The 57,671-nt window shown below is 62.9% G+C and carries 55 protein-coding genes and 2 tRNA genes (2 of these 57 running past the window's edge); 28 read left to right on the forward strand and 29 right to left on the reverse strand.

Translation table 11 applies throughout. The features are described from left to right. The 10 genes from OU02_RS08110 to gtfA all read right to left on the reverse strand — a co-directional run. A protein-coding gene (locus OU02_RS08110; protein WP_080745823.1) for an MFS transporter crosses the window boundary here: on the reverse strand, positions 1-287 show its 5' end (the start). The gene continues 610 nt to the left of window position 1, outside the view; 287 of the gene's 897 nt are visible here — the first part of the coding sequence; the start codon lies at positions 285-287; the stop codon falls past the left edge of the window. A 387-nt stretch (positions 288-674) separates the two neighbouring features. Further along, the gene (locus OU02_RS09135; protein WP_024541467.1) at positions 675-1,187 is read right to left on the reverse strand and encodes a GNAT family N-acetyltransferase; all 513 of its coding nucleotides are present in this window, start codon (positions 1,185-1,187) and stop codon (positions 675-677) included. Beyond that, positions 1,178-1,444, reverse strand: coding sequence for a type II toxin-antitoxin system TacA family antitoxin (locus tag OU02_RS05130; protein ID WP_029675684.1), 267 nt, complete (start codon positions 1,442-1,444; stop codon positions 1,178-1,180). Before OU02_RS05130 ends, OU02_RS09135 begins: the two co-directional genes overlap by 10 nt. A 147-nt stretch (positions 1,445-1,591) precedes the next feature. Continuing rightward, complete coding sequence (gene ilvC, locus OU02_RS05135; RefSeq protein WP_033489146.1) at positions 1,592-2,653, reverse strand: ketol-acid reductoisomerase; 1,062 nt, start codon at positions 2,651-2,653, stop codon at positions 1,592-1,594. Positions 2,654-3,045: 392 nt separating this feature from the next. Further along, positions 3,046-4,419 (reverse strand): MFS transporter, encoded by a 1,374-nt coding sequence (locus OU02_RS05140; protein ID WP_033489147.1) that lies wholly within the window; start codon positions 4,417-4,419, stop codon positions 3,046-3,048. Between the two features lie 338 nt (positions 4,420-4,757). Next, positions 4,758-6,329 carry an MFS transporter gene (locus OU02_RS05145; RefSeq protein ID WP_033489149.1) on the reverse strand — a complete coding sequence of 524 codons (1,572 nt, stop codon included), beginning with the start codon at positions 6,327-6,329 and terminating at the stop codon, positions 4,758-4,760. 203 nt (positions 6,330-6,532) lie between these two features. Beyond that, positions 6,533-8,650: a GmrSD restriction endonuclease domain-containing protein gene (locus OU02_RS05150; RefSeq protein ID WP_033489150.1), complete on the reverse strand. Its 2,118-nt coding sequence runs from the start codon at positions 8,648-8,650 to the stop codon at positions 6,533-6,535. After that, the gene (locus tag OU02_RS05155) at positions 8,647-10,059 is read right to left on the reverse strand and encodes a DUF262 domain-containing protein (protein ID WP_033489151.1); all 1,413 of its coding nucleotides are present in this window, start codon (positions 10,057-10,059) and stop codon (positions 8,647-8,649) included. The genes OU02_RS05150 and OU02_RS05155 overlap by 4 nt, the downstream gene beginning before the upstream one ends. A 205-nt stretch (positions 10,060-10,264) precedes the next feature. Further along, positions 10,265-11,866 carry an MFS transporter gene (locus tag OU02_RS05165; RefSeq protein WP_022542471.1) on the reverse strand — a complete coding sequence of 534 codons (1,602 nt, stop codon included), beginning with the start codon at positions 11,864-11,866 and terminating at the stop codon, positions 10,265-10,267. Between the two features lie 44 nt (positions 11,867-11,910). Continuing rightward, positions 11,911-13,434 (reverse strand): sucrose phosphorylase, encoded by a 1,524-nt coding sequence (gene gtfA, locus OU02_RS05170; protein ID WP_033489153.1) that lies wholly within the window; start codon positions 13,432-13,434, stop codon positions 11,911-11,913. 572 nt (positions 13,435-14,006) lie between these two features. Between gtfA and OU02_RS05180 the strand changes: the two genes are divergently transcribed. Next, positions 14,007-15,038, forward strand: coding sequence for a LacI family DNA-binding transcriptional regulator (locus OU02_RS05180; RefSeq protein ID WP_080720554.1), 1,032 nt, complete (start codon positions 14,007-14,009; stop codon positions 15,036-15,038). 15 nt (positions 15,039-15,053) lie between these two features. Here OU02_RS05180 and OU02_RS05185 read toward each other — a convergent pair whose 3' ends face one another. From OU02_RS05185 to fbaA, 4 genes are all read right to left on the reverse strand, one after another. Beyond that, positions 15,054-15,428: a fluoride efflux transporter FluC gene (locus OU02_RS05185; protein WP_033489156.1), complete on the reverse strand. Its 375-nt coding sequence runs from the start codon at positions 15,426-15,428 to the stop codon at positions 15,054-15,056. After that, positions 15,428-16,303 (reverse strand): fluoride efflux transporter FluC, encoded by an 876-nt coding sequence (locus OU02_RS05190; protein ID WP_052110246.1) that lies wholly within the window; start codon positions 16,301-16,303, stop codon positions 15,428-15,430. The genes OU02_RS05185 and OU02_RS05190 overlap by 1 nt, the downstream gene beginning before the upstream one ends. A 102-nt stretch (positions 16,304-16,405) precedes the next feature. Further along, on the reverse strand, positions 16,406-17,692 hold the full coding sequence (locus OU02_RS05195; RefSeq protein ID WP_033489157.1) for an adenylosuccinate synthase: 1,287 nt from the start codon (positions 17,690-17,692) through the stop codon (positions 16,406-16,408). 98 nt (positions 17,693-17,790) lie between these two features. Continuing rightward, on the reverse strand, positions 17,791-18,855 hold the full coding sequence (gene fbaA / locus OU02_RS05200) for a class II fructose-bisphosphate aldolase (RefSeq protein WP_033489158.1): 1,065 nt from the start codon (positions 18,853-18,855) through the stop codon (positions 17,791-17,793). A 219-nt stretch (positions 18,856-19,074) separates the two neighbouring features. On the opposite strand from fbaA, the gene OU02_RS05205 reads away from it, so the two are divergent. From OU02_RS05205 to OU02_RS05225, 4 genes are all read left to right on the forward strand, one after another. Beyond that, a complete protein-coding gene (locus OU02_RS05205; protein ID WP_080720569.1) occupies positions 19,075-20,352 on the forward strand; it encodes a polysaccharide deacetylase family protein in 1,278 nt (425 codons plus the stop codon). Positions 20,353-20,425: 73 nt separating this feature from the next. After that, positions 20,426-20,752: a hypothetical protein gene (locus tag OU02_RS05210; RefSeq protein WP_033489159.1), complete on the forward strand. Its 327-nt coding sequence runs from the start codon at positions 20,426-20,428 to the stop codon at positions 20,750-20,752. An 84-nt stretch (positions 20,753-20,836) separates the two neighbouring features. Next, entirely contained in the window at positions 20,837-21,556 is a 720-nt protein-coding gene (locus OU02_RS05215) for a carboxymuconolactone decarboxylase family protein (RefSeq protein WP_033489161.1), read from the forward strand. A 493-nt stretch (positions 21,557-22,049) separates the two neighbouring features. Then, positions 22,050-22,529, forward strand: coding sequence for a methylated-DNA--[protein]-cysteine S-methyltransferase (locus OU02_RS05225; protein ID WP_033489165.1), 480 nt, complete (start codon positions 22,050-22,052; stop codon positions 22,527-22,529). A gap of 365 nt (positions 22,530-22,894) precedes the next feature. Here OU02_RS05225 and OU02_RS05230 read toward each other — a convergent pair whose 3' ends face one another. From OU02_RS05230 to OU02_RS05250, 5 genes are all read right to left on the reverse strand, one after another. Continuing rightward, positions 22,895-23,257 (reverse strand): DMT family transporter, encoded by a 363-nt coding sequence (locus OU02_RS05230; RefSeq protein ID WP_241434874.1) that lies wholly within the window; start codon positions 23,255-23,257, stop codon positions 22,895-22,897. 36 nt (positions 23,258-23,293) lie between these two features. Continuing rightward, entirely contained in the window at positions 23,294-24,505 is a 1,212-nt protein-coding gene (locus OU02_RS05235) for an MFS transporter (RefSeq protein WP_080720553.1), read from the reverse strand. A gap of 88 nt (positions 24,506-24,593) precedes the next feature. Continuing rightward, complete coding sequence (locus OU02_RS05240) at positions 24,594-25,271, reverse strand: SOS response-associated peptidase family protein (RefSeq protein WP_033489344.1); 678 nt, start codon at positions 25,269-25,271, stop codon at positions 24,594-24,596. 480 nt (positions 25,272-25,751) lie between these two features. Beyond that, entirely contained in the window at positions 25,752-26,852 is a 1,101-nt protein-coding gene (locus tag OU02_RS05245) for a tyrosine-type recombinase/integrase (RefSeq protein WP_033489169.1), read from the reverse strand. A 14-nt stretch (positions 26,853-26,866) separates the two neighbouring features. Continuing rightward, positions 26,867-27,448 (reverse strand): helix-turn-helix domain-containing protein, encoded by a 582-nt coding sequence (locus tag OU02_RS05250; RefSeq protein WP_033489171.1) that lies wholly within the window; start codon positions 27,446-27,448, stop codon positions 26,867-26,869. 126 nt (positions 27,449-27,574) lie between these two features. Here OU02_RS05250 and OU02_RS05255 point away from each other — a divergent pair, with 126 nt between their 5' ends. The 14 genes from OU02_RS05255 (at position 27,575) to OU02_RS05315 (ending at position 33,510) form a co-directional block, all read left to right on the forward strand. Next, positions 27,575-27,841 (forward strand): helix-turn-helix transcriptional regulator, encoded by a 267-nt coding sequence (locus OU02_RS05255; RefSeq protein ID WP_160248852.1) that lies wholly within the window; start codon positions 27,575-27,577, stop codon positions 27,839-27,841. After that, on the forward strand, positions 27,838-28,017 hold the full coding sequence (locus tag OU02_RS05260; RefSeq protein WP_033489173.1) for a hypothetical protein: 180 nt from the start codon (positions 27,838-27,840) through the stop codon (positions 28,015-28,017). Before OU02_RS05255 ends, OU02_RS05260 begins: the two co-directional genes overlap by 4 nt. 14 nt (positions 28,018-28,031) lie before the next feature. After that, a complete protein-coding gene (locus tag OU02_RS05265) occupies positions 28,032-28,385 on the forward strand; it encodes a hypothetical protein (RefSeq protein WP_033489174.1) in 354 nt (117 codons plus the stop codon). A gap of 3 nt (positions 28,386-28,388) precedes the next feature. Beyond that, positions 28,389-28,574, forward strand: a complete 186-nt coding sequence (locus OU02_RS08555) for a hypothetical protein (RefSeq protein ID WP_080720551.1) — start codon at positions 28,389-28,391, stop codon at positions 28,572-28,574. Then, complete coding sequence (locus OU02_RS08115) at positions 28,571-29,719, forward strand: AAA family ATPase (protein ID WP_238552053.1); 1,149 nt, start codon at positions 28,571-28,573, stop codon at positions 29,717-29,719. The genes OU02_RS08555 and OU02_RS08115 overlap by 4 nt, the downstream gene beginning before the upstream one ends. Positions 29,720-29,996: 277 nt before the next feature. Then, a complete protein-coding gene (locus tag OU02_RS05275) occupies positions 29,997-30,245 on the forward strand; it encodes a hypothetical protein (protein ID WP_033489175.1) in 249 nt (82 codons plus the stop codon). Positions 30,246-30,266: 21 nt separating this feature from the next. Next, positions 30,267-30,599, forward strand: a complete 333-nt coding sequence (locus OU02_RS05280; RefSeq protein WP_033489176.1) for a hypothetical protein — start codon at positions 30,267-30,269, stop codon at positions 30,597-30,599. A gap of 10 nt (positions 30,600-30,609) precedes the next feature. Beyond that, the gene (locus OU02_RS05285) at positions 30,610-30,858 is read left to right on the forward strand and encodes a hypothetical protein (RefSeq protein WP_033489177.1); all 249 of its coding nucleotides are present in this window, start codon (positions 30,610-30,612) and stop codon (positions 30,856-30,858) included. Between the two features lie 57 nt (positions 30,859-30,915). After that, positions 30,916-31,287 (forward strand): hypothetical protein, encoded by a 372-nt coding sequence (locus OU02_RS05290; RefSeq protein WP_033489178.1) that lies wholly within the window; start codon positions 30,916-30,918, stop codon positions 31,285-31,287. Positions 31,288-31,305: 18 nt separating this feature from the next. Then, on the forward strand, positions 31,306-31,506 hold the full coding sequence (locus OU02_RS05295) for a hypothetical protein (protein WP_152593147.1): 201 nt from the start codon (positions 31,306-31,308) through the stop codon (positions 31,504-31,506). A gap of 160 nt (positions 31,507-31,666) precedes the next feature. After that, positions 31,667-32,494 (forward strand): phage major capsid protein, encoded by an 828-nt coding sequence (locus OU02_RS05300; RefSeq protein ID WP_033489180.1) that lies wholly within the window; start codon positions 31,667-31,669, stop codon positions 32,492-32,494. 11 nt (positions 32,495-32,505) lie between these two features. Beyond that, entirely contained in the window at positions 32,506-32,712 is a 207-nt protein-coding gene (locus OU02_RS05305) for a hypothetical protein (RefSeq protein ID WP_033489181.1), read from the forward strand. Beyond that, complete coding sequence (locus OU02_RS05310; protein WP_051918343.1) at positions 32,699-33,025, forward strand: hypothetical protein; 327 nt, start codon at positions 32,699-32,701, stop codon at positions 33,023-33,025. Before OU02_RS05305 ends, OU02_RS05310 begins: the two co-directional genes overlap by 14 nt. Before the next feature lie 107 nt (positions 33,026-33,132). Continuing rightward, a complete protein-coding gene (locus tag OU02_RS05315) occupies positions 33,133-33,510 on the forward strand; it encodes a recombinase zinc ribbon domain-containing protein (protein WP_033489182.1) in 378 nt (125 codons plus the stop codon). A gap of 147 nt (positions 33,511-33,657) precedes the next feature. On the opposite strand, the gene OU02_RS05320 is transcribed toward OU02_RS05315, so the two are convergent. The 4 genes from OU02_RS05320 to OU02_RS05335 all read right to left on the reverse strand — a co-directional run bounded on the left by OU02_RS05320 (position 33,658) and on the right by OU02_RS05335 (position 37,448). Continuing rightward, a tRNA-Gly gene (locus tag OU02_RS05320) sits at positions 33,658-33,731 on the reverse strand. Between the two features lie 56 nt (positions 33,732-33,787). Continuing rightward, positions 33,788-34,774 (reverse strand): zinc metalloprotease HtpX, encoded by a 987-nt coding sequence (htpX, locus tag OU02_RS05325; protein ID WP_033489183.1) that lies wholly within the window; start codon positions 34,772-34,774, stop codon positions 33,788-33,790. Between the two features lie 28 nt (positions 34,775-34,802). After that, positions 34,803-35,873, reverse strand: a complete 1,071-nt coding sequence (locus OU02_RS05330; protein ID WP_051918342.1) for a serine hydrolase — start codon at positions 35,871-35,873, stop codon at positions 34,803-34,805. Between the two features lie 120 nt (positions 35,874-35,993). After that, positions 35,994-37,448, reverse strand: coding sequence for an FAD-dependent oxidoreductase (locus OU02_RS05335; protein ID WP_033489185.1), 1,455 nt, complete (start codon positions 37,446-37,448; stop codon positions 35,994-35,996). A gap of 250 nt (positions 37,449-37,698) precedes the next feature. Between OU02_RS05335 and OU02_RS05340 the strand changes: the two genes are divergently transcribed. Continuing rightward, positions 37,699-38,733, forward strand: coding sequence for a hypothetical protein (locus OU02_RS05340; protein ID WP_152593148.1), 1,035 nt, complete (start codon positions 37,699-37,701; stop codon positions 38,731-38,733). A 104-nt stretch (positions 38,734-38,837) separates the two neighbouring features. Here OU02_RS05340 and OU02_RS05345 read toward each other — a convergent pair whose 3' ends face one another. Further along, on the reverse strand, positions 38,838-41,045 hold the full coding sequence (locus tag OU02_RS05345) for a heavy metal translocating P-type ATPase (protein WP_033489187.1): 2,208 nt from the start codon (positions 41,043-41,045) through the stop codon (positions 38,838-38,840). Positions 41,046-41,323: 278 nt separating this feature from the next. Further along, the gene (locus tag OU02_RS05350) at positions 41,324-43,213 is read right to left on the reverse strand and encodes a S1C family serine protease (RefSeq protein ID WP_420796579.1); all 1,890 of its coding nucleotides are present in this window, start codon (positions 43,211-43,213) and stop codon (positions 41,324-41,326) included. A 211-nt stretch (positions 43,214-43,424) separates the two neighbouring features. Here OU02_RS05350 and tgt point away from each other — a divergent pair, with 211 nt between their 5' ends. The 4 genes from tgt to OU02_RS05370 all read left to right on the forward strand — a co-directional run bounded on the left by tgt (position 43,425) and on the right by OU02_RS05370 (position 47,241). Beyond that, complete coding sequence (tgt, locus tag OU02_RS05355; protein WP_033489188.1) at positions 43,425-44,726, forward strand: tRNA guanosine(34) transglycosylase Tgt; 1,302 nt, start codon at positions 43,425-43,427, stop codon at positions 44,724-44,726. Positions 44,727-45,223: 497 nt separating this feature from the next. After that, positions 45,224-45,306 (forward strand) — tRNA-Leu (locus tag OU02_RS05360). Between the two features lie 617 nt (positions 45,307-45,923). Continuing rightward, the gene (locus tag OU02_RS05365) at positions 45,924-46,280 is read left to right on the forward strand and encodes a cupin domain-containing protein (protein ID WP_033489189.1); all 357 of its coding nucleotides are present in this window, start codon (positions 45,924-45,926) and stop codon (positions 46,278-46,280) included. Positions 46,281-46,320: 40 nt separating this feature from the next. Beyond that, on the forward strand, positions 46,321-47,241 hold the full coding sequence (locus tag OU02_RS05370) for a putative RNA methyltransferase (RefSeq protein ID WP_080720567.1): 921 nt from the start codon (positions 46,321-46,323) through the stop codon (positions 47,239-47,241). Here OU02_RS05370 and OU02_RS05375 read toward each other — a convergent pair. From OU02_RS05375 to OU02_RS05390, 4 genes are all read right to left on the reverse strand, one after another. Beyond that, positions 47,176-48,645: a hypothetical protein gene (locus OU02_RS05375; protein ID WP_033489190.1), complete on the reverse strand. Its 1,470-nt coding sequence runs from the start codon at positions 48,643-48,645 to the stop codon at positions 47,176-47,178. The genes OU02_RS05370 and OU02_RS05375 overlap by 66 nt on opposite strands. Positions 48,646-48,695: 50 nt before the next feature. Further along, on the reverse strand, positions 48,696-49,562 hold the full coding sequence (locus tag OU02_RS05380) for a DMT family transporter (protein WP_051918372.1): 867 nt from the start codon (positions 49,560-49,562) through the stop codon (positions 48,696-48,698). A 179-nt stretch (positions 49,563-49,741) separates the two neighbouring features. Then, positions 49,742-50,815 carry an alpha/beta fold hydrolase gene (locus tag OU02_RS05385; protein ID WP_033489191.1) on the reverse strand — a complete coding sequence of 358 codons (1,074 nt, stop codon included), beginning with the start codon at positions 50,813-50,815 and terminating at the stop codon, positions 49,742-49,744. A 52-nt stretch (positions 50,816-50,867) separates the two neighbouring features. Then, positions 50,868-53,252, reverse strand: coding sequence for a S9 family peptidase (locus OU02_RS05390; RefSeq protein WP_052110247.1), 2,385 nt, complete (start codon positions 53,250-53,252; stop codon positions 50,868-50,870). Between the two features lie 80 nt (positions 53,253-53,332). On the opposite strand from OU02_RS05390, the gene OU02_RS05395 reads away from it, so the two are divergent. The 4 genes in view from OU02_RS05395 to OU02_RS05410 are tightly spaced (at most 40 nt apart) and all read left to right on the forward strand, a layout consistent with a single transcriptional unit that may run on beyond the window. Next, on the forward strand, positions 53,333-54,034 hold the full coding sequence (locus OU02_RS05395; protein ID WP_022857935.1) for an FhaA domain-containing protein: 702 nt from the start codon (positions 53,333-53,335) through the stop codon (positions 54,032-54,034). Between the two features lie 24 nt (positions 54,035-54,058). Beyond that, the gene (locus tag OU02_RS05400; protein ID WP_033489193.1) at positions 54,059-54,619 is read left to right on the forward strand and encodes an FHA domain-containing protein FhaB/FipA; all 561 of its coding nucleotides are present in this window, start codon (positions 54,059-54,061) and stop codon (positions 54,617-54,619) included. Positions 54,620-54,659: 40 nt separating this feature from the next. Beyond that, positions 54,660-56,252 carry a PP2C family protein-serine/threonine phosphatase gene (locus OU02_RS05405; RefSeq protein WP_051918371.1) on the forward strand — a complete coding sequence of 531 codons (1,593 nt, stop codon included), beginning with the start codon at positions 54,660-54,662 and terminating at the stop codon, positions 56,250-56,252. After that, positions 56,252-57,671 carry the 5' portion of an FtsW/RodA/SpoVE family cell cycle protein gene (locus OU02_RS05410; RefSeq protein WP_080720549.1) on the forward strand. 149 nt of this gene lie beyond the right edge of the window, so 1,420 of the gene's 1,569 nt are visible here — the first part of the coding sequence; its start codon is at positions 56,252-56,254; its stop codon lies off the right edge, out of view. Before OU02_RS05405 ends, OU02_RS05410 begins: the two co-directional genes overlap by 1 nt.

Consider the following 57,671-nt stretch of genomic DNA (forward strand, 5'->3'; position numbering starts at 1 on the left):
GACAGCGCCAACGCGACGGTCGCCAGGGCGATGAGCGCGTCGGGCAGCATGATGAGCGCCTTGCGGTTCCAACGGTCGGCCCACACGCCGCCGAACAGGGAGACAATCGCCTGCGGCAGGGCGGCGCACAGTGTCGTCACGGTCATGACGGCGCCGGAATCGGTGCGCATGGCGAGATGCCAGACAATCGCGTATTGCACGACGCTCGACCCGATGAGCGAAAGCGTCTGCCCGGCAAGCAACAACGCGACCCGGGTGCGCCATGATTGCAGATGTGTTGTGGTCATGATGGTTCATTTCCTCGATGAAGCGGCGGTCTGCGCGCATGCGAGGCAAGGCCCGTGATCACGGGCGTTTCCTGAACATCGATTGGTGGCATGCTGCGGCAGACGCCAGCCGACCGGCTGCGCCGCATATGATTCATTTGGTTGGATGCATCCGGATCACCGGATCACGGAAGGCAGAGGATGCGCATCAATGCGCGCAGGGGACGCCCGCTGCAACCTTCGCCATCATGGCTCTTCCACACATAAAGCACCAATGTAGCAGTGCCTTGCGGAATCCGTCAAACAAGTGGAGCTGTTATACTTTTTTATACTTGTTATATTTGTTATAACTTTTGTGCCGCAACGCTGCGGATCTCGATATAGATAAGCGACTTCACATTCCAGTGCTCAATCAGGCCGTGGGTACTTGGGCATGCGGAAGTACATGTGTGAATCAGCCACGAACCCTTCGAATCCAAGCGACTCATAGAACGATGTGAGAGCATCGTTCAGCGGGTCCACGACCAGCGCGCGCACGCCGACCGACAACGCGAGCCGGAGCGTCCGGTCCACCGCATCGCGCACAAGCGCCTTGGCCAATCCCTGATGCTGGAACTGCCGTGCAACCGCAAGCTGCCCAAGGAGCACAGTAGGGATCAGTATGGGCGCATTGCGCCGCATCCATGGCGCATGCGTCTCACTGCGTACGACCGTTGTGGAGCTCAACGTATACACCCCCGCAAGTTCGCCATTCTGCGCACAGTGGGACAGATACAGCGCAGCACTCCCATTCCTATTGGACACATTGGCATGGCACCTCAGCCAATCGTCGATCTGCGGCGCCCCACAATCGAATACGCCGAAATCCACGGTTTGGCGAGCACGCTCAGGGCGGGTGAACGGCATCGGCATCACGCCCATTCCGGTTGGTAGGCAAGGAACTGTTTCTGTGCGTCGGTCAGCGGCTCATCCAGATGCTCAACAAACTCTTCGAAAGCCTCATCCGACAGTTGGATGATGTTGTTGGCATGCAGATCGCGCTTGGCATCGGCGAGAAGGTTGTTGATGCACCATGTGGTGAGGCGCGATCCAGTCGCGGCGCTCGCCCGTTCGATGAGCTGTTTTTCCTGTTCGGTAAGCCGCATGTCAATGCGAGCTGTTCGTGTAATCGTTGCCATGCCACTATTGTACGGTAATTTACCGTACAATCAAAATCGTACGGATGGCGCGTCCCCTCAATGCAAAGGTGGGGTGCACAACGGTTGTTGTGCACCCCACCTTGAAACCTAGGTTAGACTATCCGGCCTGCTGGGGCCGGGCTGCGATCACTCGGCGTCCTGAACCTGGGCGCGTGCGATCTTGCCGGTGAAGGAGTTGGCCTCGTCGGCGTCCTTCGCGGCCTCGTTGTTCCAGGAGAACATCGCGCGGAGCTTCGGGCCAACCTCCTCGATGCGGACGTTCGAGTACTCCTCCTGAAGCTGCTTGAACTTCGGGGCGCCAGCGGCCTGGTCGTCCATGAACTCCTGGGCGAAGGAGCCGTCCTGGATGCGCTTGAGGTGGTACTGCATGCGCTCACGAACGTGCTCGTCGATCACGGTGTTGACGTAATCGCCGTACTGGGCGGTGTCGGAGCAGCTCCAACGATCCTTGTTCAGACCGCCTTCGTTCATCAGGTCCACGATCATCTTGAGCTCGTGGCACACCTCGAAGTAGGCGATCTCCGGCTGGTAGCCGGCGTCGGTGAGGACCTCGAAGCCCATCTCGACGAGCTTGTTGACGCCACCAAGGAGCACGTTCTGCTCACCGAAGAGATCGGTCTCGGTCTCTTCCTTGAAGGTGGTCTTGATCGCGCCGGCGCGCAGGGCACCAAGGGCCTTGGCATAAGCGAGGGCCAGATCCCAGCCGTCGCCACGCGGATCCTGCTCAACGGCGGTCACGACCGGAACGCCACGGCCGGCCGCATACTCGCGGCGGACGATGTGGCCCGGGCCCTTCGGGGCGACCATGAAGACCGGGTGGTCCTCGGACGGCTTGATGTAGCCGTAGTGGATGTTGAAGCCGTGCGCGAAGGCCAGAGCGGCGCCTTCCTTGATGTTCGGCTCGATGTCGTTCTCCCAGATGCCCTTCTGATACTGGTCAGGGGCCAGGATCATGATCACATCGGCTTCGGCAGCGGCTTCCGGAACGCTCTTGACCTCCAGGCCCTGTTCCTTGGCGAACTCCACGGACTTCGAGTTCGGACGCAGGCCGACGACGACATCGACACCGGAGTCACGCAGGTTGAGCGCATGCGCGTGGCCCTGCGAGCCGTAACCGATGATCGCGACCTTCTTGCCGTCGAGGACCGAGAGATCGCCGTCGTCTTCGTACCAGATCTGTGCTGCCATAATTGGCACTCCTTTGTTGTCTGCGGCGCGGCCATCTTGGTCTGCCGCGATGCTTGTGTTGTTGTGTGTCTGTTACATGGACCGCACGCACCATGGTTTGGGACGGCAATCCGTGTACGCAAGTTTCCCACCGTGTTGGAGGTTTTGCCTCCAAAACTGAATCCTCATATTACTGAAATCCGCAGGTGCTTCCGCTTCAAGTCCATCTTTTGGATACCATTGACGCTTCGTTTTGGGATATGCACGGATTCTTTTTGAAAATGGCGCATATCCGCTGTCGCCTGTCCGAAATCAGCAAGACAATCGGCCCACATTGTGGACACTCTCTGCGCGGCCGCGCAGCCGCCACAACCTCCTTTCTCAACGCTGCGAACAGTGCACGTAGTTCAGGATCACTGCATGTAATCCACATCCCTGGTCTCATGGCACGTCAGAATCGCCACAAGGCAGCACAGCGCCATGACGCCCAAGTACAGCCCGACCGAACCGACGCCCCAATGCGACGAGAGCCAGGTGGCGACCGACGGGACGAACGCCGCGCCGATGATCGCCGCAAGGTTGTAGCCGATGCCGGAGCCGGTGTAGCGCACGTTGACGCTGAACAGCTCGGGCAACAGCGCACCGATCGGTCCGAACGCGACGCCCATCAGGGCGAAACCGAGGCATAGGAACACCATCGCGGCTGCGGTGTTGTGCACGCCGACGACGCTGCGGTTCATCAGCAGCGGGAACATCACCGCGAAGACGAGCAGCGCGAGCGACGATCCGATGATCACACGGCGGCGGCCAAGACGGTCGGCGAACACGCACGACAGCACGATGAACGCAGCGAACACGCACACGGAGACCATGAGCATCGTCATGTATTCCTTGGTGGAGAAGCCGAGTCCGCCGCCGCCCTGCGCGTCGCTTTTCGTGGCCCACGCGAGCGACCATGTGGCGAGCGTGTAGAACAGCGTGTATGTGACGGCCACAAGGAACGTCGCCTGCAGCACCTGCCGCCAGCTGGTGCGGAACACCTCGACGGCCGGCGCCTTGACGACGCGATTGCCCTGCTGTGCGGCCCGGAACGCGGGCGTCTCCTCCATATGCACGCGCACGAGCAGTCCCACGACCACCAGCAGTGACGACAGGAGGAACGGCACGCGCCAACCCCAGGCGAGCATCGCGGCGTCGTCGTTGTGCAGTTCGAGCAGCACGTACGTGCCATTGCACAGGAAGAAGCCGATCGGCGCGCCGAGTTCGGGGAACGAGCCGTAGAGCGCGCGCTTGTTCGCCGGCGCGTTCTCGGTGGCCACGAGCGCGGCGCCCGACCATTCGCCGCCGAGACCGATGCCCTGCACGAAGCGGCACAGGCACAACGCCAGCACGGCCCACACGCCCCATGCGTCATAGCCGGGCAGGCAGCCGATGAGGAACGTCGCGACGCCCATCGTCATGAGCGAAACGACGAGGGTCGCCTTGCGCCCGATCGAGTCGCCGAAATGCCCGAAGATAAGCGAGCCGACCGGCCGCGCGAGGAACGCGACGGCGAAGGTGACGAGCGAAAGCAGCAGCGCGACGGTCGGATTCGTCTTGTCGGAGAAGAACACACGCGGGAAATAGTTCGCCGCGGCGGTGCCATAGGCGTAGAAATCATAGAATTCAATCGTCGTGCCCACCATGGATGCGCCGATGATCGTACCCACCGACGAGTGCGCTGCGCGCGACGCCGGCCGGGCGAGAGTGGCTGCGGCGGATTCCGCCTCTGTTTCGACTGCGGTCATGAAAAACCTCCTGTTGATACGTCTGCATTCATGCTGCTGGGGCACAAACGCAAAGACCCCGCACACATGGCGGGGTCTGAGGTAGTTCACGATCCGTCCCCGCCACCATCGGCGGGGCTGTGTTCGGATATACGAATCAGCTCGCCGATGGCGAGATAATAATTCGTACAATCTGCAGTCGTGCATTACCGGCCATGACGAGCCTCCTTTCTTGTATCCTGCGTGGTCATCACGTTGGCACCGAACCTACACCGAGCCACCCTGCATCATCCTCGTTTATCCACATAGTGAGACAACTTCACCTGCAATACGGGCGGCTCGGCGATCAGGCAGCCACATCATCCCTGCTTGCGCGACGAGGCAATCGCCACAGCCGCGCACACCCCGGTGAGCGCGAACGCAACCGCCGCCCACAGGAAGACGCTCGAGAACGTGGCCGCATAGGCGAAGACGAATCCGCCGGCCGCAACACCGAGCAGACGCCCGAGCGTCGCGCTCGAATTGAACACGGCGAGATAGCCGGCCGTCCGGTCGAGCTGCGGCACCGAAGACACAGCAAGCGCCTGCAGCGCATCGTCGACCATGTGCACGGCGAATCCGCCGACACCCGCGAACACGTACAGGCCGGCCGTCGTATAGCTGACGAGCGGCACAACCGTGGCCACAATCGACAGCACAACACCCACGATGAGCACAAGCTGGTCGTTGTCCATTGATGAGCGGATCAGATCGGTGACACCTTCGCTCAACAGCGCCATCGCGCACGCCAGCAGGCCCATCAACGCGACCATGACCATCGTGGCGCGCAAATCGAGGCCGGCGCCGGCGCCGTGCATGTACCGCACGACGAACCAGACGAACGCGATCGCGAGCACTGCACCGGCCGACGCGAACAGGCGCGTCAGGCAGATCATGCGCCACGCGCGCGTCGGGTGCGGCACGCGCAGCGTCACGAACAGATCGTCGTTCGTCATCGGCTTGGCGCGCGAATAGACCGTAGACGATTCGCGCGGAATCACGAACAGTCCGGCGAGCCCGGCCACAAGCAGGGCGACCGCGCACAGGTCCATGCCTTCGGCGGGATTGTGCGCTATCAGCACGCCGAACCAGATGCCGAGCACGAGGCCGGCGAGCAGTCCGACCGTGCGCCACTTGCCCACGGCGTCGCGGAACTTGTCGGGGACGCGCTCGCCGATCGACGCGTGCAGCGCGCACATCATCGCGGCGAGTCCGATCTGCAGGAACGCCCAGACGATACCGACGGCGACCGGCACATGGCACGCGCCGAGCGCGAATGCGAAGATGACGGAGAGGATCGTGCCACCGGCGAACCAGGGCGCGCGCCTGCCGAACGGCGTGCGCGTGTGGTCGGACAGCGGCAGGAAGAAGACCGTGGCGATGAACGAGCACAGGATACCCACGCCCAGTACCCATGCGAGCGCGACAGCGCCGCCCACCGCGCCGCTTAGCGCATCGAGTTCCTGCGGCACAAGCGTGATGTTGAGCGCGGCGAGCGCGAAGGCGAGGAAGAACGCCGTGCACGCGAAGCCGATCTTCATGCGCAGGATCTCGGTTTTCGTGGGGCGGTAGCCGTTGGCGTCGACCATCGGGTCGCGCATGTCGAGGAATGCGGACTCGAGGTCGGGCACGGGCTCGTCCGCGGCGCCGACGGGCGCGGTGACGCCCATCGCGGCGGCCTGCACTTCCGGCTGGTCGGCGGCGGCCGGTGGTGTCTTCGGCTTCTGGCGCACGGCGAGACGCGCGACGGCCCGCTTGTCTTCGGCAGTGAGCGCCTTGTCGAGGTCAGGGCGGTCGTCGATGCCGGGGCGCACATAGTCGGAATTCGGGAACGGACGCGGCGCGGGGCGCTCGGCGTCGTTCGCATCATGTGACTGTGACTGATCGTTCATACGCACAACGATAACCGCAGCCGCACGGCGGTGGCCCCGTTACCGCCGTGCGCGCAGACGAATTCACACACCGGGAGCGCATATGCGACGGCGCATTCGTCACGACTCCCGAAGTTCGCGCTCGGACACGTCACCATGCTCCAACTGGCGAATCGACCGCTCCAGATGACGCATGTTCTCGGGGGCGTAGAACGGATCGTCGTTCACCGGACATGAGATGCGTCGCTCAGCGCGTCCAACAATCGGATCCACAGCTCGGTCTGGTCCTTTATCTGCTGCTCGCCCCATGTGGTCTCCTTCTGCGCCTGTCCGACCATGAACTGGAATTTCAGGCTTTGCTGGGCCACATTGAAATGCCTGATCTTCTCCATTGCGTCGAGGTTGTTGCGGCGGGAGTTCTCCCGAACCGTCAGCAGACATAGATTGCCGAAATCGTTTACATTGGGCGGCGCATCGCCACCGCTTAAAGGATGCTGCGGCGAGAAATGTTCCACGGAATTGCGGTAGCGGAAACGGAACCGCCTGCAATCAAGAGTCTGCGCGCCTTCGCCGGAATGTTCGGCCTGCTCGGCGTATTCATTCCACCGCGTACGCACTTCCGACGCTACCGCCGGCAGCTCATCGGTTCCGAAGATGCCGGCTGCAGACATGTCCTGTCCCTGCGGCGAATCATCGGCATGATTGAGCAGCTCCCACAGCGCATAATCCAGATAGTTGAAGATGAAATGCTCGGTGCCGACGCCTTGATTGACGGCTTCACGAATCTGCAACCGGCGCTCTTCCGTCGGCGTACCCTTCAGCTGCAGCTTCTCCTCAAGGCTCCCGCGCGCATACTCCCGAATGTGTTGCAGGAACGCAGATCCATCGACGGCTTCCTTTGCCCACAACCATTGCAGCATTGCATACAATGCCTTCTTGTGGTTGTTGCCCGTTTCGGTCACCTGGAACATGGACTGGATCATGATCAGTTCCTGCTGGACCTCATCCGAGAACGCATTGGCAAGGTAGTATGACCGCTCCTTCTTGCTCTTGTTTTTTCTGCAGCATTTGAGCGTCCATTCGGTGGCATCGGATAAAACGGCCGAATCCATATGCGTTTTGACGATGTAGTTGTCGAACAGGAAACGGCATTGCAGCAGCGCCGCAGCGAATCGTTTCGCGTTGTCCTCCGCGGATGCTGAGGGAATGCCGACCGCCTTGTCGTCAAATATGTTGACCACCCTGTTATCAAATTCGCTGAGCAATGACGCATCGTCAAGAGGAACATTCTCGTCGTCACTGTAGATGCGCAGCACATGCATGAGAAACGCCGGGAAGCTGATGACGGAACGGTATCGCTCGGTTTCGTCATCCGAATGGGCACCCGATTGTGCCTGCTGTTCCGCTTGCGGCGGTTCCTCGCTGAGCGCTTCCTGCAGCACATCCTCGAATGACTTGGATAATTTGGCACTGCCGTCGTCGCCGCCGTCATTGTCCGGAGCCGCCTCGCCGACGAGTCGGTTCCAATCGGCAGGCGGCGCCGACGTCCACCCCTCGCCGAACCATCGCGTCCGCTCATCGGGAGTCGCGAGGCATTGCATGTAGTGATCCATATCCGAGCAGACATCCCAGATGCGGCCGATGGTTTCGCGATCGGTCGGGGAGGATACGGCGCTCATGAGGCGCGCCTTGACGACATCCTGCGGCCTGAGCTGCACGCCGCGCGTATTCATGACTTCGAAATAGCGGTTGAGGTCGGTTCCCGAAGGCAATTCGTCACGCACGATGCTCACATTGGTACGCAGTTTTTCGAGGTCTATCCGGCGCTCCGGATCTTCGAAGTCCTGACGGTCTTCCAAATACTGACGGATGATCTGATATCCGTCGAGCAATGGGCGGCACATCGTCTCCTGATCGGAAGGTCCGTCCTGCGCGCCGACGTCCTCCGGCTGATCGGACGCGCCGCTCTTACGCAGCTGTTGCAGCAACGCCCCATATGATTCGGCACGGCATTCATATTCCAATCGCATATGCCATGCGTCCAACGCAGCGGCGGCTTGATCGTCATCGTCATGGCAGAGCGCCGCCATCAGCAGATACAGCGTGGTCAGACGTTGCTGCCCGTCGATGACCTCGTACACGGTCCTGTTCCGCTCACTGCCGCACCTCGCAACGACCAACGAGCCCAGATAGTACTGGTCGTCGGCACGCCTGACGTCGTCGAGCAGCGTCTTGATTTCATCAGCGCCCCACGCATATGCGCGCTGATAGATCGGAACCCGATATACGCATCCCTCGTCGAAGAGTTCAGCGATGTTCAGTACCGCCGGCTTGCCCGTCATCGGGTCTCCTCCCCACGCTTCATGTTCCCCTCTTCTTCCATGCCTCCATCACCGGCCCGAGACTTGGAATCGCGTCGCATATAGCGGCTCCACAGTTCCTGATAGCGCCGCTTCACGTTGTCCGAATCTTCATCAAGAGGCTCCCGAGCAATGCGCGCCATATGGGACAACACATCACGCCCGCGGTCAGCATCGCGGATCATCTCGAATATGCGGGCGTTCCGCCACCATCGATCGGCGCCCAGCGCATAGTTGTTGACGGTGGCAAACCGCAACGAGCGCATGGCGAGTCTCATATACGCGGCATGCAGGAACGCCATTCTGGCGGCTTCGACGGCGTCGCCATCGCCGAATCGATCCCGGTAATATAGCAGGATGGTATGGAAGAGTTCGGTCATGTAACGGTACCGCCACTCGTCCACAAAGGGCACGACATCGGCGCAGGCTTCCTTCCACGGATCCTCATCATGCATGAGCTGCTGCCGGAGCAGCGTCCGATAATGCTCCGCGAAGCAGAAAAACGCCTCGCCGTTGATCACCGGCTGATCGATCTGGAACGCATATGACGTCTCCGACCCGTCATCGGCGCGCTCCTTGCTCGCATACCAGGCCGTGACATAATTGCGCTGCCACGGCGCGCATTGCCGCTCGTTGCCGCGGCCCGGCAGATCGACGCCTTTGAACATGGCGATGGAATCCGAATCCAGACCGCCGGGCTTCGCCTTCTCCCCTCGGCTCCAGCATGCGATGCGATAGAGATATGTGCCGAAGAGCGGCTGGATAGCATCCTGATGCAGCTCCCACCGCCGCACCAGCTGTTGTTTGCAGCTTTCATCCACGCCGTCGGCATCCATGCGGCGAAGATGGAACGCCTTGAGCAGATCGGTGGGGTCGAGTTCCTTGCCGCGCGCATTCTGCGAATCGAACATCTGGAACGCTTCGGACAGATGGTCTGACCTAACCTTCAGTACCTCGCAGCCATCGAGCAGGCGACCCGCAAATTGCGAGCGCCGATCGCCCTCCCACGAATCCATTAATTGCCGTATCGCATGATCGTTCTCGTACAGATGCCGGCGAGTCTGCTCGTCATCGCGCATATCCAGCCGCATACCATCCTTACGCTCCCCCAGCACGGCCAGAATCAGATGCAACGTGATCACCCGCTGCTGCCCGTCGACGATGTCGAGCGACGTCCCGTCTTCGTTCCGATAGACGATGACGGTGCCGATGCGATATCGGGATTCATCCGGCGCGGGATCGGCCTGCGCCGAGTGCTCGATATCCTCGATCAGCTGGAGCACGTTGGACGCCTGCCAGACGTAGGGGCGCTGATAGGGAGGCACCTGCAACGGGCGGCGCAGTAGTTCGCGAATGCTGCAGACCTCCACGTTGATCGCATCGCCGCCCATCACGTCTCCCTCACCATGCGTGAGACGGAACGCCAGACCACATATCGTTCCGCCGGATACCCACGTCCATCATAGGCGACGTCATGCGTACGCATCGCCGACGCGACACCATGCGACGGCGGCGGCATCTCGCGATCGGCATACGAGAAAAGGCCGGCGACATGAACGTCGCCGGCCTTGGCAATGTGACGATGAAGGGAAAGCGTCACTTGACGTTGCGGATGCGCATGACGAGCGCGGCCGCGATGAGCACGATGACGATCGCGACGACGAACACCCACGCATAGGCGGCCGCCGGCGTATCGGACGCGTGCATCGCCGACTTCGCAATCGAGACGACGATCGACGTCATCATCGTGCCGATGACCGTCGAAAGCGTGTTCGCGAGGTTGAGGATGCCCAGATCCTTGCCCGCCTCCTTCGGATTCGGCAGCACGGCCACGTTGAGCGCCTGGTCGATCGCGTTGTAGACGCCGTAGCCGAGGCCGGCGATCGCGGCGAACAGATACATGCCCATCGGCGAGCGGAACAGCAGCGGCATCGCGGCGCCAACGGCGAACAGGCAGCTCGCGAGCGCGACCGGCAGCTTGCGGCGGCCGATGCGGTCGGTGATCGGACCGGCCGTGACAGCGGCGATCAGCGACACGACGAGCGTGATGACGCCCATCGTCGCGATGATCGCGGCGGCCTTGTCGGTGGCGTGCGGATCGCCGGCGTAGATGTAGTCCTGTGCGATGTACAGCTGGTAGGTCGTGATCATCCAGTAGCCGCCCATCATCAATGTGCGGCCGACGAGCGCGTAGTAGAAGTCGGGCGCGTGGCGCGGCGGGCGGAAGTTGCGCAGAATCGCCTTCGCACTCAGCTTCTCGCCGTCGGCTTCGAATTTGCTCGACTTCTCGCGCGGCCACACGACGACGACGAAGATGCCGACGAGCGAGAAGACGGCGAGGCCCATCATCCACGCCTGGAACAGCCCTGCGTCGCCGCGCGTGAGGAACGCGGCGCCGACGACCGAGCCGAGCGTCTGTCCGACGGCGATGCCGGCGCCGTAGAATCCGGAGATCGTGCCGCGCACCTTGTCGGGGACGCGGTCGGACATGACGGCGACGTACGGCGCGAGCATCATGTTGTAGCCCATCTGCGCGACGCACCACAGCGTCACGATGAGCGCTTCGGAGCGCGTGAACGCGACCGCGCCGATGCTCAGGCCGGTGATGAGGCCTCCGATCACGATCCACGGCGTACGCTTGCCGAAACGCGAGCGCGTCTGGTCGGAGAGCGTGCCGAAGACGATGTTCGCGACGAGGGCGACGAACGCGCCGATCGAGTTGACGAGGCCGAGCATGAACACCTTGCTGCCGGCGTCGATCTGCTCGAACACGCGCGGCAGGATGACGGTGCTCAGCGCGACCCACGGGATTGCGCAGGCGATTGCGGACACCGTGAAACCGACGCCGAGCCGCACGATCTCCGTCTTCGTCGGGCGGTGGCCGTCGGCCGACACCATCGGGTCGCGCATGTCCATGAACGCCGAGTCCTCGTCCGGCACCGCCGTGTCGACGGCGGCGAGCGCGGCCATGCCGGAGCCGGGGACCTGCGAATCGGTGGCGAGCTTGACGCTCTGCGTCTGCTCGTCGTCGACGCTGCTTTCGGCGGCGCGTTTCTTCGGCATCGGCGCGGCCAGACGCGCGATGTTCTCCTTGTCTTCGGCGCTCAGTGCCTTGTCCAGGTCGGGTCGGTCGTCGATGCCCGGACGGATGTAGCCGTTGCCGGCCGGCTTGCCGCCGGCTCCCTGTTCGTCCACCATGATCTCCTCTTTTCCGTTTCGTCGTCCGTTGCGTCCGGCTGCGCTCAGTGCTTGCGCGCGACCGGCGGGTTCGCGATCAGGTCGTCGCTGACGTGGTCGCCGTCGGCGTCCTGCCATGCGAGCGTCGCCACCGACTGCGTGTTGTCGACGCCGATGCCCTTCGACGGCGTGAAGGTCAGCGTCGCCGACGTGTCGTCATCGTTCCACGTGAAACTGATCGTCTTGCCGTCGTCGCTCGTCGCGTAGCTGAAGTCGCCGTCGAAGGCCGACAGTTCGTTGCGGAAGCGCGCGAGCGCGTTGAGCGCCCGCACGACCGGGCGTTCGAGGTTCTCATCGATTTCGGCGGTCGTGTAGTAGTGGCGGTTGATGTCGCGTCCGACGTTCGTGCGCTTGAGCAGCGCCATGTCGTTGGCTCCGGCGAGCGCGCCGACGTAGTAGACCTGCGGCACGCCGGGCAGGAAGAACTGCACGGCGCGCGCGGCGATGTAGTGCTGGTCGTTGCAGCCGAGCGCCGAATAGTAGGTGGAGTTCACCTGGTAGAGGTCGAGGTTCGACGCGGCGGCGCCGGTCGCGGCCTTCGACTCGCCGTGCGTGTTCTTCGCGATCGTCTCGACCATGTTGTCAACGTCCTCGTCGGGGACGAGCCCCTTGAGCGAGCGGTCGAGCTGATCGGAGCCGATATCGATGACGCCGATGCCGTCGTGCGTGTCGAGCACGGTGACGGCGTTGTTCGGGCGGATCTCGGTCCAGTGCGCGAGCGCGTCCACACGGCCGGTGAACAGCGAGTGGAGCAGGAGCGGGGGCAGCGCGAAGTCGTAGACGCGGTCCACTTTCGCGGCGATCTCCACCTGCTTCTTGTAGTACGAGTGCACTTCGATGAGGATCTCGAGCCCGCGCTTGGCGCCCTCCTCGCGCAGCCGGGAGATCAATTCGAAGGTCTTCGGCGTCATGAAGCAGCTCGTGCCGGCCTCTTTTGCGCCGTAGCCGACGGCATCGAGGCGAATGTACTTGACGTGCGATGTGCCCATCCGGTCGAAGATCGACATCAGGTACGCCCAGCCTTCGGCGGAGTCGGTGTCGATGTCCACCTGCTGCGGCGTGAACGTGACCCACACCAGGCGCGTCTTGCCGGCGAAGGTGTAGTGGGTGAACGGCAGGCCCGGGCGCGGGCGGTAGATCCCGGCGAGCTCCTCTTCGGTCGCACCGTCCGGGAAGACCGAGCTCATCGTGAGGAACATCGGGTAGTATTCGGACTCCTCGCCGTGCGCGAGCACGTCCTGGAACTGGCGCGACTGCCAGCTCATGTGGTTGACGATCGCGTCGACCATGATGTCGTGCGTCTTGGAAAGTTCGGCAACGTCGTCCCAGTCGCCGAGGCGCGGGTCCACTTTCGTGTGGTCGATGGGGTCGAATCCGGCGTCCGCGCCGTCGAACGGCGTGAAGAACGGCAGGATATGCACGCCTTCGTACGCACCGGCGAAACGGGTGCGCAGGATGTCGGTCAGGGATGCGAGATTGCCGTCGCCAAGACGGTCCGCATAGGTGATAAGTTGCACTTTGTTCTTCACGGGTTCCTCCTCGTCGAGTCAGTTATGGTCGATCTCACGCCGTTGGGATCAAACGGCCCAGTAGTCCGGGGTCTGGTTCGCCTCATGGCACCCACCGAATGTTCCGCCGGTACGCGACACTGTGTTGAACCGGTTCGATAGGGATTATGGCACCGATTCCACAGACGCGCAACTCCTCTTCCTTCGGCGTGTCGAACCGGTTCGACACGGCAATCGCACCGCCCCTCCGAATCCTCGCGCAAGCATCCCCTCCCGCGCCGCAGCCCCTGTCTCCTCTCCATTTCCCCCACCCCTGGCCGTTGGCGTCTATCCCCCAGACACCAACAGCCGAGCGCAAGCGAACAGACGACCACATGTGACTAGCACCCAGACACCAACGCCACCCACGGCAACATAGACATCCGTCGGCGCCTACCGCATAGACACGGCCGGTGATACAACCGGTCGTTTCAGTCGCTCACAGGCAGCACATCCACCGCCAACGCTCCGTATAATCGACATATTCAGGCAGCGTGTCTACAATATTGGGCATCAAACCGGTTCGACGGCGAAACAGCAGTGAGGAGGCACAGATGGTGGGCATGCGCGATGTCGCAAAAAGGGCAGGAGTCTCGGTAAGCAGCGTCTCGCTCGTCATCAACGGCACCGGTTATGTGTCGCAGGATATGCGCGACAGGGTCGAACAGGCGATGCGCGAACTCGACTATGTGCCGAACGAGCTCGCGCGGCATTTCTACCGGGGCAAAACAGGCATCGTCGGCGTCATCGTGCCGACGATCCAACATCCATTCTTCGCGACGCTCACCGCGCACCTGCAGCGCGAGTTCGCACGCCGCTCATTGCGTACCATGCTGTGCTCGACCGCCGACTCCGCGAGCGGCGAGGCGCAGTATGTCGAGATGCTGCGCCAACGCAGCCTCGACGCGCTCGTCGTCGCCGCGCACACGACGCACGACACCGACTACTGGACGTCGATCGGGCGGCCCGTCGTCGCCTTCGACCGCAATCTCGGCGCGCGCATCGCGCAGGTGAGCTCCGACCACGCGTATGGTGGCGAACTGATCGCCGACCTGCTGACCCGCACCGGCGCGCGCAATGTGGCGATTGTCGGCGGCCCGCGCGCGCAGTTCACCGACCTCAGCGGCACCAACACGACCTTCCCCACCGTGCGCTACGTGCAGACGCTGGAAACGCGCCTCACCGAGGCCGGCATCGCGCACATGTACGCCGAATCGGGCGAGGTGTTCGACCTTGACGGCGTGCGGCGCACCGTTCGCGAGGCGTTCGACGCGCTTCCGGACATGGACGCGTTCGTGGGCGCCGACCTGGCCGCCGCGTTTGCGGTGCAGGAGGCCACCATGCGCGGCATTGCAGTGCCAGGTGATCTGCAGATCGTCGCGTATGACGGCACAATGGCAGCGGATTGTGCGGGTCTGCCATTGACCGCGGTACGTCAGGATTTTGTGTGGATTGCGCGCGCCATCGCAGGCAAAATCGAATCGGAGATCACCCGGTTCGCGGGCGATGTGTCCCAGACGGCGTCACCGGATCCGGGCCCGGAAACCATCCCAGTCGTGCTTGAGCGGCGCGCCACGACGCGGTGAACGCGTGCTAGGCGGTCAACGCCCCATCGAGCCGATCCACCAGCCCACAATCACCATGCCGAATGGGATGACGAGCGTGACGAGGAAATAGAAGGCCGCCATTGCGAATTGTTTGCTTTTGGCAAGCGAGACCATCTCGTTGACCGCCGTGGAGAACGTGGAGAAACCGCCGAGGAAGCCGGTCACAAACAGCAGATAGGTGTAGTAGCTCACCGTCTGGTATGTGTAGGCGGCCGCCGCCACTCCCGCCAGCAGCGAGGCGAGCACGTTGATGATGAACGTGGAAAGCGGGAACAGCCTGCGCCAGCTGCGTTGGATCGACGTGTTGAGCACAAAGCGCGCCACGGCGCCAACACCGCCGCACGCGCAGATCAGCAGGAACTGGCCCATCACTTCACCTCCCCAGTCATCGGATTGGCCACCACGGGGATCTCGTCGGTGTCCGGGTCGGGGTCACCGGGGTGCGTTGTGGCCGCCAGCGCGGCGAGCGAAGCCGATTGCAGCTCGTCGTTCGGATTGGTGGGCGCTCCGCCGGCCACGTCCGGGTCGGTCGGCACGCGCACGCCGATCGCCGGCTTGGCGCGCGTCTGCATGCGCATCACGTCGGCCACAGCCTGCTTGGTGGAACGTTTCTTGGTGAGCTGCAGGCCGAGCCACGAGCCGAACCATGCGACCACGATGCCCACGATGAACGTGACCATGGTGTACAGGAAGAATCCCCAATAGCCGCCGTTGTGCATGGCGGTGATGTCTTCGATCATCATGGCCGAAAGCGTGGAGAACCCACCACACATGCCCATGCCGACGCCTCGGCTGATCAGCTGGCGCGTGCGTTTGCGGAGCCAGATCGCCTGGGTCATGTATGAGGAGAGCAGCGCAAACCCGAAGGTGGCGATCATATTGGCGATGAACGTGGCCGGGTGGAACGCCATGAGCAGGTGGTTCGTGGTGCCTTGGTACGGCAGCCACAGCCACAGCCCGTAGCGCAGCGCCGTGCCGAAACATCCTCCCAGGAACACCACCAGATACATCAAAGCGTCGGCGAGGGGATTGAACCGCGCCTGCATGCGTTTGAGCGGCGCAAGCGGCACGCTGGGCGGTTTGCGCGCTGCCGCGGCACCCGTGGGGTGCGGGCGCAGCAGTTCCTGCTCGAAATCGTGGGTCAGCGGGTTGTCGGAATCCGAACTCTCCGCCGGTTCACTGTATGGTCCGACTTGCGTCGTCTGCGACTGACCGCGAGAGCCGCCGTCGTCATACGTGTGCATTGTGGGGTGTCACCGCCTCGGTACTTCTTTGGGCTTGGGCGCGTGCCGTCCGTGATATCCCTATAAGGCAGGGCCAGGGCGGCGCACACCACGTAGTGGACATCAGTCAATGAGTGAATGGATCTCGATGATGTGGTCGCGCTGCGGGCCGGTGCCAATGACCGAGATACGGCAATTGGACAGCTCTTCGAGACGCTTCACATACGCCTGGCAGTTGGCCGGCAGGGCATCGAAGCTGTGCACCTGCGAGATGTCCTCGGTCCAGCCCGGCATGGTCTCGTAGATCGGTTTGGCGGCGGCGAACGCCGTCTGGTCGGTCGGCATGTCGTCGTAGCGCACGCCGTCCACGTCGTAGGCGACACAGATCGGAATCCGCTCAAGCCCAGTGAGCACGTCAAGCTTGGTGAGCACGATGTCAGTCAGACCGTTGACCTGCGTGGCGTAGCGGTTGACCACCGCGTCGAACCAGCCGCAGCGGCGCGGGCGGCCGGTCGTCACGCCATATTCGTGGCCTTGCGCGCGCAGCCAATCGCCCCACTCGTCAAACAGCTCTGTGGGGAACGGGCCTTCGCCCACGCGCGTCACATACGCCTTGGAAACACCGATCACTCGGTCGATCTTGGTGGGGCCCACGCCGGTGCCGGTGCATGCGCCGCCCGCCGTGGGGTTCGACGACGTGACGAAGGGGTAGGTGCCATGGTCCACATCGAGCATCGTGGCCTGGCCACCTTCGAACAGCACGGTCTTGCCATCGTCGAGGGCGTCGTTGAGCACGAGCGACGTGTTCGCCACATACGGCTTGAGGCGCTTGCCCAGTTCGAGCAGCTCCTCCACGGTCTGGTCCACGTCGATGGGCCTGCGGTTGTACAGTTTGACGAGTATCTGGTTCTTCTGGTGCAACGCGCTGGCCACTTTGTCGCGCAGATGCTCCTCGTTGAACAGGTCGTGCACGCGGATGCCCACGCGGTTGATCTTGTCGGCGTAGGCCGGGCCGATGCCGCGGCCGGTCGTGCCGATCTTCTTCTTGCCGGCGAACCGTTCGGTGACCTTGTCGATCGTGCGGTGGTACGGCGCGATGATGTGCGCGGATTCGCTCACGAGCAGGCGCGAGCAATCGATGCCACGGCTTTCGAGCCCGTCGATCTCCTGAAACAGCACTTCGGGGTCCACCACAACGCCGTTGCCGATGACCGGCGTGGCCCGCGGGCTGATGATGCCGGACGGCAGCAGGTGCAGCGCATACGATTCGTCGCCCACGACCACGGTGTGTCCTGCATTGTTGCCGCCGTTGAACCGGGCAACGTAATCCACCTTGGTGCCGATCAAATCAGTGGCTTTGCCTTTGCCTTCGTCGCCCCACTGGGCGCCGATCAATACGATTCCAGGCATGTCTGCTCCTCTGGGTCGCCGTATTCCCGCCGAGGCAAGGTTACCCCACGCCCTGCCCGTTTGGCTAGAGGCGGCGGCGCCAGAGGTGCGAAACCGCGCTACTTGAGCGCGCGGCCGGCCGATCCGAGCTGCTCGCACGCCTCGACGACGCGCGCCGCCATCGAATCCTCGGCTTCGCGGCCCCACGAACGCGGGTCGTACATCTTCTTGTTGCCGACCTCACCGTCCACCTTGAGCACTTCGTCGTAATGGCTGAACATGTGGCCCGCCACCGCACGCGTGAACGCGTACTGTGTGTCGGTGTCGACGTTCATCTTCACCACGCCGTACGAGACGGCTTCGGCGATCTCCTGCGCGGTGGAGCCGGAGCCGCCGTGGAACACGAGTTCGAACGGCTTGCCCTCGGGCGCATCGGCGTCGAGCACCGCGTGCACAGTGCCGTCCTGCACACCGCTCCACACACCCTGCTGGATCTCGTGGAGCAGTTCGGGGCGCAGCTTGACGACGCCTGGCTTGTATGCGCCGTGCACGTTGCCGAACGTGAACGCCGCCATGTACCGGCCGTGCTCCCCCAGCCCGAGCGCGTTGGCCACTGCGATGCCGTCTTCGACCGTGGAATACAGTTTTTCGTTGATTTCCGCGCTATGGCCGTCCTCTTCTCCGCCCACCGCGCCGATCTCGATTTCGAGCACGGTGTGCGCCTGCACGGACTTGTCGAGCAGCCGGCGCGCGATCTCGATGTTCTCGCGCAGCGGCACGGTCGACCCGTCCCACATGTGCGACTGGAACATCGGCTCGCGGCCGTGCTTGACTTCGTCGATCTCGATGTCGAGCAGCGGCTCGACCCATTCGCCGAGGTACTGCTTGGCGCAGTGGTCGGTGTGCAACGCCACGGTGACGTTCGGGTATTTGCGCGCCACTTCGTGCGCGAACGCGGCGAACGCGAGCGACCCGGTCACGCGGTCCGCCACGCGCTGGCCGGAGAAATATGCGGCGCCGCCGACCGACACTTGGATGATGCCGTCCGATCCGGCGTCCGCAAGCCCCTGCAGGGCCGCGTTGAGCGTCTGGCTGCTCGTCACATTGATCGCGGGGTACGCGTAACCGCCGCGGCGGGCGGCGTCGAGCATCTGGGCATATCGTTCCGGCGTTGCAATAGTCATACGCACCATTATCCCGCGCACCGCGCATGGCCGTGCGTAAAAACACGCCCTGAGCGTGGAATTGTTGCTTACATCACGCCAATTGTGAAGAGTGGTGCGCGCACGTGCATATAAGGATGCGTCTGCGCGCGACTCTGCTAGGCTGGCTTACAGCAGACCAACCCCACCGATACCCGCACCAGGCATCTCAATTCACACGAAGAAAGCGTTGTGACCACGATGAACAGCACAGACCCGCGCCCCGACGACGATTGGAATCTCGAAGATGCGGCAGACTCCGCAGACACCGGCGATGTCGAAGAGCTGGATATCGCCACGGACAAGCGCGGCATGGGCCCGGTGGCCACGGCGCTCGTCACCGTGGCGGTGGCGGTGCTCGTAGTGGCGGGTGCAGGGTTCGGCTGGTGGATGTGGCAGAACCACTGGCGGCAGGTCAGCATCACCGTGGACGGCGATCAGCTGCACGCACGCGCCGACACGACCGTGGCGCAGTTCCTGGCGGACCACGGCGATTTCCAGCGCAAACCGGGCAGGCTCGTCTCGCTCAAAGGCGATGTGCTCGAACCGGCCGGCGGCACCGCCGTGCAGGTCAAGCTCGACGGCACGGTCATCCCGGTAAGCGAGTACGGCAGCACAACGCTCGCCCGCGCCACCACGATGACGGTCACACCGGGCACCGACCGCACCGAGGAACACACCGTGGAACAGCGCAAAGTGCCGTTCACCACCGACATCAACCTCAACAACGGACCGATCCAAGTGGTCACGCAGCAGGGCAAAGACGGCACGGACGAAATCTGGATCGGCAAACGGTCGAAGCAGGAAATCAAGAAGCGCACGGTGGAGCCGATGAAGAAGCTCACTGTGCAGTCGTTCTCGCCGCATCCCGAAGGCAAGAAGGTCATCGCATTGACGTTCGACGATGGGCCGAGCCAATATACGGGGCCGATTCTCGACATCCTCAAACAGAAAAAAGTGAAGGCCACGTTCTTCGATCTGGGTGAGGAGGCGCTCGCGATGCCCGCGCTCGAACAGCGCATGGTCAAGGAGGGGCACCAGGTGGCCTCGCACAGCGTTTCGCACCCATACTTGCCCAACATGAATGCGGAAGAGCTGCGCAAGGAGATCACCACGAGTTTCGCCGACCTCAAAGAGGCCTCCGGCACCGTCACACGCACGATGCGCGCGCCCTACGGCGCGTTCGGCGTGCAGCAGTGGAAGGACGCCGCCACGGTGCTCGACCGGAACGTGCTGTGGACGATCGACACCTTGGATTGGAAGCGGCCCGGTGCCAAGGCGATCCACGACGAGGTGATGAAGAACGCCTACAACGGCGCGATCGCGCTGATGCACGACGGCGGCGGCGACCGCACGCAGGACATCCAGGCGCTGCCCGGCATCATCGACGACCTCAAGAAGCAGGGCTATTCGTTCGTCACGATCGACGAGCTGTGCGAGATGGGCGGCGTGCCGAACGCCGCGCAAGGAGAGGAGTGAGCCCGCGCATGGGCAATTCAGGGAAATGGGGCATCCAGGGATGACAGGACAACCGGACCAACAGACACATCGCATGGCACTCATTGCGGAAGCCGTGCTCCTCATCCTCGGCTATGCACTGGTGATGCCGGTGCTGCTGTCGTCATTCGACGGGGCGCCGAATGATGCGATCCGCGCATGGCTCAACCAATCCCCGGCCAACCTGTGGCTGCTCGTCGGCGGCACGATCGTGGGCCTTGCATGCTGGATCGGTGCGGCGGCAGTGGAAAAGAAACACCGCAGGCAAGGGCGTATGGGCGGGTGGAAATCGTTGGTCCGCCCCACGGTCACCGTAGTGACCGGCCTATGCGGATTCTGTGTGTGCTTCAGCCTGCCCCTGCTGTGCATGGCGCATCTGTGATCAGGCGGTACTGCGCATCACCGCAAGGAACCGGTCGACGAAGCCGAATACGCACAACTCAAATAACCGGAAATCAGGCTCATCATGACGAATCAGAACACGAACATCAACAGCGATCCCAACAGCGATCTGCGCCGCACCGACCCGGGTTTCGCCGAGCGCATGCTGCATTTCGCGGACGTCGAAGTGGCGCAGGACCCCGACACACAGCTCGATGCGGAGACGCGCTATCTCGCGATTCTCGCGACACTGCTCGGCTGTCAGGGCACTGACGAATTCCGCATCCAGCTGGCGCGCGCACTCGACGCGGGACTCACACCCGTGCAGGTGAAGGAGGTCGTGTATCAGGCGGTGGATTACCTCGGCATCGGCCGTGTGCGCCCGTTCCTCGGCATCACGAATGATGTGCTCGAAGCTCGCGGCGTGGAACTGCCGCTTTCCGACCAGGGCACAACGACGATGGACGACCGTCTCGAGGCCGGCAACGCGAAGCAGGTGGAACTGTTCGGTTCCGGCATGGACAAGAGCTACGAACGCAGCAAAGTCAACTATTGGCTCGCAGACAACTGCTTCGGCGACTACTACACGCGCACCGGGCTGACCAACGCGCAGCGCGAGATGATCACGTTCTGCTACCTCGCCGCCCAAGGCGGCGTCCAACCACAGCTGCTCGCACATGCCAAGGCGAACATCGGCGTTGGCAACAGCGCCGATGTTCTGCGCAAGGTTGTGCTGCAGTGCCTGCCGTACATCGGCTACCCCCGCACGCTCAATGCGCTACATGTCGTCGGGGAATTTGAGTGAATCACACATAAACCAGCTCTTTGACCGCGCGGTTTGTGGCATATGTGCCCAATATATGCCACACCTGTACTCCAAAACCAGCCGCAACACAGAACAGGGTAGCTAAAAAAGCAGCAAATTTTCTTTTATATATGATTTCCTTCCGACCACTTCATTGCAATCAGTAATCTTCTTGCATTCACGATAATATCAGATTTATTCATCATCAGCGCAGAATATCGCAATAGCAATAGATGAGACGCGAGCGTCGTGGTGTACGGCAAGGAACGCGATGAGCATATCGACTATCCACGCACGATCAACGCCCGGAACACAATCGGGATGGTGGACCAGACGGCCATAGCCACCAAGCAACGGCACGAATTGTGTGAATCTTGCGCAGAGCACAACGCGTACCGGCATGTTGCCCTACCCCCCACGTTCCTGCTGCCCATATAATCATGGGCAGCAGGAACGCCCGCATTGCCGCGGGCCGATGGTAAAGGAGAGTGCAATGGCGGGATTTGCAGTATACACAAGCCAATACGGGCCGATCCGCGTGGACTGGAACGACGGCGCGATTACCGGACTGCGCATCGTGACGCAGTCTGACAATGCAGCGGACGGGCCGGGCGAGCCGACCGAACTGACCGATTTGGCGTTCCATGAGCTGGAGCGGTATTTCGCCGGCGATCTGCGGCAGTTCACCGTGCCGATCGCATTCACATACGGCACGCCGTTCCAGCAAGCCGTGTGGCGCGCACTCCTGCAGATCCCCTATGGCGAGACGCGCACTTACGCGCAGATCGCCGAGGCCGTGGGGCAGCCGAAAGCGGTGCGCGCGGTGGGATCGGCGAACAACCGCAATCCGATCCTGTTCATCGTGCCATGCCATCGCGTGATTGGCGCCAACGGCAATCTCGTCGGGTATGCGTACGGCGTCGAGATGAAACGCGCACTGCTGCAACTCGAGCAGCGCGTCGCGCAGGCCTGAACGCAAGTTTTCGTGCAGTGGCCTGAGCGGTCCGACGTGACCGCCCAGACCACTTTTTTATTCTTCGATGAGCATGCACCCGCAGACAGCATCGGCTCAGCACAAGCCGGGGTCTCATCTACTCGTCGCACAAATCGATTTTTGCCCGGTATCTGCGATTTGTGCGATTGGCGCCATACGCGGATCAGCGGGGACTGCCACAAAACACACAAAATCACACAAAACAGTCCTGAAATCACACATATATTACATGTTTTAACCCAAATACGACCACGCGCGCAGCAGCGGCACCATTGCCCGCCACACAAATCAATTTTGGGGTCCATAACTGCGATTTGTGAGGCAGGCGCGCCGAGCAGCACATGTCAGTTCGCCAATTTGAGACCGGCGATGCACGCGACCATGCCGATGAGGTACAGGATCTTGAGCAGCGACACGGATTCTTCGCCTACAACCATGCCATACACCACGGTGATCGCCGCACCGATACCGACCCAAATCAAGTAAGCGGTGCCGACACTGACCGAACGCATCGCATACGACAGGCCAGCCATGCTTGCGGCGAGCCCGCAGAAGAACACAATCACCGGAACGATTTTGGTGAATCCTTGTGATTTATCGAGCGCAATCGCCCACACCGCTTCGCAGATACCGGACAGAACAAGAACACCCCACGCCATGACGCGCCTCCACTGGCAAGTCTTTGCGAGTACCTGGTACTTGACCATCGTCAGGGAACTGGAGCCTTTCACCGATCCAACGCACTACTGTAGCAAACCGCGCTCATACCGCAACGCGTACAGTGCGAGCAGCAGCACTGCAACCGCGGCGAATGGCACACCGCTGAGTGCCGGATAATGGTAGTTCATCGCGGTGGCGTCCAACATCGCGCCGCCGACGAACGAACCGACCGCGTTGCCGAAGTTGAACGCGATCTGCACAGTGGCACCGCCAATCAGTTCGCCGCCACCCTTGCCCGCTTCGGCCATCAGCAGCTGTTGCGGTGCGGAGACGAAGAACAGGCCAAACGCGATCACGAAGGTCAGCAATGCGGTGCTCCAGCGCGAACCCGGAATCAGGAATACGGCGAGAAGCCCCGCCCCGGCCACGGCCTGCCCGACGGCGGACGCGGCGCCGGGGTGCCAACGGTCGGCGATGCGCCCACCGCACAATCCACCCACGACCATGCCGAAACCGGCGAGCATCATCATCAGCGAAACCATATTCGACGGCCAGCCGCCCACTTTCTGCAGCCACGGACTGACGTAGCTCCACCAGCAGAAAATGCCGGTATTGCCGACGAACACGGCGATGAGCACCATCCACGGTCCGGGCTTGCGCAGAAAGCGGAACTGCCCGCGCAGTCCGGCGTCTTCCACCGGCTGAATGTACGGGATCCACAGGCGCGCCAGTAGCGCGGTGAGCGCGGCAACGGCGGCGAGCAGGCAGAACGCAAGCCGCCACGTCATGTGTTCGGCGAGCAGTGTGCCCGCGGGCACGCCGAGCATATTCGCCACGGTCTGCCCCGTGACCATGGCGGAGACGGCGCGCGCCTCCTTGCCTTTCTGCGCGAGCAATTTCGCGATCAGGGTCGCCGTGCCGAAGAACGCGCCGTGCGGGAAGCCGGCGATGAACCGCGCGGCGATGAGCATCGGCGCATTCACCGAGACCGCGCTCAGCGTGTTGCCGGCGAGCGCGATGAGCATGAAGATGACGATGAGTGTGCGCGGCGGAATCCTGCGGCCGAACACGAGGATGAGCGTGCCGACGCACACGCCGATCGCATATGCGGAGATGAAATTGCCGGCGAACGGGATGCTCACGTGCATCGTCTGTGCGGTTTGGGGCAGGATGCCCATCATCACGAATTCAGCCGCGCCGAGCACGAACGCGCCGGAGGCGAGCGCGAGCAGGCCGAGCGCGTTATGGGATTGTGCACCGCCACTGCGTTGGGCGGCCGAGGCGTTGTTCGGCATATTCACTCCTCATCTGTGTGTGCCCATGCGGCGTCGCGCGTCCGCACATAATGCATCGCCTGAATTAAGTCGGTATCAAGTATAGTGCTCAGCGCACCGGCTGCGCGGTGAGCGGCACGGCGGAACGGTCCGCCAGCCGCATGTAGTCCGGGCCGAGCCATGTGGTGAGCTCGGTGGGGTGCAGAATGAGCGGCATGCGCGGGTGCACCGGCGCCATGCTCGCATTCGCGCGCGTCGTCACCATCGAATACTCGTGACTGCGGTGGATGCCGCCGATGAAGATGACCGGCATGCGCGGAATCGTGAACATGTACTGCTGTTTGATCGTGCGGCCGGTGCGCTCGCTGATGCGCGTCTCCGTGCCGCTTGACTCGTAGAACCAACGGCAGGCGATGATGCAACGGTCGTGCTCCATTGACGCGCGCCAGATTGGCTTATCGGCGCTTTCGATGCGCGTGTTGAAGATCGGCTGCGGATTCCACTGTGAGCTGTAGCCCCACTCGAGGTCCGCACGTTCCAGTGCGCCTGGCGCGAGCCGATCAACGCCGACCGCCGTGTCGAACGTGGGGACGATCACCGGCCCAACTGACTTCGGATACACGTCGATCCGCTGCTTGGTTTTGGAATCCTCCAGTTCTGGATAGTCCAACTCCAGCTGCCCGTATTCCTTTGGCCGTTCTGGCTCTGCCGCCGACTGCTCACCGGTCAGCTGCGCGATGAGCAGATCAATCTGCTCATCCCGCAATCCCACGTAATGCGCACACATGGTTTCACGGTACATCGGCATGCCTGGACCCGTCTTGTATCTATTCTTTCGGCGTCATGGGTTGGGCGGCACAGCCCCTTTCGCCGCTACAGGTAGTGCTTCTTCCGCTACGGGTAGTGCTTCCGCAGGCAAATTCCATCTACAAACGTTGAAAAATAGCGGTTTTTAGGGTTGGCTCGGCTGGAAAAGCACTACCCGTAGCAACGGCGTGGTCCTCGGAAGTATGTTGCCAAATAATTCTCAAAATGGCTCGCACTTCATGTGATTCATGAGGTTCACAAGATTCATGAGATTCTAGAATCGGCCATTTTCCAAGGGTTCAGACCAGAGGGTTGGTATATAAAAGAGCGGATGACGGGAGTCGAACCCGGCTAGGCACCCTTGGAATAGAGCCGTTCCTACCGCTGAACCCTTGGAAACTCAACGTTTTAGAGTTTCGTTGAATAACGTGGATACGGCATGTTTTTCAGATATTTGTTATCAATTTGTTATCACGCGGCCATTCTCGCATATGCGCCGTTCCACGTCCATCGCCACCGCGTCCAAGTCCGTATCGAACAAATCTGCATAGGTGTCGAGCGTCATGGCGGCTGTTTTGTGCCCTAGCATTCTTTGCACGGCCTTCACGTTCGCACCCGACGAGATCGCTATGGACGCGGCAGTATGGCGAAGGTCATGCATGGTCAGCGCCGGAACTCCCGCCACTGCGATCGCACGCGCATACCACCCCTTGCCCCGCGCCGACTGCTCACCGAGCCACCTGCCGTGCGCGTTGCCAGGGAACAGCAGATCGTCATGCTGCTTGCCGACACACTCGCCCAGTATCACGTTCATCACGGAAGGGGCCACAGGCACCTCGCGCCGCTCATGCGTCTTCGGCAACCCCTCGACGTAGACGCCATTGACACGCACGACGCTATGGCGCACCAACAGGCGCGAACGTTCAACGTCCACGTCCTCGACGCGCAACGCGCGCAGCTCACCGAACCGCAGCCCACAGAAGCCAAGCGTGAGGATCACCGCGCGATGCTCGCCCGCCGCGTCCGCCAGGGCAAGCAACTGCTCGACCGTGAGATATGTGCGCGCCTTGTGTGTCTTCCTGGGCAACTGGACGCCCTCGCATGGATTCCTGCGCATCACGCCGTCCTTGACCGCGAGCTTGCACACGCCGTTGAGCACGTCATAGGCACGGCGCACGATCGTCGCGCTTCGCTCCGCACCCATGGCACTCACCCACGCCTGCACCTCGCTGTATCGGAGCTTGCCGACCTGCCGCCGCCCCCATTTGGGCTGCACATGCACACGCCATGAGCTTTCGAGATCACCCCAATACTTCGGCTTCACCGTCCCCTTCTTGCCTTCAAGCCATGTGGCCGCGAGATGGTTCACGCTGACCTTGCCGAGTTGCGGGTCTATGTAGTCGCCGTCATTGACGCTGACCAACATACGCGCTGCGTAGTCCTCCGCGTCGCACTTGCGCGTAAAGCCGCGTTTGGTGTGCTGCACTTCTTCCGCGTCACGGTATGAGACATACCACCAGCGCTTGCCTTTTCGTGTCCGGTACTCATGCACGCTCGCCATGTGACTCCCTCCCGTCAATCCTCCAGCTTCGCCGCCACCTTGCGCATGTAATCCAGTATTTCATCTGCCAACACGCGCGTCACCCTCCCGCGTTTCTGCGGTGTCGCACCCTCGCCCGCGCGCATCGCGGCCTCTTCATCGAGACTATGGCCATATAGGGCCATGCACGCGCCGTGCAGCGCTTCGGCATCTACATCGTTCCGTTTCGCTAGCCGTGTCTCTGCAAGCGTCGCGTACAGCGGCATGAGCCGAGCGTGCTCAAATGGGTCAGCTATGTTCACTGGACGTCCGCCGAGTGCGTTGAAGAATCCATCTTCATCGATCTTGAACCCGTCGCCCACTTCTATCGCGGCACAGTCCGCGAACACGTCCGAGATCGTCAGATCGTCGCCCGCGAGATCGTTGAGTGTCGCGAGCAGGATCGTCAGCGTTTCGAGCGAATCAGCCTTGCTGCCGCCGCTTTCCATGTAGCTTAGTGTGCTTGCAGTCCAGCCGCTTTCATACTTGTGTGAGGCCGTGGCGATCTGGTCGAGCGTCAGCCCATGTTCCGCACGATAGCCTCGTAGCCACTTGCCGACAATCAAGTTCATCTTCATGTGAAAAATCCTAACCTTGAGACCCCGACACGCCGAAGCTGTGCATAAGTTCGGTAATTACGAACTTGTGGTATGTTGATACTCAAGTTCGTTAATTTACGAATCTGTGAACGGAGGTTATTGAAAATGGCTGCTCAAGTGAAAGACGTGGCGGCGTCTCTGCTCGTGGTGTGGAACACGCTTCAGGCGAAGCTATCCACCGCCGCGAACCCTGATGAACTGCTGATGACGCCCGAGGAGGTCAGCGCATACACAGGCGTGAGCGTACAGGCGCTCGCGATGTTGCGATACAGGGGCAAGGGTCCGAAGTGCCTGCGCCCATCACAGCGCGTCATACGCTACCGCAAGCACGACGTCGATACATGGGTGAACGGACAGGAGGAATCGAAATGAGCGACAAGTGGGAGGAACTCAAGCAATGGCTTGAGGAAGGCATAGAGGCCGAGACCCAACTGGTGAACATCACGAAAGCCGAAAACTACTTCGCCTACAACGAAGCGCTCGGACACCTTGAGGCCATGCGCAGCGTCCGCAACCACATGGACCTCATGGAACTCAAGGAAATCTAAGGAAGGAACCCGACATGAGCACTGTAACCGTGTTGCGTCTCATCTTCGAGACGCTTACAAGCCGCCTGCACGCGGCAATCTCGCGCGTCTGTGAAGCCGACATGAACCCATTGGCCGAAACCGGCGAACTGTTGCGCATCATGCAGATCATGCAACGCGAGGCAATCGGAAGCGAACACGACCGTGAAGGCGACAAGGACGCCAAACGACGCCGCCTGAGACGCCTACGCGAGAAGATCGCACGCTTACGCGAGAACAACGAACACCAGGTAGGCAACAGCCACGAGGCCGCCTACCTCGCGAACGCGCGTATCAAGACCGATGACGTGGCGCTCGCCATGATCGATGACGCATTGAAAGGACTATGAGCCATGGCAATCATGTCACCGGCGCTCGCAGCCTCACCGCCCGTGCGCTTCACCCCCGACGAACTCGCCTACCGGGGCGATGGAATACCCCGGGACGCTTCAGGAAAACCCCTGCCATGGGTATGGGAGTACCTGACCGAAACACAACGCCGACAACTCGAACAGGAACGGAAGGAAGGCGACCGATGACACTGGCGATAGCGACAACCGAACGACAGGCCGCAATAGATGACGCTCTGATCGCCAACGTGGACAGGCTCGCGCAATCGCAGCATGACGGGCGTCGTATCGCGCTCACGCGCGCCTGCGATGTGAAAGTGGAACGCCCCGTGTTCCTGCACAACCCACTCGTACCCGCCAAGGTGCTCACGCTCATAGCTGGACGTGCGGGCGTATCGAAGTCCACGCTGAGCATTGACATAGCCGCCAAGGCCACACTTGGCAAGCTCACGGGCGACTGGAACGGACGGCCCGCCACCGTCGCGTTCGCGGCCATCGAGGACGACGCGGGAATGCAGAAGGCACGACTACAGGCGGCGGGAGCGGACATGACGCGCGTGCTCTTCATCACCGTGGACGATACAAGGAACGGCAACACGGTGAGCACCGGCCTTAAACTACCCGACGACACCGCCACCTTGCGCGACACGCTTCGCGAGCATGACGTGAAGCTGCTTATCATCGACCCGATCACCTCGTGCATTGACGGCAACACCGACAAGCGCGACGACGTGCGCCGCAGCCTCGACCCACTCGCGGCGATCGCCCAAGAACTCCAGATCGCCATCATAGGCATTCTTCACTTCAACAAGGGCGGCGGCTACGCTTCCGACAAGGTCAGCGGCTCGCACGCCTTCCGTGACACCGTGCGCTCGCTGATCCTCGTGGCCAAGGACGACGAGACGGGCGAATGCGTCGTGACGCTCGACAAAAGCTCGTACACGCCACAGCAAGGGCAATCGTACAAGTACACGCTCGCCCCGCGCTTCATCACCGACGACGACGGCGAACGAATGGAAGTGCCCATCATCGCCAACTTCGCGCCGACCGACACCAACGTGAACGAGATCATCAACCGCAACATAAACGGAAGCGACAACGGCCCGAGAACCGCCGCACACGAGGTGGAGGAATGGCTTATGTCCTACTTGGCCGAGAACGGGCCGACGAACTTCAAACAGATCGCCGCAGACGCCAAGGAAGCCGAAGGATACACCGCCAAACAGCTCCAGCACGCCCGCGAACGCGCCGCCGAGCCGCGCATAGTCACCCGCAAGGACACCACCTACACCGGCCGTGGCCAACGTGCGCTATGGGAGATCGAGCAACTATGACGCATTACTACCCACAAGCACATGGGGAGAAATATGGGGATAATTCAAAAACCCATATATTACAAGGGTTTACGATTACTTCCCATTATTCCCCAACTGGAACACGACACATGGGGAGCAATATTACTCCCCACCTTCCCCGCGTCTGAGCTGGGGAGTATTGGGGACTAATCGAAAACCATTGCAAACACTGGCGTTTGAATACTCCCCATATTACTACCCATCACCATTACAGGGGAGTAAAAACAGCCACCCGCACCCAACGAAGGACACTGCCATGAAGACGCTTCCGAAGACGCTTCCGCTACTGATCCACACCGCCCAGGGCAACAGCACGCTATGCGGCATGGACACGTCGCAAGGCGCACCGATCACACGCGCGCAGCTCACCGGACGGCAATGGCGCACATGCCCGATATGCGAACTCGCGGCCACATGCGCCCAGCTCGACGCCGCGAGGACACAGCGCCGCCGCACCATCGACACGGCCCGCAGCCGCTGGACACAGCCCACACTCTTCAACTAACACAACGAAGGAGATCACCACATGAGCGCCATCAAACCCGTCTACAGCCGCCCCAGCGACGACGAACCCGCACCCGCACCCAAGAGGAAACGCCACCGCAAGCGCGCACACCGCAACAAGAGCGTCCACACCACGGACACCCTTGCAGCCGCCCCGGTGAAAGAGATCGCGGAACACGACCCACTTCACGAAAACGATGGGGTAGCGTTTCACGACCCCACCACGGGCACCCACCACACGCGCAACCAGCGTACCCACCAACGGGCCAAACGCCGCGCCCGCGAACTACGCGACGAAAACGAGAAACTGCACCGAAGGCTCGCCGCGATCTACGACGCGCTCACCCTCGACTGAAGGAGACGACATGTCCACAAGGAAAACGGGTGTACCCGAACCCACAGCCAAACAGATCGCCTACAGCCGCATCGCCGCCGCACACCTCGCCATACGACTACTCAACGACGCCGCAGACGCGCTAATGACAGGCCACGACATGCCAGCCCCACGACTGCCGCGCGCAAGCCCCACCGACGACGCCGTAACCGCCCGAAGCCTCCAGATCATAACGAAGGCGCTCGCGGACTACGCGCGCACCAACACAAGCAACGAATGAAAAAGACGGCGTTCAGGCCTCGACCAGCCAAGAACGCCGTCAGAAAGGAAGTCCGACATGACCCCCACAACCAACACTAGCACCACGCCACGCAACCCGTGGACAGGCGAACCACTCCCGCCATTGCCCAAGGTCAGCCACCCCGAAAACTGGAGATTCCAATTCGAGGACGACGGAGACATGTTCTGCATCTACGACGATCAGGACGCGCCCATAGCGCTCACCTTCAACGCCTACGCATGGAAAGACGGCCGCGTTGACTGCGGGGCCGCGAGCTGGACAAGCGACATACTCGACCTAGACCAACTCGAACAAGACGCCGCCCGCATACCCGCATGGATCGCGGAAATACGCGCCGTCACCCAATGGGCACACCAAGCGTTCGGTCACAAAACCGCGGGTGGCGATAAATGCCGCACAACCAACTGAACACTACGCGCACACCGCATGACAAGGGGAGGAACATTGGACACGAAACGGCCACTGAGCGACTACACGCGCGGCGAACTCGAAGAACGGATAAGTCGGCTCAACGCGGAGGCGCGCGGCTACCGTCTGAAAGCGGCCGACTGGAAACGACAGGCACTGTTTTGGGAAACCTACGCCAAACGGCTGGAAAACAACGACGGCGCTCGCGGCACCGCTTAAGAGGCTTGCGAAACCCGACACGGGGAGGTATATTCGCCGTGTAATTCTCACCTAAGCGTTTGGTCAGTATTACAGCAAGCGGCAGCAGACGCAACACATTGCACCTACTGCCGCTTCCAATTTTTCCGGCAGTCGGGTGCCACACCAAGAAAGGCACACCATGTCTACCATCACCACCAGCGGCATTGAATCCGCCTACGGGGCAACCGCATTCCCCTCAACAACCGCGATCCCCGACGCGCTCGTACACTCGCAGTCGCGAGTGTCCGCCGTCATCGAAGGCGATTCACCCGCCCTGCATGTCCCCTATATCGCCACCCAGAGCACCGCGCAGATCGTCAAGGAGGGCGACGCGATCCCCGAAGGCGGCGCGGCGGCAAGCGAGATGATCGTCTACACGCGCAAAGTCGCGAGCATCGAGACGATCACCAACGAGGCGAAATCGTCCGAACAGATGACACAGATGCTCACCGCGTCGCTCAACACCGCCATCATGGACAAGGCGAACGCCGTGTTCCTCCAGAACCCCAAGCCCGACGGTAGCGAAACGTCCCCGACCGGACTGTTCAACCTCGAAAAAGTGAACGCGGGCACGCTCACCGGCTCGCTTGACGCCATCGTGGAAGGCATCGCCGCGATCAGCTCCAAGGGCGGCACGCCCACGTCAATCATCATGAACCACGGCACATGGGCGAAACTGCTGCTGTTGAAGTACACGGACGGCCGACCCATGATCGCGCCGAGCGTCGCGGACAGCCCGACGCCCATGCTCTACGGCCTGCCGGTCGTGCTCACCAAGGCCGCCCCAGATTCCAAACTGCTGATCAACGACGCCAACGAGGTCATCAGCGCCGTAGGCAGCGTGAACCTCAACGGCAGCGAAGACGCCGAGTTCTCGAAAGACAAGTACATGCTACGCGGCACGTTCCGTCTTGGATGGGGCGTGATCCACCCCGACCGCCTCGCAGTCATCACCGTAACCGAGTAAGGACACCCACCATGCTGAACACAACCCACACCACCACGACAACCCCAGCCACCGCCGAGAAGGCCACCCCCCTCGCCGCACGCCTGCGCGACGCATGGAAACAAGACCACTTCGCCGGGGAATCCGAGTTCATCAGGTTCGAGGCGATCGCACGCGCAGCCGACGCACTCGAACGCATCGCGGACGCGCTGGAGGCGAACACCAATGGCCGACACTGAAACCCTGGAACCAACCGACGAAGACGCGCAGCGCGCCGAACTCGAACAGCTCAGGCAATTCAAGCAACAGGCCGAACAAGCCCAAGCACGCGAACAGATCATAGGCAAGGTCAGCGAGGCAAGCGGCATACCAGCCACACTGCTCAACTACCTTCCAGCCGACGCCGACGAAGACACGCTCAACGCCTTCGCCTACGCGCTCGACCAGTTCGCACACCCAAAACCACAAGGAATGCCAAATCAGGGAATGCAGCCGAACATCACCCCGAACGCGACACTGCACGACATGCAAAACGCGCTATTCCACAACTGACATAGGGAACCTAGGGGGAGCCACCCCCTAGGGTTCTCCCCAGCGACCACGGGCAAAGCGCTGATATATCCCCAGAAACCCACACTGTTACGTAATAGGAGGCCGGAATGATCGTTTGCCAGCACTGTGGAAGGACATTCCGGCCCCATACCGGCGCGGGACGCAAGGCGCGCTATTGCAGCGCCGCGTGCAAACAGGCCGCCTACAGGAAACGCCACACGGAACGACGCACCGCCCTCGACCTCAGCCGCGAGGAGTTCGACGCGATGCAAGACGGCTCACTGATAGACCAACTGCGTTTCGTGCGCGACGTGCTGGGCAACGCGCTACGCGACACCGCCACACCGGCCGGAGCGCTCGCAGCGATCAGCCGCACGTACATCGACGCATGTACCCAGATCGCGGCGATAAACAGCGCGGACGACGAAGACGAGCTGCTCACCGCTGCCGATGCCGAAGAACCCTTCACCCTGAACGACATCTGAACCCGCGAAGAAAAATCGGTAAAAACGATGTTCGCGCCGACTGCAAGGGCGCTTCGTTTTCACATGTTTGTTATCAATTTGTTATCACGCGGCCGTTCTATGGCAAAGGAAAACCGCTAGAATCGTTGGAATCTAGCGGTTTTTCAGTGGAGCGGATGACGGGAGTCGAACCCGCCTCTAAAGCTTGGGAAGCTTTCGTTCTACCGATGAACTACATCCGCAGGCAACCGCTCGCGCAGTCACAAGAAGATAGCGTACCACACGCGGTGACCCAGCACTACCTCCGGTAGCCGGTCTGCGAATACGGCCGCGCGTAGCCCGGGCCCACCTCGCCGGTAGCCATGCCCGCGTTCACCCCCGGCGCGCCCATCGCCACGGCCATCTGCTGCAGGCGCGCGATGCGGTCCGCAGTCGGCGGATGCGTGGAGAACATCTTGGAGATCCCGCGCGCGGAGAACGGCGATTCGATCATCATCGCAGCCACGGAGCGGTCGGTCGCGGTCGGCGGCATCGGATTCGCCGCCACGCCGTTCTCGATTTTGTACAACGCCGAAGCGAGCGCGTTCGGATCCCCCGTGAGCAGACTGCCGTCTTCGTCCGCGTCATATTCACGCGTGCGCGAAATCGCCATCTGGATGAGCGACGCCGCGATCGGCGCGAGAATGACGCTCAGCATTGCGCCGACCGCGCCCAACGCGCCCGCGCCGTTGTCCGAATCGCGGTTCGAGCGCGTGGAATTGCCGAAGTACATGAGCGAATAGCCCAAGTACGAGATGACCGTGGCCATCGCGCCCGCGATCGCGGACGTGCGGATGTCGTGGTTGTACACGTGCATCAGCTCATGCCCGAGCACACCGCGGATCTCGCGCTCGTTGAGGATCTGCAGAATGCCCTGCGTGCAGCAGACGGCCGCATGCCGCTCGTTGCGGCCGGTCGCGAACGCGTTCGGCGTGGCAGTCGGCGCGATGTAGATGCGCGGCATCGGCTTGCCCGCCCTCTGCGAAAGCTCGCGCACAATGCGGTAGAGTTCCGGCGCCTGCTGTTCGGTCACCGGCTGCGCGTGCATCGAAGCGATCGCGAGCTTGTCGGAGAACCAGTATGAGACGAATGATGCAGCCAACCCGATGACCACGTAATATCCGAGCGTGTTGACGCTGGCGCCTGTGGCCCACCAGATGATCATGATGATCGCCCACATGATCGCAAAGAGCAGCGCGGTTTTCAGCCCATTGTAATGATTGTGCAGTTGCATTTTCCCGTTCATAGCCCCAGTCTACGGCAAGGGCCCGCGTTCACGCGGCGCGCATGGCGCTGTCGACGGTCTGGGCGAGCGCGGTGAGCAGGTCGTCGCGCGCGCACGCGTTCGTGAGCATGGCGAGCACATACCCCTGTGGCTGTTCGGCCAGTCGCGTGGCGCCGACCGGAATCACAATGCCCGCGTCGTTGTACGCGTACAGATTGCCTTCGCCGTAGATCCAGCCGGCCTTTGACGCCACAACCTCGTTTTCGCCGTGCACCGCGGCGATTGACGAGTTCAACGATCCACGCATCTGCTGCGCGAGCCATGCCCGCCCCGGCGCATCGGCCGCATCCGCAGGCGCGCCGAACAGATACTCGTAACTGTTGACCCACATGCGCGCCATGTCGATGGCGGTGACGTCGCCGTAATACCCGTTGAGCCCCGTGCCCGCGCCGGTTCCGTCGAGCCACTGCATGGTGGGCGCCGCACCGAACCGCTTGTAGAGCGCCTCGTACATGTCGTTGTCCGAGAACCGCAGTGTCTGTGTGATGAGCTGGTTGAGCCCGGCCGCATCGGCGGTCGCGGACGTGGCCACAGCATTGACATCGACCGCGCCGGTCTGCGCGAGCGAGACGATGTACGGTGCTTTGATCGCCGACGCCGTGTACATGGGCGTGCCGCCGTATGACGCGATGGCTGCGCCGGTGCGCATGTCGACGACCACGAACGACGCCTGATAGCCTTGCGCGCGGAAATCCTCAATGCGCTCCATGAGCTGCGAGCGTTGCATCTCGTTGAGCTTCACGCCCGCAGCCGCGAGGGGCGATGAGCCGTCCAACTGACTGAGATTGGCGAACGCCGCCGGCACGACCTGCGCAAGCGTGGGCGCGGGTGTGATCGTGGGGGTCGGAGAGGGCGAAACGGTCGGCTGCGCCTGCGGCCGCATGGTCGCAGTGGCTGATGCGGACGGCGCGGCCGCCGAAGCGGTGGTCTGGTGCATCGCCACGCCCATGCTCGCAGCGGAAAGCGCGGCTACGAGCAGGGCGCTGAAACAGACGACCTTCCATCGCGAAGCCGATTGCGTATGCCGCACGATGGCGTTGTCGAGTTGCGCGTCGGTCATTGGAGGAATGCGGTCATGGCTCCGCGCCGACGGCTCACTTCGATGCATCTTCCCGCACTCATTCCCATAACTACCTGGATGAAATCTCTCGAGACAACTATAGGCAACGGGCGCGAAGAATCAGTCCGCGATGCTGTGCGCGAGTTTGCGGAACTGCTCGGGTTCGATCACCTTCTTGTGCTCACGGCCCTCCTTCGCGCCCTCGGCGCGCTCGTACGCGTCGATGCGCTTCCAGCCGGCGAAATCGATCGGCTTGATGCCACGCTCGGCGAGCAGGCGGTCGATCGATTCGGGGTCGCGGTCGGCGGCGAGCTGCGCATGCTCCTTCGCCGCGGACAGGTCCTCGAGCATGTTCGTCACGATGAGCAGGGCGTCCGACTTCGTGGAGCCGATCAGGCCCACCGGGCCGCGCTTGGCCCAGCCGGTGGCGTAGAGGCGCTCGCGCACATCGGGCGTCTCATGGTCCACGGTGATGCGGCCGTCGCCATTCGCGTTGGCCAGATGCGCACCGCGTTCGTCGTAGGCGATACCAGGCACGGATTCCGGCTGGTAGCCGATCGCATGGTAGACGGCCTGCACCGGGTAGTCGGTGAATTCGCCGGTGCGGTGCATCACGCCGTCGGCACCTGTTTCGGTGCGTTCGACGCGGATGCCCACAACCTTGCCGTCTTCGCCGAGGATCTCGGTCGGCGCGCTGTTGAAGTGCACATAGTATTTGCGGTCGGCCGGATTGCCCTCGAAGTCGACGTCGCCATCGTCTTCCATGTCTTCGGCCATCTCGCGGATCGCGAAGAGTTCCTCGACCATCTGGCGGGTCAGCTTGTCTTTGCCGGCCTCCTCGATCGTGTCGTCGTCGAGTTCGAAGTCGTCTTCGTCGATGATGAGCTGCACGCCGGGCAGTTTCTCCATTTCGCGCAGCTCCTGCACGGAGAACTTCGCCTGGGCCACGCCACGGCGGATGAACAGGTGCAGCGTCTTCGCTTTGTTTTGCGCGATGCCTTCATACACGTTGTCGGGAATGTCTGTGCGGGCCTTGAGGTCGTCGGCGTTGCGCATGAGCTCGCGCGCCACGTCCATCGCCACGTTGCCGCCGCCGATCACGGCGACTTCCTCGGCCTCGAGCGGCCATTCGCGCACGCCGGTCGGGTAGCCATCGTACCACTCGACGAACTTCGCGGCGCCGTACACGCCGTCAAGGTCGGCGCCCGGGATGCGCAGCGGCTTGTCTTTGATCGCGCCGGTCGCGAAGAGCACGGCGTCGTAGCGTTCGAGCAGGTCCTCGAGCGTCACGTCTTTGCCGAACTCCACGTCGCAGTAGAGGTGGATGTTCGGGTTGTCGAGCGTCTTTTCGAGCGCCGACGCGATGAATTTGATCGACGGGTGGTCGGGGGCCACGCCGTAGCGCACCAAGCCGAACGGCACCGGCAGCTTTTCGAACAGGTCGATGCGCGCGCTCGTGCCCAGGCCCAGTTCGTCGCCGAGCTTGGCGAGCTGGCGCAGGAAGATATCGGAAGAGTAGACGCCGGCGGGGCCTGCGCCGATTACAGCAATGCGAAGTTCAGAATCTTGAGTCACGGAACTCTAGAGTAGTCGACGCGGGCGAACGATGGAAGAGCGGCGTACGGCGTTCTGTTTTCGCTGTTTTCGTCAGTGTTTTCGCCGTTTTGGTCACTTTTAGGCCAAAAAAGTGGCCAAAACGGCGAAAACACTGACGAAAACAGCGAAATTAGCGCGCTCTATCCACATTTGCGCAGGTTAGCGGCCGTCCGACCACAGCGGGCGGTTGGGCTGGCCACGGACGCAGAGGGTGCAGTAGCGTACCCGCATGAGCAGAACGACCACAGTGCAAATCGACTCCCTGATACGGCAGGCGGCCACGGAACAGCGGTGCGTGATCGGTACCACGCGCCCTGTGCAACGCGGGCTGCAACGCATGTGCCGGCAGGGCCTGATGGTCAGCCCGTACATCAACCTGTATTGCCCCACCGAACCATGGCAGACGATGAACGGCTGCGAGCGCCACCTCCATATATTGCGCGCCCTCCAGCTCACCCACGATTGGACCGCCGCCGGCGAATCCGCTGTGGAGGCGCACGGACTGCCGCACCCGTGGTCCATGCATGAAGGGTTGATCACCATCGCAAGCGCGCACACCAGCAGCAATCCATACGGCGGGAAACGTTATGGCACCCGCCGCGACATGCCCGCCACCGCCCTGCCTGTGCGCAATTCGAGGCAACCGCTGCGCAGGATATTCGTGCGCGATGACGAGCCGGTCGTTGTCAATGGCGTGCGCGCCACATCCCTGCCGCGCACGGTGGTGGACGCCGTGATGCTCGGCACGTTCGAATCGTCGATGGAAATCATCAACCATGTGCTGGCCCACGGGCTGACGGAAAGCGAGCTGCGCACGTACTGCGCCGGCCGGCGCTTCGACCATGCGCGCATCGAAAGCGTGCTGACCTATGCGAATCCGCTCGCGGAGAATGGCGGCGAATCATTGGTGTACGCGACGATCATCCGTGCAGGTTTTGCGATTCCCGAATTGCAGTGCGAATTCGAGAACTTCGACCACCCGAAATATCCGCTCCGCGTCGATTTCCTGTGGCGCACCGATGACGGCATGATCGCGCTTGAATATGACGGGCTGCGCAAATACCAGGATCCGACGATGACCAGGCATGCGCTGCAGGAGAACATCACCCGGCAGGCGACCCGCGACCAGATACTGCTCGCTCAGCATGTGACGAAGATTGTCCATTGCTTCGCCGAAGACGTGTACCAACCCGAGCGTCTCATCGCCAAACTGGAACAGGCGGGCGTGCCGCGGCTCCCCCAACCGCGAGCATTGCCCTTCTGATCCTCCGCCCTGTTTTCGCCGTTTTCGGCAGGGTTTTCGCTGTTTTGGTCAATTTTTTGGCCCAAAAGTGACCAAAACAGCGAAAACACTGGGGATGCTGCGTATCAGTCCCGGTCGAACATGGCAGTGAGCGCCCACAGGATCGACACGACGTCGATGCCCTCCTGCAGGAACGCGCCCACAACGACCGGAATCAGATTGAACGCGGCACACACCATGCCGATGATCGCGAGCGCAAGCCCCGTGCACACCGCCTGCAGCATGATGCGCTTGGTGCGGCGCGCAATCGAGATCGCCCGCGGCACACACGCGATGTCGTCGTTCATGATGACGACCTGTGCGGATTCCGAGGCTGCGGTCGACGTGCCGTCGGTCATGGCCATGCCGATGTCGGCGACGGCGAGCACAGGCGCATCGTTCACGCCGTCGCCGACCATCATCGTGACCGGGCGGTGCATCGATTCGCCAAGCAGTTTCGTCATGATGCGGTCCCACCACGGGTCCTTGCCCTTGGCCGCCTCTTCGGAGGCTTCGCGCACGGCGTTCACCTTGTCTTCGGGCAGCAGCTCGTAACGCACGTCGGTGATGCCGACTTCGTTCGCGATAATCATGGCGGAGGCCTTCTTGTCGCCGGTGACCATCGTCAGGTCGGTGACGCCGAGCTTGTGCAGGCGGTCGATTGACTTGCGCGCGTTGGCCCGTGGAACATCGCGCAGCACGATGCGTGCCGCAAGCTTGCCGTCGATGGCGATGTAGGTGGCCATCTCGTCGGGCTCGAGTCGCGTGGGCCACAGTGCGACCGCCTTGCTGTCTTCGCGCTCCATCGCCTTTTCGTTGGCTTCGGTCTCTTGTGCGTTGTGCGCGGTGGCAACGGCGATATCCTCGCCGGTCACGTACGCGAAACGGCCGACGCGCACCGGGTGGCCGTCCACCGTGCCGGAGACGCCTTTGCCCGCGTCTTCCACGATGTTGCCCACCACTGGGTAGTTATCGATCGGGTCGGGCAGTTCACCGGCGGACGTGCGCGGGTTGCGGTGGCCGACGCGCGCGCTTTTCGGCACGCGGTGCAGGCGCTCCATCGCCTCTTTGCCCGCTTCGGTGATGCCTTTGGCGAGCACGTGCACGGAGTAGCTTTCGATCACGCCGGCCATGAGCAGGATCTCGTCTTCGGTGAGGTCAGCCGGGGCGTCCTGTGCCTTCTGCACGCCCACCACGCGCGGCTGTTTGACGGTCAGCGTGCCGGTCTTGTCGAAGAAGACGTGCGTGACGCGGCCGAGATTTTCCAGCACGTCCTGCGCTTTGATGAGGATGCTCGCCTTGGCGAGGCGTCCGGTGCCGGCCACGTATGCGACCGGTGCCGCGATCAGCAGCGGGCAGGGGGTGGCGAGCACAAGCACTTGCGCGAATCGCAGTGGCGTACCGGAGACAGCCCATGCGATGCCGGCGATGAGGAACGAGATGATCGTGAACGGCACGGCGAGCATGTCGGCGGTGCGCACCACGGCCGCGCGCGAATCCTGCGCGGATTGCACAAGCTTGAGGATCTGCTGGTATTGCGAATCCTTGGCGAGCGATGTGGAGCGGATCATCATCGTCGTCGACCCGTTGATCGAACCGGAGAGCACCTTCGCGCCGGAGAATACCGTGCGCGGAACCGGCTCGCCGTTGATATTGCTCAGGTCGAGCGTGGCGGAACCCGACAGCAGCGTGCCGTCGACCGGCACGATCTCGCCCGGCAGCACAAGCAGCACGGAGCCGAGTTTCACCTCATCCACGGGCACGGTGGTGAAGTGGCCGTTGCCCGCGCTGAGCGGCTCACCGGCGTTCTGCGCGTCGGCGATCGCCTGCTGCACCGCGCGGAATCCTTCGGAATCGGTGCTGGCGTCGGCGCCAGTCACGCCGGGCAATGTGACGACGTGCGCCTGTTGCGGAGCGGCCTTGATGAGCGCGGTCAGATTGCCGCGCGCCTTGGATTGCGCGTAGGACTCGATGGCGTCGCCCGACGCCACCATGAGTGTGACGGCCCAAGCCGCCCAATACTGCTGCACCGCCACGGTGGAGGCGAGCGCCACGACCGCAAGCAGGTCCACGCCCACATGGCCTTCACGCAGGCTCTTGAGCATTTCGTGGATGCTGGTGATGATGGTCCATGCCACGAGCAGGATTACAATCCATTCGCCCACACCGGGGTCGAATGCGGAAGGAATATGGCCCCATGGGCGCCACGAGGGGATGAGCGCCATGGGAATCGCCGCCAGAATCACAATCGGCAGCAATGGCACTTCTTTACACAGATCGATGATTTTTTTCATCGCATCTCCTTACGGTCCGGTATCTCCATGCATGCGGCACGAACCTCATGCACCAATCACGCCTTGTTAACCCATCGAATGACGCGTTGCGTGACCACTCGATACACGGCGTAAAAAGATTGCACTGTCTTCAATTATACGGGTCACCCTAGCAACATCCATGCGACAACTCAATTCGGGAGCGGGCCAAGGCCAAAATATGGCGAGTCCCGCCGCTCCCCGTGCGGGGGACGGCGGGACTCGTGTGGATCGGGATGCGGCTGAGCCGGCGTTCTGCCTTAGCGCAGCAGGCCCTCGAAGGGATTGATCAGCCCGTCACCGTCGCCGTCACCCGAACCATCGTTGCCATTGCCGTTGTCGTTCTGGTTGCGCTGCTGGTTCTGGTTGTTGGACTCCTGGCGGTTCGTGCCGTTCACGGCGTCTTCGGCCTTGTCGAACTTCACATTAAGTTCGAGCGTCTTGCCGTCGCGCACCACGGTGAGCTTGGCGGTCGAATCCATGGCAGCCGCGCGCACAAAGCCGAGAAGCGAATAGTTGTCGCTGACGGCCAGGCCGTTGAAGCCTACGATCGTGTCGCCCACCTTGACGCCGGCTTCCTGCGCCGGGCCACCGTCCACCACCGCCTTGACGACGGCGCCGCCGCGTGTCACGCCGTCAGCCGTCACGGTGCCGCTCTGGATTGTGACGCCGAGCGCCACATGCTGCACCTTGCCGTTCTTGATGATCTCATCCGCCACGCGCTTGACGAGGTTGGACGGAATCGCGAAGCCGATGCCGATCGAGCCGGAGGACTGGGAGCCGGAGGCCATCGAAGCGATGGACGAGTTGATGCCGATCACTTGGCCGGCCGCATTGAACGTGGGGCCGCCCGAGTTGCCCGGGTTGATTGCGGCGTCGATCTGCACCGCGTTCGTGACGATCTGCGTGTTGTCTTCGTCCATCACGGTCACCGGTCGGTTGAGCGCAGAGACGATGCCAGTCGTCACCGTGCCGTCATAACCGAGCGGATTGCCGATCGCCATGACCGGCTCGCCTGGGGCCAGATTGTCGGAGTCCGCGAACTCGACCGCGGTCAGGTCCGCCGGCGGGTTCTCGAGCTTGATCACCGCCAGGTCGGTCGTGGTGTCGGTGCCGACGATCTTTGCTTCGTACAGGTCGCCGTTGTCGAGCGTGACCACGATGCGCTGCGCGCCGGAAACCACGTGGTTGTTGGTCACGATGTCGCCGTCTTTATCAAGGATCGCGCCAGTGCCCTGCGAAACGCCGTTCTGCAACTGCGTCTGGATCGAGACGACGGATTTCGAGACCTTGTTCGACACAGCGGTCCAGTCGGGCGTTTCACCGCCTTCGACCTTCGCCGTGCCTTCGCCGCCCTTGTTGGTGGTCAGGCTGGTCATCGAACCCGAGCCGGGGATGTTCACCCAGCCGTTGGAGAGTGCCGCATACCCCAGACCGAGGCAGATCGCGGCGGTGACGACCGCGGCCACCACGGCCACGAGCACGTTGTTCGGCGTGCGCTCGGCCTGCTTCATCGGTGCGCTGTACGGGTTGTTCGGCCCGCCGAATGGGTTCTGCCCGTGCGGCGGCGTGGGGCCGTTGGGCGTCGCGCCGCCGGGCCACTGGCCCGTGGGCGCGCCATTGCCCGACTGCTGACCGGCCGGCCGTCCAAACAGACCGCCCAACGGCTGCGTGGGCTGTGATTGCGGCTGGCCTTGCTGCTGATGCTGGTTCTGGTCCTGATACGGCAGACCGAACGGCGGCATCTGTTGGGTCGGCTGTGCGGAGGGGTTCGCCGCGGGCTGATGCGCCGGCGTGGAAGTCGGGGTTTGCCCCGGGCGGAACGCGCCATACTGCGGGGCCGGGCGGTACGGGCCGTCTGGCGATTCGAGCGGCGAGAGGTCGCCGTCGTCCTGAATGACGGAGGTCGACTCACCGTCGGTGCCGGACGTGCCCGGCGCAGCGGTCACCGGCGATGGATTGCCAGCGTCGGAAGCGCCGTCGTACGCAGAAGTGTCATGCGCGTCCGTCTGCGCACCCGAAGTGGTGGGCGGCAGTGGCGCGGTGCCCTGCACGCCTGCGCTCGGCGACGTCGGCGCGGTCGGATCGATGCCATGGTCCGCGGGGTCGCCGGGCGCGCCCCACGGGGTGTTGTGTTCGTCAGTCATGATGCTCCATTCTTCGAAGTTCTCATTCACGTATATCGTTCGCTTCCCTCGATCGTAACCGTCCAATCGTTGCAATTACGCCGTTAGTTGAAGCACTGTCTTTTAGTTAAAACGGCAGTGCTGGAAGTTTCCTGAACGTTTCTTGAAAACTGCGAACATATCTTTTGAAGAAATCGTGGATGCCATCTACACCGGCCCATCTACAGTGGTCAGCATGACCAGTCTTCTCGCACACCCACGCGGCGCGGAGCCCGGACAACCGGGCGACCGCAGCGCATTCTTCTTTGAACAGCACACCCGCCTCTCCGACTCCCCCACCGGCAAAGGGCGCGGCGGCGCGCGGTACGGCCGCACCGGCGTGATCCACACGCCGCACGGCGACATCCGCACGCCCGCGTTCGTGCCGGTGGCCACACAGGCCGCGATGAAGGCGGTGTTGCCTGAGTCGATGGTGCAGCTCGGCGCGCAATGCCTGCTCTCCAACGCGTTCCATTTGTACGAGCGGCCGGGCGAAGAGGTGCTCGATGAAGCCGGCGGACTCGCGAAGTTCATGAACTGGGACGGCCCCACGTTCACCGACTCCGGCGGATTCCAGGTGCTTTCTCTCGGCGCGGGATTCAAGAAGACGCTGGCGATGGACACGACCGACATGAAATCGGACGATGTGATCGCCAAAGGCAAGGAGCGCCTGGCGTTCGTGGACGAGGACGGCGTCACGTTCAAATCGCCGCTCAACGGGTCACTGCACCGCTTCTCCGCGGAAATCTCGATGAACATCCAGCACAAGATCGGCGCCGACATCATGTTCGCGTTCGATGAGCTGACGACGCTCATGAACACGCGCCGCTATCAGGAGAATTCCGTCGAGCGCACATTCCGCTGGGCGCGCCGGTGTGTGGACGAGCACAAACGCCTCACCGAATCGCGCGTGGGCAAGCCATACCAGGCGCTCTACGGCGTGGTGCAGGGCGCGAATTACGAGGACCTGCGCCGGCGCGCGGCCCAGCAGATCGCGTCGCTCGACTTCGACGGCGTCGGTATTGGCGGCGCGATGGAAAAGCGCATCATCGGCGACATCTGCGCGTGGATCTGCGACGAGATGCCACAGGAACGGCCGCGGCATGTGCTCGGAATCGCCGCGGTCGATGACATCTTCGCGTGCGTGGAGAACGGCGGCGACACGTTCGACTGTGTCGCACCCGCGCGATGCGCGCGCAACGGCGCGATTTTCACACGCGATGGCCGGTACAACATCAAACGCGCGCAGTTCAAGCACGACTTCGGCCCTCTCGAGGAGGGGTGCACGTGTTACACATGCACGCATTATTCGCGCGCCTACGTGGACCATCTGCTGCGCGCGCGGGAGATGAACGGGTTCACGCTCGCCACGATCCACAACGAGTATTTCTTCGTGCATCTGCTCGACGACATCCGCGCGTCGATTGACGGCGGGTATTTCGACGAGTTCCGCGACGCGACGCTCGCGCGCTTCTACGCGAACGGCTCACGCGGGTGAAGGCGAACGGGCAACACCAGCACCAATGTACGCCGCGCTTAGGGTAAGACGCAGCGTACGGGTGTATCTCGCTTACATGAGTGCCATAATCGGCCACCTTCGAGTATCGATGTCCCATACCCTTGGAATTTCGCCATTGTCCGAAGCCAATACTCGTCGGCACCGCATATAAAGCACTCGCGTAAGTGAGATACAATCCGCCTCCCTGCAGGTTTCCGCCCAATCCGCTAAAAACGCCAATGCGGGCGAAATACACGTTCCGCCGAGAGTGCCCATACAAGGCGGAAATATGGGCCGGGCTATTCAGCGGTCTCCCACTGCCCACAAAACGCCCCACCTCAATGTGATGAACTATGTAGAATACCTCCGCAGCCCCACATCCTCTTCAGGAGCATCCCGTCTGGGCAAAAGCAGCCACCATGGTCAGCACCTTGCGGACCAACGCAACACGCCGAATTGCACTAATCGACGGTGTAGTGTAGGGTAGCTCTTTGTCTGCGAGCGTGGCGGAATGGTAGACGCGCTGTCTTCAGGTGGCAGTGAGCGTATGCTCGTGCGGGTTCAAGTCCCGCCGCTCGCACTCTTCATAAACGGCTGATTTCCAACGAAGTCAGCCGTTTTGCGTTGGCGGAACAGCCCTTCCAAAGGTACCAAACATCTGAAAAGCAACTGCGGTCTTTGGTTTCCATACGCCCATCCTTGGCGGCATCCACGCAAAGCACGGCGATGCTTGAACCCGTACGCCCAAGCACCGCCGCTCGCCTCCCGGAACCTTCAGAGCGCTACGGGTAGTGGAAAATGACCCAAAACATATTGTTTTTCGACAAACATATACTACCCGTAGCAATAAGGGACCAAGCGCAGGAAGCCGACCGTGGAGGAGCCGGAGGCCGAGACCACCCGTAGCAACATGGAATCCAATAAGGGATCAAGGCATATAGGAACCGGGCCGCCTCAGATGCGTATGAATTTTACGCGCAGCGGTAAGGGACGCGTACAATTCGCACGCCCATAGGGACGTTAGCGCAAGGATTTTACGCAGGATACAGGTTTTGCGTAAAATTCTTACGGAAACAGCGTGGTTTGCGCAAGGATTTTACGCAACTCACGGCGAAGCGCGTACAATTCGCACGCTATTGACCCCATCTCCTCTGGCGTCCATGATGGAAATAGCAATCTACGCCAAGGAGGATCGCCATGAACACCGACGAATCACAGATGCAAGTACTGCCAGACCTCACGAATATGGTGAGCGTACAACCGGAAGCCACGGTGTCGCGCACCGTGATGCATACCGAAGGGGGCAACGTGGTGCTGTTCTCGTTCGACACTGGCCAACAGCTGAGCGAACACACGGCCGCGATGCCGGTGTTTGTGCAGGTGCTGAGCGGACGTCTGCTCATCAAGGGCGGTGATGACGAACAGGAGGTGGCGCCAGGCGAGCTCGTCTACTTCCCCACCCGCTTGCCGCATGCGGTCACCGCGCTCGAGCCTTCGGTGATGATGCTCACGATGATCACCCCCGCCCGCGCACGCAACGCCATCGACGCGTAAGCGCCGACCCCGTGACTCCCACAGCGGCTACTATGGCGGCATGAATCCCGCACGACTCGCACGCTTCCACGATTGCGCACGCTACTTCATCTGCCCGCTGTGCCACACCGAACTCGAACTTGACGGCACAAGCCTGCGCTGCCCGAACCGGCACACCTTCGACATCGCGAAGCAAGGCTACGTGAACCTCGCGCCCGCCGCCAAACAATCACAGTTCTACAGCAAAGAGTCGTTCGCGAACCGCGGGCGCATCCTCGACGCCGGCTACTACAGCCACATCGCGAGCGCCGTGCTCGCCGCCGTGCACGCCCACTGCCCCGCCGAGCCGCACCCGGCGATCCTCGACGCCGGCTGCGGTGAGGGCTTCTACGCGCGCGCCGTGCAGCAGGCGCACCCGCACGTCGACGTGCTCGCCTTCGACATCTCCAAGGATTCCGTGCAGCAGGCGGCGCGCGAAGACACGAGCCTCGCCGTGCGCTGGTTCGTGGGCAATCTGGCCGACCTGCCGCTGCGCGACGCGGCGGTTGACTGCATCCTCGATGTGTTCTCCCCCGTGCACTACGGCGAGTTCCGCCGTGTACTGCGCCCCGGCGGCATCGTCGTCAAAGTGGTCCCCGGCGCACGCCACGACGAACAGCTGCGCGAGCTCGCGAGCGCGCAGCTGCGCCACACCGACTATTCGAACGAGCAGACGGTCGACCAGTTCGCCCGGCATTTCGACGTGATGGACACGCGTCTCGTCTCGCAGACCTTCGCCATGCCGCCGGATGATGTGCGCGTCTTCGCGCATATGACGCCGCTGTTGTTCAATGTGGACATCGACACGCTCGACCTCAGCCAGATCAGCGAACTGACAATCGAGGCGCAAGTGATCGTCGGCAGGGACCGCCGTACATCAACTCCTGCGCAGCGACACCACGTAGCTGACGTCGTCGCACATGATGGCGAGGTAGAAACATAGCGTCTCCTCGACGATCTCCTGCTCGCAATCCGCGCACCGCACGAGTTCCTTGAGCGCGCGCACATTCATTTTTGCGGTGTCACGCCAATCATGACGGCGCCTCACCGCACAGATCAGCGTGCGCAGCTCGCTTGAGGTGAACGCGACGAGCGGCACACCATGCTCCTCGGCTTGCGGAAAGAACATCGCCGCCCATTCCGGCACGAGTTCCACCGCGGATTCCCCCGCCTCCAGGACCTCGTGCACCACCCGCCACGGCACTGTCATCAACCGCAGGTTCATGCCGTATTCGCTCAGGTCGTGCTGCGCAATCGTGGAGGAATCCACCAACTGCGCGAACAGGTCGTAATGCTGCCACTGCATGGTCTTCTGCGTGAATTGCGCGTCGCGGAACAGCGCGCTCGTGGGGTGGATGGCCAGCCGGCATATCACGAACCGCGCGGCCGCCACGTTGACGAGGCTCCATACGGCGATCGCCTCCACAACCCACGGGCGCACCGCCTGCGCGCCGGTGAACGCGACCCACAGAAGGACGCCCGCATACCACAGCACGACAAGCTCCACGACGGCAAGCACCGCAGCCGCGGCGGCGCCCCACATGCGGCTGGCGATCGCCTTGACGAACCGCTGCCGCACGTAGGCATACAACAGCACCATCACCGTGGCGAGCAATGCGGCGGCGAACAGCGCGGCCGCCGCCCATCCGCCATCCCGCAGGCGGCCCATCTGCCCACCCATGCCGGCAAGCGCGAGCCAGAACAATGCGTTGACGGCGCACACCGCGACCGCCCACACAGGCCAGCGTCCGCGCGTGCGCAAAGCGCGCATCTGCACGTATTGCCGCAAATCCACGTTGCGCGCCCGCTCATTGTGCGTCATGGTGCGGTGGGTGATGTAGATCTGGCTGCCGTAGTTGAGGATCCACCCCATCAACAGACACCCGGCCCCGGTGATGATGGCCATCTTGGCCGCGCCATTCGTGTGGTACATCTCAGGAAGCCAAAACCCGGTGATGAAGGCGGTCGCGAGCGAGGAGCACATGAGCAGCCCGCTGAAATCGCCGATCGCGTCCCTGTCGGACACGTAATGCTCGTTTTGGAACGCGACACCAAGGCATATCGTCACGACAACGCCCCATATGGCGGTGATGAAATCGACGGGGCTCGTGGTCTCCTCCCCCAATTGGAAGGTGTGGTTGAAGTCGTTGCCCAGCATGTCGGCGATACGGAACGAAAACGGCTCCTGATCGTTGAACAGGAGCCGCAGTACACATGCGAGGATGGTCGTCACCGTGACCGCGCCGACCATCCTGAACATACGGAACGTGGAAAAACGCTGCAGTTCCACAAGCGACTTGTAGACCTGCTTGATTGGAACCCGCCGTCTGGAGTCGTATGCGCCCATGCCGCGCCCCTTCCTCGCCATCCACGCGCGCCGCCCGCGCGCAACATATGTCAATGCACCAAGAATGCCATGATGAGGATCAGCGCGAAGCCCACAAAGTCGATGGGCGTAAAAATCGCCCCCGTCCACAGGACCGCCGTGACCGTGGCGGCCACCGGTTCGATTGTGCCGAACATCGTGGCGCGCATCGAACCGATGCGCACCACACCCGCCATGTACAGCCAGAACGCCACGAATGTGCCGACGACCACGGTGAACGCGAGCAGCCACCATCCGCGCGCATCGAACGCGGGCACATGCGCCCACGGCCGCACGAACGGTGTGAGGATGAGGCCGGAGAGCAGGAACGTGATGCCGTTGACGACGAAATTGCCGTATTTCGCAATGAGTTTGACAGGGATGATCGCGAGGCACGCGCACGCGAACGCGTCGGCGAGGCCCCACAGCAGTCCGGGCAGCGGCAACGACAGTGCGCCGAAATCACCGCCGGTGGCGAGCAGCCACACGCCTGTGAACGCGAGCGCCACACCCACCACTTCGCGTGCGCTCGGCCGCCGACGCCCGCGCACGCACACATACCCGAGCACCATCAGCAGGTTCACCGTCTGCAGCACGGTGGCGGTGCCCGCGTTCGTCCAGTGGATCGAGAACAGGTACGCCACTTGCACGAGCGTCACGCAGGTAAGCGCGGTGACGAGGTACATCGGGTAGTCGCGCACGGTCGTGAACGCTTTGCGCAGCGCTTTGGGCGAACCGGTCGCTCCGCATGCCAGAAAGACCAGCCCGGCGAAGATCTCACGCACGCACGCCACCCACATGGGGCTGGCGCCATACTGCTCCATGAGGATTTTGGAGACCGACCCGTTCACGCCCCACAGCACACCACCGACGAGTGTGCAGGCGATGCCGACCGCCATGCGCCGGGGCGTCTGCGCCACGTTCGGCTCCACTTGTGTCGCGGCGGCGAGCTCCTGCGCGGCGTCGCGCTGTTCCACGCGCGCGGACCGTTTGAGGATCTTCTCCACATTGCGCTGCGCTGGCCCTTTCTGCACCGGCCCGCCTGCGCCATGCTGCTGCGTCAATTCACACCTCGCTTTTACGGCAGTACGCTGACCACTTCGTCGGTTTGCAGAAAACGCAGCACATGCTGCAGATACGGCGCCACAATGCTGTTGGGCATCGAAAAGATCTCGTGCACGGATCCAGGCACGCGGATGAACCGCAGATCGCCGGCGTCGCGCCGTACGCGCTTGGCGAACTCGTTCTGCGCGCTGTTGCGCACCCAGTGGTCGGCGCCCGCCTGGAACATGAGGATGGGCGTCTCGATCCGCTCGCACATGTCTTGCCGCAGCACGGCCGACGAAAGCCGCGCCGCCTGCCGCACCCACTCGTTCGCCGGCGCGGTGGTCTGGTAGTGCGTGTCCGCGTCGCGCAACGATTTGAACCATGTGACGCGTTCCATGCTCGCCCCGCGCTCCTCTTTCCAGTTGATCGCCGTGGTGAACCCGTGCTGGCCGGGTGCCATGCGCCTGCCCCTGCCCGCGTCGGCGAGCGCCCCGCACACCGTCGAGGCGAGCCATGTGGGCAGGCCCATGTTCGCCTCGATCATCGGCGACGAGAGCACGGCGCGGTCCACGATGTTCGGATAGCGTTCGAGCATGGCCGCGGCGATGCCGCCGCCCATCGAATGCGCGAAGAGCGTGAGCGGGTTGCCCTGCGCGTACCCGCGCCCCACTTCTCGCGTGAACTTGGCGAAGTCGGCCACGTACCGCCGCCAGTCATCGATGTACACCACCTGGTCGTCGCGCACATCACGCTGCGAATAGCCGTGCCCGCGGTGCTCGAGGATGCACACGGAGAATCCGGCGAGCAGGAAATACCATGCCATTTCGGCGTATTTCGCGGCGAATTCGGAGAACCCGTGCGCAATGACGACGGCGCCATGGTTCCGCGTTGACGCGCCGGGCATGTGCAGCTGCTGGAATTCGTTCACGTCGTAGCACACGTAGTGCAGGTGCCCGGGTTCGGCGAGCGGCGGCAGCGGATGGCCCAGATGGTCCTCGGTGGCCGGCTGCATCGTGCCGCTGTGCCTGCAGCGCGCTATCGCCGGCAGCATGGTCTGCTCCACGGCGGCGCGGAAGTGCCGTTCGTCAATCATCGCGATTTCCATACCGACCATAGTAGGCAATGCGCGGCCTGTGCGCGCACAGCAGCACGCGCGCCTAGCGGGCGAGCGCTCGGGCGAGGAAGTCGCGCTGCAGCACGAGCAGGTTGCGCGCCACGGCCGGGTCGTTCGTCATGTGCGTGATGCCGGTGAGCGGCAAGAAGGTGTGTTCGCGGCCGGCTTCCATGAGCGCCTGGCTCAGGCGCAGCGAATGCGCGATCGTCACATTGTCGTCGGCGAATCCGTGGATGAGCATGAGCGGGCGGCGCAGGCGCGGCGCGTCGGCGATGATGCTGTTGCGCGCGTAGACCTCGGGGTCGAGCCCCAGATACCGCTCGGTATAGCACGTGTCGTACAGCGTCCAGTCGGTGGGTGGGGCGCCGGCGCACGCCGCGGCGAACACGTCTGGCGCGCGGAGCACGGCGAGCGCGGAAAGGAACCCGCCGTACGACCAGCCGATCATCGCCACACGTTCCAGATCCGGCTCGGGCAGCGCGCGCACGGCGGCATGCGCGTGGCGTGCGTGCGGCTGGCCGTCGTTGATCGCGCGCACGGCGCCGGCGAGCGCGTGCACGGCATCCACCTGATCAGCGAGCGTCACGTCTTTCATGCATTCATGGATCTCGCGGTCCCATCGCGGGCCGCGGCCGGTCGTGCCGCGCCCGTCGGCCACGACGACGAGATACCCCTGTTCGGCCCACCACTGCGCGTCCCAGTAGGCGGCCATGCTCATCGTGACCTCCTGGAAGCCCGGGCCTCCGTACGGGTGCATGAGCACGGGCAGCTGCCGCGCGGCGGCGTATTGCGCGCCGGTGGGCGCCACGATCGCTGCGTGCAGACCGCGCTCGCCAAGCCGCGCGAACCGCACGTTCATCGCGAGCCCGGGCACCGCCGCATGGTTCTTCACGTACACGCCGTTGCCGTGGAAATAGTGCATCATCTGCGCCTGCGGGTGCGCCATGTCGCGCCCGGCGATCATGAGGCCGTCGCCGCGGCGGGCCGCGCTCCACACACCCGGCTCGTCGGTCACCGGGTACACACGCCCTTCGTAATCGATCGCCACCACGTCGAAGCTGCGCGCGTCGTGGTCCGCCGCCGTGGCACGCCATGTCTTGGGCACGTCGGGCGCGAGTTCGGGCGTGCGCTGCACGACGCACATCACCGTGCCGTCGTCGGCGTCGAGCAGCGCGCGCACCTGCCAGCCGGCCGGGGTGAATGGCACGCCGTCCACGGTGAGGCGGTTCGTGTCGGCGCGCATGTCGTTGACGGAGCAGATCAGCCGGCCGTCGGGCGTATATGCGGGCGTGCCGTCGATCAGGTCGATCCACTGGTCGTTGTGATGCGTCTCGAGCACACTGACAGGCAGCAGCGGCATCGTGCGCTCGTCGATCGACGTCAGATGCGCCCATTCGGATTCCTCGGGCACGTCCACGCGCAGGATCTGCTCGTCGGTCTGCAGGCGGTTCAGCACACGCAGCAGCGGGCGCTGACCGGACTGCCAGCGCACCACGGCCAGGTATTCGTAGGCGGTGTTGTCCCAATCCACAAGCGCCGTGCGGTCCACATGCAGGCGGTCATCGGCGAGGTGCACGGCGAACAGGTCCACCACGGCGTTCTGCGTCAACGCGCGCGGGTAGCGGTGGCGCATGCCCGGGTCGGCCGGGTTCGCCGGGTCGCTGATCGTCCACAACGGTTCGGCGGCGGAGTCGAAGCATTCCACGAGCAATGTGCGCGAATCGGGGCCCCACCAGAAGCCGCTGTAGCGGTCCATCTCCTCGGCAGCGGCGAATTCCGCCAGGCCAGCGCGCATCGTGGCGCGGTCCTGTTCGGCCACGGTGAACACGGCGTGCGCGCGGCCGGTCGCGGTCTCGGCAACCACGACCGCCGTGCCGGTCGCATACGCCACGCGCGTGCCGTCCGGGCTGACGCGCGGATTGAGGATCGGCGTGGCGTACTGCCGCTCGCCGTCATCGTCGAACGTGAGCTCCAGCCGGCGCGTTTCGGCGGTGACACCGTCCTCGCCGAGCTCGCAGACAAACAGCTCGCCGTTGATCGTGAACAGTACCGTGCGGCCCGCGTCGTCGACGCTGTACGCGACGATGCCGCTGCCGCTTTCACGCGCGCGCTCGCGGCGGGCGCGCTCCTCAGCCGGCACATCCTCGGCGTCGGCGTCGGCGAGCAGCGTGCGCGGGTCGGCGAGCATGAACTCACCCACCGCGTCGGTGCCGTTGTTCACGCTGACCCACAACGCCGTCACCGTGTCCTCACTGCCGTCGGAACGCAGGAACAGCATGCGTTCGCCGTCGCCGAGCAGCGTGGCGCAACGCGGGGCGCCGCAGGTGAACCGGGTTGTGCGCGCCTTGTTGGCGGCGTATTCGCGCACGGCTTCGGACTGGATGGAATCAGCCGCCTGGCCGGCGGCGGGCTGCAATGGTTTCGTCATACCGCCTTACGCTAGCACCCGCAAAAGCCGTCCTGTTGGCAACCCCGCGTAGGATAGGTGGAGTATAGAAAGGGACAACTATGAGCGTTCTTGATCGTTTTGAGAAAAGCGTGGAGGGCGCGGTCAACGGAGTGTTCGCGAAATTCGGCTCCAAAGACCTGCAGCCCGTCGACCTCTCCAGCGCGCTCGAGCGCGAGATCGACGCCGAGGCGATGCCCGTGGGACGCGACCGCACGGTGGCGCCGAACGAATACCGATTCAAGCTGAGCACCCCCGATTTCGACCGCATCGAGCAGTGGGGGTCCGAGGCGCTCGCCAACGAACTGGCCGACAATCTCACGCAGTACGCGAAGAGCCAGCATTATGCGTTCGTGGGCCCGGTCGTGGTGATCTTCGAAGAGGACCTCGACCAGACAAAAGGCAACTTCAAACTCACGTCCGAGTCCGTGCAGGGCAATGCCGTGCCGGTCACGACCGACGCGCAGACCGAGGACTGCCCCATGCTCGAAGTGAACAACAGCCAGTACCTGCTCACGAAGGACAAGACGATCCTGGGCCGCGGCTCCGGCTGCGACATCGTGATCGACGACCCGGGCATCTCGCGCAAGCACCTCGAGATCGACATTACCGACAACGGCGTGATCGCACGCGACCTCGGCTCCACCAACGGCACGTACGTGGAGGGCCATCAGGTCCCCGCCGCCACCCTGCTCGACGGCAACACGATCACGATCGGCCGCACGCGCATCCTGTACTGGGCCTCCTCCCAAGATCAGGAGTAATCCGGAAGACCACCACCACTCGTTATGATTACCGAACTCACTTTCACGGTGCTGAAGTACGCGTTCCTCTTGCTGCTGTGGGTGTTCGTCTGGCTCATCTCGCGGTCGCTGTACCGCGACGTGGCCACGTTCAGCCCACGCAAGTCGCGTGCCAGCCGCCGCAAGGAACGCCAGGCGCGTAAGAAGGCCGAAGTGCCGGCCCCCGCCGCGCAGCCGCTGCGTTCGCCCCCATCCACCGCCGCCGGCGCCGCCGTGCCCGTCGCGGCGGCGCAGCCGCAGGCCGCCGAGCAGAAGCCGACCCTGCTCGTGATCATCGACGGCCCCCTCGCAGGTACGTCCGTGCCGCTCAACAATGGTGTGATCACGCTCGGCCGCGCCTCGTCCAACAATGTGGTGCTCGACGACGAATTCGTCTCGTCGCACCACGCGCGCGTCTACCCCGACCCGACAACCGACTCGTGGGCCATCGAAGACCTGCACAGCACCAACGGCACCGTGGTCAACCAGCAGCGCATCAACGCCCCCACCATCCTGGCCCCGCGCGTCCCCGTGCGCATCGGCGCCACCACATTCGAACTGAGGTGATTGAGCACCGATGACCTCTTCCGAAGAACCCACGTTGTACATGTATTCGACGACCGTCTCCGATGTGGGCACCGTGCGGTCGAACAACCAGGACTCCACATTCGCGGGCGCGCATCTGGTGGCGGTCTGCGACGGCATGGGCGGCCACGCGGGCGGCGACACCGCCTCGACGATCGCGATCCGTTCCCTCGCGCACATCGAACAGGATTCCCCGAACGGCGACGTGGCGCGCGCCACGCAGATCATGGAGACTTCCGCGATGGCCGCGCACGACGCGATTGTGGGCAAGGCGAAGCGCGAACGCAAACTCGCCGGCATGGGCACCACAATCACCGCGATCACGCTCGTAGCCGACTATTGGGTGCTCGCGCACATCGGCGATTCGCGCGCATACCTATTGCGCGACGGCCACCTGATGCGCCTGACGAACGACCACAGCTACGTGCAGCACCTCATCGACACCAAGCGCATCAGCCAATCCGAGGCACGCAACCACCCGCAGCGCAATGTGGTGATGCGCGTGCTCGGCGACTTCGACATCGACGCGCGCCCAGACATTTCGATCCGCACGGCGCGCGCTGGCGACCGCCTGCTGCTGTGCTCCGACGGCTTGTGCGGCGTGCTCGAGGATTCGACGATCGAAGAGACGATGCTGCACTTCACCGACCCCGAGGAATGCGCGCAAAAGCTCGTCTCGATGGCATTGCGCGCCGGCAGCACCGACAATGTGAGCGCGGTGATCGCCGACGCGACACTCGCGCTGAACGCCGACGGCTTCGACCTGCCGCACCAGACGCCGATCGTCGGTGGCGCGGCGAGCGCGACGCTCGAAGCGGTGGCGGACATCATCCATGAACCGGTCGTCTCCGCGCCGCCGCTGATCTCCACATCGTCGCCGGCGGAACGCGCCGCTGCGCTGATCGCGTCGAGCAAAACGCACCCGGACAGCGAGGACGAGCAGCCGAACCAGACCGTGGGCCAGCCGTCGGATGTGCGTGAAGAGGCCGGCGAGCGCACGACGCCGGACACCGGTGAAATCCCGGTGGTGCAGAAGCAGGACGGCAACTACAGCGCCGACCCGAACGACCCCGAAGTGGCGCGGGCGATCCATCAGGAACAGCTTGACCAGAAGAAGCAGGCGCGCACGAAGCGCTTCCACGGGCGCGTGGCCGCGGTCATCACGGCAGTCGTGGTGCTTGTGGCGTTGTGTGGCGGCGCGTGGGGCGCCTATGCGTGGAGCCAGAACCAGTATTACCTCGCCGCAGACGAAGGCAAGGTGGCGATCTACCAAGGTGTGCCCACGAACATCTTCGGCCTGCAGCTTTCGCACCCAATCGAGCAGACCTCCATGCACATCAGCGAGCTGCCCGAACAGTGGCGCAACCAGCTCAAGCAGGGCATCCCCGCCGACAGCTACAGCGACGCCCAGGCGCATGTGGACCTGATCGAAGACCAGTTCAACCAGATGCAGCAGGAGCAGGAAGCCAAGAAGAAGGCGGCCGAAGAGGAGCGCAAGCGCCTTGAGGAGCAGGCCGGGAAGAGCAAATCCTCGCCGTCGCCGAGCCCCAGCGCGAGCACAGGTTCCAGCTCCAGTCCGAGCCCGAGCAAGAAGGCTTCGCAGGAGGATTCGTGATGGCCAAAGTCCAGATCCGTTACCTGCTGCAGATCCTCTTCGCCATCGTGATCGCGGCGCTCGGCTTCTTCCAGATGTTCGCGCGCATCGACGGCGGGCTGCCGAGCAATGTGCTCGTGATGATGATCGCCACGGCGGCCATGTTCATCATCACATGGGCTCTCATCTACCGGTTCCAGCCGTATGCGAACCAGTCGATCATGGCGTGCGTGTTCATGCTCACCGCACTGGGCATCCTCATGATCGCGCGCATCGACGCGGAGTCGGACACGCGCGTGGCAAGCCGCCAGATGATTTGGATGTGCATCGCGCTCGTGTGCTGCGACGTGCTGTTCGTGTGCATACGCGATTACCGCATTCTGCGCCGTTTTTCGTATGTGAGCATGGTCGTGGGCCTTGCGCTGCTGCTCTCGCCGATGGTGCCCGGACTGGGCCGCGAGATCGGCGGCGCGCGCATCTGGATTGGCATCGGCTCGTACCAGCTGCAGCCGGGCGAATTCGCCAAGCTGTTCCTCGCGTTCTTCTTCGCGTCGTACCTGTTCAACCACCGCGACCAGCTGGCCGTGGGCGGCAAGAAGGTGTTCGGCCTGCAATTGCCGCGCCTCAAGGACCTCGGCCCGATCATCATCGTGTGGATCACCTCGATGGGAGTGCTGATCGCGCAGCACGACCTGGGCACTTCGCTCATGTTCTTCGCGATGTTCGTGGCGATGCTGTACGTGGCCACCGGGCGGTCAAGCTGGATCCTGATCGGCGGCATCGCCTTCGCGATCGGCTGCATTGCGGCCGCGCGCATCTTCGCGCACGTCGGCTACCGCGTGGAAGCGTGGCTGCACCCCTTCGACCCGGTGATCTACAACCGCTACCCGGGCGGGTCGAGCCAGATTGTGCAGGGCCTGTTCGGCCTGGCCGCCGGCGGCCTGTTCGGCACCGGCCTGGGACAGGGACATCCGGCCATCACTCCGCTCGCCAACTCCGATTTCATTTTCGCCTCCGCGGGCGAAGAGCTCGGCCTCGTCGGCATTTTCGCGATCCTGCTGCTCTACCTGCTCATCATCGCGGCCGGTATGGTCGTGGCGATGAAGATCAAGGACGGCTTCGGCAAACTGCTCGCCTCGGGACTCGTGTTCACGATGGCGTTCCAGGTGTTCACCGTGGTCGGCGGCATCACGCTCGTCATTCCACTGACCGGCCTGACGATGCCATACATGGCGGCCGGCGGCTCGTCACTGATCGCGAATTATGTGCTCGCCGCACTGCTCGTGATCATGTCGAATGCCGCGAACAAGCCGCAGGTCGACACAATGAGCGACACGTTCCGCATGGAGGCGCTTTCCGCGCTCCAGCAGCGCCAGCAGCAGAAAGACACGTCGCGCCACAGCGGCGCGACGGCCACGGCGCAGGTGGACGAGCCCGGCC

This window comes from Bifidobacterium pseudolongum subsp. pseudolongum DSM 20099, assembly GCF_000771225.1.
Lineage (GTDB): Bacteria > Actinomycetota > Actinomycetes > Actinomycetales > Bifidobacteriaceae > Bifidobacterium > Bifidobacterium pseudolongum.

Bases quoted from the DNA above. Each gene is read 5' to 3' on its own strand.
- OU02_RS09135 (WP_024541467.1), bottom strand. From the start codon at position 1,187: ATGGGCGTGATGCCGATGCCGTTCACCCGCCCTGAGCGTGCTCGCCAA.
- OU02_RS05130 (WP_029675684.1), bottom strand. From the start codon at position 1,444: ATGGCAACGATTACACGAACAGCTCGCATTGACATGCGGCTTACCGAA.
- ilvC (WP_033489146.1), bottom strand. From the start codon at position 2,653: ATGGCAGCACAGATCTGGTACGAAGACGACGGCGATCTCTCGGTCCTC.
- OU02_RS05140 (WP_033489147.1), bottom strand. From the start codon at position 4,419: ATGACCGCAGTCGAAACAGAGGCGGAATCCGCCGCAGCCACTCTCGCC.
- OU02_RS05145 (WP_033489149.1), bottom strand. From the start codon at position 6,329: ATGAACGATCAGTCACAGTCACATGATGCGAACGACGCCGAGCGCCCC.
- OU02_RS05150 (WP_033489150.1), bottom strand. From the start codon at position 8,650: ATGACGGGCAAGCCGGCGGTACTGAACATCGCTGAACTCTTCGACGAG.
- OU02_RS05155 (WP_033489151.1), bottom strand. From the start codon at position 10,059: ATGGGCGGCGATGCGATCAACGTGGAGGTCTGCAGCATTCGCGAACTA.
- OU02_RS05165 (WP_022542471.1), bottom strand. From the start codon at position 11,866: ATGGTGGACGAACAGGGAGCCGGCGGCAAGCCGGCCGGCAACGGCTAC.
- OU02_RS05180 (WP_080720554.1), top strand. From the start codon at position 14,007: ATGGTGGGCATGCGCGATGTCGCAAAAAGGGCAGGAGTCTCGGTAAGC.
- OU02_RS05185 (WP_033489156.1), bottom strand. From the start codon at position 15,428: ATGGGCCAGTTCCTGCTGATCTGCGCGTGCGGCGGTGTTGGCGCCGTG.
- OU02_RS05190 (WP_052110246.1), bottom strand. From the start codon at position 16,303: ATGCACACGTATGACGACGGCGGCTCTCGCGGTCAGTCGCAGACGACG.
- OU02_RS05195 (WP_033489157.1), bottom strand. From the start codon at position 17,692: ATGCCTGGAATCGTATTGATCGGCGCCCAGTGGGGCGACGAAGGCAAA.
- fbaA (WP_033489158.1), bottom strand. From the start codon at position 18,855: ATGACTATTGCAACGCCGGAACGATATGCCCAGATGCTCGACGCCGCC.
- OU02_RS05205 (WP_080720569.1), top strand. From the start codon at position 19,075: ATGAACAGCACAGACCCGCGCCCCGACGACGATTGGAATCTCGAAGAT.
- OU02_RS05210 (WP_033489159.1), top strand. From the start codon at position 20,426: ATGGCACTCATTGCGGAAGCCGTGCTCCTCATCCTCGGCTATGCACTG.
- OU02_RS05215 (WP_033489161.1), top strand. From the start codon at position 20,837: ATGACGAATCAGAACACGAACATCAACAGCGATCCCAACAGCGATCTG.
- OU02_RS05225 (WP_033489165.1), top strand. From the start codon at position 22,050: ATGGCGGGATTTGCAGTATACACAAGCCAATACGGGCCGATCCGCGTG.
- OU02_RS05230 (WP_241434874.1), bottom strand. From the start codon at position 23,257: ATGGTCAAGTACCAGGTACTCGCAAAGACTTGCCAGTGGAGGCGCGTC.
- OU02_RS05235 (WP_080720553.1), bottom strand. From the start codon at position 24,505: ATGCCGAACAACGCCTCGGCCGCCCAACGCAGTGGCGGTGCACAATCC.
- OU02_RS05240 (WP_033489344.1), bottom strand. From the start codon at position 25,271: ATGTGTGCGCATTACGTGGGATTGCGGGATGAGCAGATTGATCTGCTC.
- OU02_RS05245 (WP_033489169.1), bottom strand. From the start codon at position 26,852: ATGGCGAGCGTGCATGAGTACCGGACACGAAAAGGCAAGCGCTGGTGG.
- OU02_RS05250 (WP_033489171.1), bottom strand. From the start codon at position 27,448: ATGAAGATGAACTTGATTGTCGGCAAGTGGCTACGAGGCTATCGTGCG.
- OU02_RS05255 (WP_160248852.1), top strand. From the start codon at position 27,575: ATGGCTGCTCAAGTGAAAGACGTGGCGGCGTCTCTGCTCGTGGTGTGG.
- OU02_RS05260 (WP_033489173.1), top strand. From the start codon at position 27,838: ATGAGCGACAAGTGGGAGGAACTCAAGCAATGGCTTGAGGAAGGCATA.
- OU02_RS05265 (WP_033489174.1), top strand. From the start codon at position 28,032: ATGAGCACTGTAACCGTGTTGCGTCTCATCTTCGAGACGCTTACAAGC.
- OU02_RS08555 (WP_080720551.1), top strand. From the start codon at position 28,389: ATGGCAATCATGTCACCGGCGCTCGCAGCCTCACCGCCCGTGCGCTTC.
- OU02_RS08115 (WP_238552053.1), top strand. From the start codon at position 28,571: ATGACACTGGCGATAGCGACAACCGAACGACAGGCCGCAATAGATGAC.
- OU02_RS05275 (WP_033489175.1), top strand. From the start codon at position 29,997: ATGAAGACGCTTCCGAAGACGCTTCCGCTACTGATCCACACCGCCCAG.
- OU02_RS05280 (WP_033489176.1), top strand. From the start codon at position 30,267: ATGAGCGCCATCAAACCCGTCTACAGCCGCCCCAGCGACGACGAACCC.
- OU02_RS05285 (WP_033489177.1), top strand. From the start codon at position 30,610: ATGTCCACAAGGAAAACGGGTGTACCCGAACCCACAGCCAAACAGATC.
- OU02_RS05290 (WP_033489178.1), top strand. From the start codon at position 30,916: ATGACCCCCACAACCAACACTAGCACCACGCCACGCAACCCGTGGACA.
- OU02_RS05295 (WP_152593147.1), top strand. From the start codon at position 31,306: ATGACAAGGGGAGGAACATTGGACACGAAACGGCCACTGAGCGACTAC.
- OU02_RS05300 (WP_033489180.1), top strand. From the start codon at position 31,667: ATGTCTACCATCACCACCAGCGGCATTGAATCCGCCTACGGGGCAACC.
- OU02_RS05305 (WP_033489181.1), top strand. From the start codon at position 32,506: ATGCTGAACACAACCCACACCACCACGACAACCCCAGCCACCGCCGAG.
- OU02_RS05310 (WP_051918343.1), top strand. From the start codon at position 32,699: ATGGCCGACACTGAAACCCTGGAACCAACCGACGAAGACGCGCAGCGC.
- OU02_RS05315 (WP_033489182.1), top strand. From the start codon at position 33,133: ATGATCGTTTGCCAGCACTGTGGAAGGACATTCCGGCCCCATACCGGC.
- htpX (WP_033489183.1), bottom strand. From the start codon at position 34,774: ATGAACGGGAAAATGCAACTGCACAATCATTACAATGGGCTGAAAACC.
- OU02_RS05330 (WP_051918342.1), bottom strand. From the start codon at position 35,873: ATGACCGACGCGCAACTCGACAACGCCATCGTGCGGCATACGCAATCG.
- OU02_RS05340 (WP_152593148.1), top strand. From the start codon at position 37,699: ATGAGCAGAACGACCACAGTGCAAATCGACTCCCTGATACGGCAGGCG.
- OU02_RS05345 (WP_033489187.1), bottom strand. From the start codon at position 41,045: ATGAAAAAAATCATCGATCTGTGTAAAGAAGTGCCATTGCTGCCGATT.
- tgt (WP_033489188.1), top strand. From the start codon at position 43,425: ATGACCAGTCTTCTCGCACACCCACGCGGCGCGGAGCCCGGACAACCG.
- OU02_RS05365 (WP_033489189.1), top strand. From the start codon at position 45,924: ATGAACACCGACGAATCACAGATGCAAGTACTGCCAGACCTCACGAAT.
- OU02_RS05370 (WP_080720567.1), top strand. From the start codon at position 46,321: ATGAATCCCGCACGACTCGCACGCTTCCACGATTGCGCACGCTACTTC.
- OU02_RS05375 (WP_033489190.1), bottom strand. From the start codon at position 48,645: ATGGGCGCATACGACTCCAGACGGCGGGTTCCAATCAAGCAGGTCTAC.
- OU02_RS05380 (WP_051918372.1), bottom strand. From the start codon at position 49,562: ATGGCGGTCGGCATCGCCTGCACACTCGTCGGTGGTGTGCTGTGGGGC.
- OU02_RS05385 (WP_033489191.1), bottom strand. From the start codon at position 50,815: ATGGAAATCGCGATGATTGACGAACGGCACTTCCGCGCCGCCGTGGAG.
- OU02_RS05390 (WP_052110247.1), bottom strand. From the start codon at position 53,252: ATGACGAAACCATTGCAGCCCGCCGCCGGCCAGGCGGCTGATTCCATC.
- OU02_RS05395 (WP_022857935.1), top strand. From the start codon at position 53,333: ATGAGCGTTCTTGATCGTTTTGAGAAAAGCGTGGAGGGCGCGGTCAAC.
- OU02_RS05400 (WP_033489193.1), top strand. From the start codon at position 54,059: ATGATTACCGAACTCACTTTCACGGTGCTGAAGTACGCGTTCCTCTTG.
- OU02_RS05405 (WP_051918371.1), top strand. From the start codon at position 54,660: ATGTATTCGACGACCGTCTCCGATGTGGGCACCGTGCGGTCGAACAAC.